The sequence below is a fragment of the Actomonas spartinae genome (assembly GCF_051209155.1).
Classification (GTDB): Bacteria; Verrucomicrobiota; Verrucomicrobiia; order Opitutales; family Opitutaceae; genus Actomonas.
On sequence record NZ_JBPJGB010000002.1, the window covers coordinates 994,735 to 1,050,387 of the forward strand.

General features: G+C 64.9%; 49 protein-coding genes and 3 tRNA genes (2 of these 52 cut by a window edge). 22 read left to right on the top strand and 30 right to left on the bottom strand.

What is annotated here, in order from left to right:
* From AC0MRV_RS11710 to AC0MRV_RS11740, 7 genes are all read right to left on the bottom strand, one after another.
* Positions 1–673 carry the 5' portion of a GldG family protein gene (locus AC0MRV_RS11710; RefSeq protein ID WP_472764657.1) on the bottom strand. It extends 836 nt beyond the left edge of the window, so only the first 673 of its 1,509 coding nucleotides appear in the window; it begins with the start codon at positions 671–673; the stop codon falls past the left edge of the window.
* Between the two features lie 5 nt (positions 674–678).
* Positions 679–1,440, bottom strand: a complete 762-nt coding sequence (locus AC0MRV_RS11715; RefSeq protein WP_472764658.1) for an ABC transporter permease — start codon at positions 1,438–1,440, stop codon at positions 679–681.
* A 6-nt stretch (positions 1,441–1,446) separates the two neighbouring features.
* Entirely contained in the window at positions 1,447–2,463 is a 1,017-nt protein-coding gene (locus tag AC0MRV_RS11720; protein ID WP_472764659.1) for an ABC transporter ATP-binding protein, read from the bottom strand.
* 113 nt (positions 2,464–2,576) lie between these two features.
* Complete coding sequence (locus AC0MRV_RS11725) at positions 2,577–3,341, bottom strand: type III pantothenate kinase (RefSeq protein ID WP_472764660.1); 765 nt, start codon at positions 3,339–3,341, stop codon at positions 2,577–2,579.
* Positions 3,342–3,349: 8 nt separating this feature from the next.
* Positions 3,350–4,339 carry a biotin--[acetyl-CoA-carboxylase] ligase gene (locus tag AC0MRV_RS11730; protein ID WP_472764661.1) on the bottom strand — a complete coding sequence of 330 codons (990 nt, stop codon included), beginning with the start codon at positions 4,337–4,339 and terminating at the stop codon, positions 3,350–3,352.
* Positions 4,336–5,265: a carboxylating nicotinate-nucleotide diphosphorylase gene (gene nadC / locus AC0MRV_RS11735; RefSeq protein ID WP_472764662.1), complete on the bottom strand. Its 930-nt coding sequence runs from the start codon at positions 5,263–5,265 to the stop codon at positions 4,336–4,338. The genes AC0MRV_RS11730 and nadC overlap by 4 nt, the downstream gene beginning before the upstream one ends.
* Before the next feature lie 201 nt (positions 5,266–5,466).
* Positions 5,467–8,688: a DUF5060 domain-containing protein gene (locus AC0MRV_RS11740; RefSeq protein WP_472764663.1), complete on the bottom strand. Its 3,222-nt coding sequence runs from the start codon at positions 8,686–8,688 to the stop codon at positions 5,467–5,469.
* Positions 8,689–8,777: 89 nt separating this feature from the next.
* Between AC0MRV_RS11740 and AC0MRV_RS11745 the strand changes: the two genes are divergently transcribed.
* Positions 8,778–9,065 carry a hypothetical protein gene (locus tag AC0MRV_RS11745; RefSeq protein WP_472764664.1) on the top strand — a complete coding sequence of 96 codons (288 nt, stop codon included), beginning with the start codon at positions 8,778–8,780 and terminating at the stop codon, positions 9,063–9,065.
* 68 nt (positions 9,066–9,133) lie between these two features.
* Here the strand turns inward: AC0MRV_RS11745 and AC0MRV_RS11750 are convergent, their stop codons facing one another.
* The 10 genes from AC0MRV_RS11750 to AC0MRV_RS11795 all read right to left on the bottom strand — a co-directional run bounded on the left by AC0MRV_RS11750 (position 9,134) and on the right by AC0MRV_RS11795 (position 21,467).
* On the bottom strand, positions 9,134–9,727 hold the full coding sequence (locus AC0MRV_RS11750; protein WP_472764665.1) for a hypothetical protein: 594 nt from the start codon (positions 9,725–9,727) through the stop codon (positions 9,134–9,136).
* 16 nt (positions 9,728–9,743) lie between these two features.
* Entirely contained in the window at positions 9,744–10,331 is a 588-nt protein-coding gene (locus AC0MRV_RS11755) for a hypothetical protein (RefSeq protein WP_472764666.1), read from the bottom strand.
* A 40-nt stretch (positions 10,332–10,371) separates the two neighbouring features.
* A complete protein-coding gene (locus AC0MRV_RS11760; protein WP_472764667.1) occupies positions 10,372–11,226 on the bottom strand; it encodes an SDR family NAD(P)-dependent oxidoreductase in 855 nt (284 codons plus the stop codon).
* A 19-nt stretch (positions 11,227–11,245) separates the two neighbouring features.
* Complete coding sequence (locus AC0MRV_RS11765) at positions 11,246–12,520, bottom strand: glutamate-5-semialdehyde dehydrogenase (RefSeq protein WP_472764668.1); 1,275 nt, start codon at positions 12,518–12,520, stop codon at positions 11,246–11,248.
* 95 nt (positions 12,521–12,615) lie between these two features.
* Complete coding sequence (locus tag AC0MRV_RS11770) at positions 12,616–13,512, bottom strand: lysostaphin resistance A-like protein (RefSeq protein ID WP_472764669.1); 897 nt, start codon at positions 13,510–13,512, stop codon at positions 12,616–12,618.
* Between the two features lie 100 nt (positions 13,513–13,612).
* Positions 13,613–17,368 carry a carbohydrate binding domain-containing protein gene (locus tag AC0MRV_RS11775; protein WP_472764670.1) on the bottom strand — a complete coding sequence of 1,252 codons (3,756 nt, stop codon included), beginning with the start codon at positions 17,366–17,368 and terminating at the stop codon, positions 13,613–13,615.
* Positions 17,369–17,436: 68 nt separating this feature from the next.
* Positions 17,437–18,801: an ABC transporter permease gene (locus AC0MRV_RS11780; RefSeq protein WP_472764671.1), complete on the bottom strand. Its 1,365-nt coding sequence runs from the start codon at positions 18,799–18,801 to the stop codon at positions 17,437–17,439.
* Between the two features lie 78 nt (positions 18,802–18,879).
* Positions 18,880–19,803, bottom strand: coding sequence for an ABC transporter ATP-binding protein (locus AC0MRV_RS11785; RefSeq protein WP_472764672.1), 924 nt, complete (start codon positions 19,801–19,803; stop codon positions 18,880–18,882).
* 226 nt (positions 19,804–20,029) lie between these two features.
* Positions 20,030–21,037: an adenosine kinase gene (locus AC0MRV_RS11790; RefSeq protein WP_472764673.1), complete on the bottom strand. Its 1,008-nt coding sequence runs from the start codon at positions 21,035–21,037 to the stop codon at positions 20,030–20,032.
* A 40-nt stretch (positions 21,038–21,077) separates the two neighbouring features.
* Positions 21,078–21,467, bottom strand: coding sequence for a DUF6941 family protein (locus AC0MRV_RS11795; protein WP_472764674.1), 390 nt, complete (start codon positions 21,465–21,467; stop codon positions 21,078–21,080).
* Between the two features lie 86 nt (positions 21,468–21,553).
* Between AC0MRV_RS11795 and AC0MRV_RS11800 the strand changes: the two genes are divergently transcribed.
* The 4 genes from AC0MRV_RS11800 to AC0MRV_RS11815 all read left to right on the top strand — a co-directional run bounded on the left by AC0MRV_RS11800 (position 21,554) and on the right by AC0MRV_RS11815 (position 26,029).
* On the top strand, positions 21,554–21,748 hold the full coding sequence (locus tag AC0MRV_RS11800; protein ID WP_472764675.1) for a hypothetical protein: 195 nt from the start codon (positions 21,554–21,556) through the stop codon (positions 21,746–21,748).
* Between the two features lie 150 nt (positions 21,749–21,898).
* On the top strand, positions 21,899–23,569 hold the full coding sequence (locus tag AC0MRV_RS11805; protein WP_472764676.1) for a CTP synthase: 1,671 nt from the start codon (positions 21,899–21,901) through the stop codon (positions 23,567–23,569).
* Positions 23,570–23,583: 14 nt separating this feature from the next.
* The gene (kdsA, locus tag AC0MRV_RS11810) at positions 23,584–24,378 is read left to right on the top strand and encodes a 3-deoxy-8-phosphooctulonate synthase (RefSeq protein WP_472764677.1); all 795 of its coding nucleotides are present in this window, start codon (positions 23,584–23,586) and stop codon (positions 24,376–24,378) included.
* A 76-nt stretch (positions 24,379–24,454) separates the two neighbouring features.
* Positions 24,455–26,029, top strand: coding sequence for a beta-ketoacyl-ACP synthase 3 (locus AC0MRV_RS11815; protein WP_472764678.1), 1,575 nt, complete (start codon positions 24,455–24,457; stop codon positions 26,027–26,029).
* A gap of 39 nt (positions 26,030–26,068) precedes the next feature.
* Here the strand turns inward: AC0MRV_RS11815 and AC0MRV_RS11820 are convergent, their stop codons facing one another.
* Genes AC0MRV_RS11820 through AC0MRV_RS11835 form a run of 4 tightly spaced genes read right to left on the bottom strand, consistent with a single transcriptional unit; the run spans position 26,069 to position 33,001 of the window.
* Entirely contained in the window at positions 26,069–28,210 is a 2,142-nt protein-coding gene (locus tag AC0MRV_RS11820) for a response regulator (protein ID WP_472764679.1), read from the bottom strand.
* Positions 28,207–28,572, bottom strand: coding sequence for a response regulator (locus tag AC0MRV_RS11825; RefSeq protein WP_472764680.1), 366 nt, complete (start codon positions 28,570–28,572; stop codon positions 28,207–28,209). Before AC0MRV_RS11825 ends, AC0MRV_RS11820 begins: the two co-directional genes overlap by 4 nt.
* Before the next feature lie 50 nt (positions 28,573–28,622).
* Positions 28,623–32,246, bottom strand: coding sequence for a PAS domain S-box protein (locus AC0MRV_RS11830; RefSeq protein WP_472764681.1), 3,624 nt, complete (start codon positions 32,244–32,246; stop codon positions 28,623–28,625).
* Positions 32,246–33,001: an RsmE family RNA methyltransferase gene (locus AC0MRV_RS11835; protein ID WP_472764682.1), complete on the bottom strand. Its 756-nt coding sequence runs from the start codon at positions 32,999–33,001 to the stop codon at positions 32,246–32,248. Before AC0MRV_RS11835 ends, AC0MRV_RS11830 begins: the two co-directional genes overlap by 1 nt.
* A gap of 332 nt (positions 33,002–33,333) precedes the next feature.
* Between AC0MRV_RS11835 and AC0MRV_RS11840 the strand changes: the two genes are divergently transcribed.
* From AC0MRV_RS11840 to AC0MRV_RS11855, 4 genes are all read left to right on the top strand, one after another.
* Positions 33,334–33,409, top strand: a tRNA-Ala gene (locus tag AC0MRV_RS11840).
* A 112-nt stretch (positions 33,410–33,521) separates the two neighbouring features.
* Positions 33,522–33,770, top strand: coding sequence for a GIY-YIG nuclease family protein (locus tag AC0MRV_RS11845; protein WP_472764683.1), 249 nt, complete (start codon positions 33,522–33,524; stop codon positions 33,768–33,770).
* A 101-nt stretch (positions 33,771–33,871) separates the two neighbouring features.
* Positions 33,872–34,120, top strand: a complete 249-nt coding sequence (locus AC0MRV_RS11850; RefSeq protein ID WP_472764684.1) for a GIY-YIG nuclease family protein — start codon at positions 33,872–33,874, stop codon at positions 34,118–34,120.
* 203 nt (positions 34,121–34,323) lie between these two features.
* Positions 34,324–34,836: a CBM20 domain-containing protein gene (locus AC0MRV_RS11855; protein ID WP_472764685.1), complete on the top strand. Its 513-nt coding sequence runs from the start codon at positions 34,324–34,326 to the stop codon at positions 34,834–34,836.
* 63 nt (positions 34,837–34,899) lie between these two features.
* Here the strand turns inward: AC0MRV_RS11855 and AC0MRV_RS11860 are convergent, their stop codons facing one another.
* A complete protein-coding gene (locus AC0MRV_RS11860; protein ID WP_472764686.1) occupies positions 34,900–35,586 on the bottom strand; it encodes a lysophospholipid acyltransferase family protein in 687 nt (228 codons plus the stop codon).
* Between the two features lie 79 nt (positions 35,587–35,665).
* On the opposite strand from AC0MRV_RS11860, the gene AC0MRV_RS11865 reads away from it, so the two are divergent.
* A complete protein-coding gene (locus AC0MRV_RS11865; RefSeq protein ID WP_472764687.1) occupies positions 35,666–36,223 on the top strand; it encodes a hypothetical protein in 558 nt (185 codons plus the stop codon).
* A 6-nt stretch (positions 36,224–36,229) separates the two neighbouring features.
* On the opposite strand, the gene AC0MRV_RS11870 is transcribed toward AC0MRV_RS11865, so the two are convergent.
* The 4 genes from AC0MRV_RS11870 to AC0MRV_RS11885 form a co-directional block, all read right to left on the bottom strand.
* Positions 36,230–37,078 carry an amidohydrolase family protein gene (locus AC0MRV_RS11870; protein WP_472764688.1) on the bottom strand — a complete coding sequence of 283 codons (849 nt, stop codon included), beginning with the start codon at positions 37,076–37,078 and terminating at the stop codon, positions 36,230–36,232.
* Positions 37,079–37,737: 659 nt separating this feature from the next.
* Positions 37,738–37,814, bottom strand: a tRNA-Asp gene (locus AC0MRV_RS11875).
* Positions 37,815–37,897: 83 nt separating this feature from the next.
* On the bottom strand, positions 37,898–38,755 hold the full coding sequence (locus AC0MRV_RS11880; RefSeq protein ID WP_472764689.1) for a TolB-like translocation protein: 858 nt from the start codon (positions 38,753–38,755) through the stop codon (positions 37,898–37,900).
* 21 nt (positions 38,756–38,776) lie between these two features.
* Entirely contained in the window at positions 38,777–39,532 is a 756-nt protein-coding gene (locus tag AC0MRV_RS11885; RefSeq protein WP_472764690.1) for an SDR family oxidoreductase, read from the bottom strand.
* Between the two features lie 143 nt (positions 39,533–39,675).
* Between AC0MRV_RS11885 and AC0MRV_RS11890 the strand changes: the two genes are divergently transcribed.
* A tRNA-Arg gene (locus tag AC0MRV_RS11890) sits at positions 39,676–39,752 on the top strand.
* Between the two features lie 146 nt (positions 39,753–39,898).
* The gene (locus AC0MRV_RS11895; protein ID WP_472764691.1) at positions 39,899–41,488 is read left to right on the top strand and encodes an ATP-binding response regulator; all 1,590 of its coding nucleotides are present in this window, start codon (positions 39,899–39,901) and stop codon (positions 41,486–41,488) included.
* A gap of 31 nt (positions 41,489–41,519) precedes the next feature.
* Here the strand turns inward: AC0MRV_RS11895 and AC0MRV_RS11900 are convergent, their stop codons facing one another.
* Positions 41,520–42,011: a hypothetical protein gene (locus AC0MRV_RS11900; RefSeq protein WP_472764692.1), complete on the bottom strand. Its 492-nt coding sequence runs from the start codon at positions 42,009–42,011 to the stop codon at positions 41,520–41,522.
* Between the two features lie 109 nt (positions 42,012–42,120).
* On the opposite strand from AC0MRV_RS11900, the gene argH reads away from it, so the two are divergent.
* Genes argH through AC0MRV_RS11915 form a run of 3 tightly spaced genes read left to right on the top strand, consistent with a single transcriptional unit; the run spans position 42,121 to position 45,410 of the window.
* Positions 42,121–43,521, top strand: coding sequence for an argininosuccinate lyase (argH, locus tag AC0MRV_RS11905; protein WP_472764693.1), 1,401 nt, complete (start codon positions 42,121–42,123; stop codon positions 43,519–43,521).
* 16 nt (positions 43,522–43,537) lie between these two features.
* The gene (locus tag AC0MRV_RS11910; protein ID WP_472764694.1) at positions 43,538–44,944 is read left to right on the top strand and encodes a hypothetical protein; all 1,407 of its coding nucleotides are present in this window, start codon (positions 43,538–43,540) and stop codon (positions 44,942–44,944) included.
* 13 nt (positions 44,945–44,957) lie between these two features.
* The gene (locus AC0MRV_RS11915; RefSeq protein ID WP_472764695.1) at positions 44,958–45,410 is read left to right on the top strand and encodes a hypothetical protein; all 453 of its coding nucleotides are present in this window, start codon (positions 44,958–44,960) and stop codon (positions 45,408–45,410) included.
* A gap of 30 nt (positions 45,411–45,440) precedes the next feature.
* Here the strand turns inward: AC0MRV_RS11915 and AC0MRV_RS11920 are convergent, their stop codons facing one another.
* Positions 45,441–46,022: a TetR/AcrR family transcriptional regulator gene (locus AC0MRV_RS11920; protein ID WP_472764696.1), complete on the bottom strand. Its 582-nt coding sequence runs from the start codon at positions 46,020–46,022 to the stop codon at positions 45,441–45,443.
* Positions 46,023–46,188: 166 nt separating this feature from the next.
* On the opposite strand from AC0MRV_RS11920, the gene AC0MRV_RS11925 reads away from it, so the two are divergent.
* From AC0MRV_RS11925 to AC0MRV_RS11955, 7 genes are all read left to right on the top strand, one after another.
* On the top strand, positions 46,189–46,605 hold the full coding sequence (locus tag AC0MRV_RS11925; RefSeq protein ID WP_472764697.1) for a 4-oxalocrotonate tautomerase: 417 nt from the start codon (positions 46,189–46,191) through the stop codon (positions 46,603–46,605).
* Positions 46,606–46,748: 143 nt separating this feature from the next.
* Positions 46,749–48,569 carry a DNA mismatch repair endonuclease MutL gene (mutL, locus tag AC0MRV_RS11930; protein ID WP_472764698.1) on the top strand — a complete coding sequence of 607 codons (1,821 nt, stop codon included), beginning with the start codon at positions 46,749–46,751 and terminating at the stop codon, positions 48,567–48,569.
* A gap of 138 nt (positions 48,570–48,707) precedes the next feature.
* Positions 48,708–51,269: a glycogen/starch/alpha-glucan phosphorylase gene (locus AC0MRV_RS11935; RefSeq protein WP_472764699.1), complete on the top strand. Its 2,562-nt coding sequence runs from the start codon at positions 48,708–48,710 to the stop codon at positions 51,267–51,269.
* A gap of 53 nt (positions 51,270–51,322) precedes the next feature.
* Entirely contained in the window at positions 51,323–52,552 is a 1,230-nt protein-coding gene (locus AC0MRV_RS11940) for an intermembrane phospholipid transport YdbH family protein (protein WP_472764700.1), read from the top strand.
* A gap of 55 nt (positions 52,553–52,607) precedes the next feature.
* The gene (locus tag AC0MRV_RS11945) at positions 52,608–52,790 is read left to right on the top strand and encodes a hypothetical protein (RefSeq protein ID WP_472764701.1); all 183 of its coding nucleotides are present in this window, start codon (positions 52,608–52,610) and stop codon (positions 52,788–52,790) included.
* A gap of 15 nt (positions 52,791–52,805) precedes the next feature.
* Positions 52,806–53,207 carry a YdbL family probable chaperone protein gene (locus tag AC0MRV_RS11950; protein ID WP_472764702.1) on the top strand — a complete coding sequence of 134 codons (402 nt, stop codon included), beginning with the start codon at positions 52,806–52,808 and terminating at the stop codon, positions 53,205–53,207.
* An 82-nt stretch (positions 53,208–53,289) separates the two neighbouring features.
* On the top strand, positions 53,290–54,282 hold the full coding sequence (locus AC0MRV_RS11955; RefSeq protein ID WP_472764703.1) for an aldo/keto reductase: 993 nt from the start codon (positions 53,290–53,292) through the stop codon (positions 54,280–54,282).
* 348 nt (positions 54,283–54,630) lie between these two features.
* Here AC0MRV_RS11955 and AC0MRV_RS11960 read toward each other — a convergent pair whose 3' ends face one another.
* Positions 54,631–55,311, bottom strand: coding sequence for a metal-dependent hydrolase (locus AC0MRV_RS11960; protein WP_472764704.1), 681 nt, complete (start codon positions 55,309–55,311; stop codon positions 54,631–54,633).
* 15 nt (positions 55,312–55,326) lie between these two features.
* On the bottom strand, positions 55,327–55,653 hold the 3' portion of the coding sequence (locus AC0MRV_RS11965; protein ID WP_472764705.1) for an alpha/beta hydrolase. It continues 309 nt past the right edge of the window; only the last 327 of its 636 coding nucleotides appear in the window; its start codon lies off the right edge, out of view; its stop codon occupies positions 55,327–55,329.

Here is a 55,653-nt window from a genome sequence, read left to right on the forward strand (position 1 = left end):
TGACGCTCAGCTCGAGGTTGCGCAGGCGCAATTGATCGGCGAGGACGGAGAGGCCGCGGTTGGGGTCGACGTCACCGGGCTGCATTTCACCGTGACCGGCGAGAAAGTAGACATGCGGGCGGTCGGGCGAGGAGACGCTGAGGATGGCGGAGGTGACGACTTGCTCACCTTTGAAGGCGACGGCAACGCGGTCTTCGGTCTCGTAGAAGTCGGTGAGGGTGATGATCTTTCGCTGGTCGTTGCAGATCGCGACGACGACGTTGGACTGGTCGATGCCCAGGGCCTCGGCGGCGCGTTGGTTCCTGTAGATATCGAGTTCTTCAAAGGTGACCCGACCGGCGATGCCATTGGTGGCCGGTTTACCGGCGGTGGCGTTGACGTATTCGCGCAGGAGACCGCGCACATCGCGGTAGAATTGGGCGAGGTGCGGGTTGTCGCGGTTGGGGTCGATCGTGAGGATGAGCCGCACCGGTTGGTCGAGGGTGCGCAGGTAGGCGAGGGTTTCCTCGGAGAGGGTGTGGCGCCGATGATTGGTGAGGTCCCAGCGGAAACCGTGATGGAGCGCGAGGTAGTTGAGCCCGCCAAAGAAGCTGAGGAACAGCGCGGCCTGCAGCACGAGGTTGATGGTGCGCAGCCAGCGGGCTTTGGCGAAGGCGTTGGGCGAGTCGCTCATACCGGTCAGCTATGCAGCAGCTTGGCCTCGAGACCGAGGATGCTGAAGATGAGGGTGAGGGTGGTGCCGCTGGCGTAAAAGAGCAGCTGGCGGGCATCGATGATGCCGCGGGTGAAATCATCGAGGTGGGTGAATACGCGGGCGTATTCGACGCTCTGCTTCAGGGGCGCGAAGATCTCAAGGTTGAGGGCGGAGAGACCGGTAAGGAGCTGCGTGCCGATGATAAGGGCGAAGAGCATGACGACGCCGAGGATGCCGGCGACGGCCTGATTGCGGGAGAGCGAGGAGGCGAAGATGCCGATGGCGACAAAGAACAAACCCGATACCGCGATGAAAACGTAGCCGCCGATGAGCGGTCCGAGGTCGAGCAGGAAGGCGTCGTGCGTGAAGCGATGCAGGATATAGAAGAAGCCGGCAGTCGCACTCCACAGGCTGAGGTAGAGGAAGTAGGCCGCGCCGTATTTACCGAGCACCACCTCGGTGGTGGTGATGGGCGTGGTGAGCAAGGTCTCGAGGGTGCCGAGGCGGCGTTCTTCGGAGATGCTCTTCATGGTGAGCAAGGGCACGATGAAGATGACCGGCACCCAAAAGAGTTCGAAGAAGGCGACGGCCGGCGAGTTTTCCTGCGGCAGGTTCGTATATTCGGCCAGGATGCCGGCGAAGATGAAGCCCATGAACGCAAGGAACATGACCGCCGCGATGTAGGTGCTGGGACTGACCAGCAGCATGCGGATCTCGTGGCCGAGGATGGTGAGAAAGTGGCGCACGTGGATTTAGGATTTCGGTTCGGTTTTATCCGACTTGGCGGGCGTGGGCTGGTCGACCACGTCCCAACTGCGCCGGGTGGCGGCGAGGAAGACGTCCTCCAAAGTGGGCTGGGCGCGACTGAGGGCGCGAAGCCGGAAACGCGGATCGGCGGCAAGCGCCCGGAGCAGGGCTTCGCTGCAATCGGCGTCGTGGTCGACCGACAACTCGAAGGCGCGGAAGCCGTCGGTGTCGGGTGAACCTTCGGAGGTGATTTGCAGCGACGGGTTAACCTCGGCCAACACGGCGGCAAGATCGGCGCTCTCGCCGGCGAGTTCAACCAAGGTGCGCGCCTGACCGATGATCTCACGTTTGAGTGCGGCGGGCTCACCCGCCGCGACGACACGGCCCTGATTGATGATGAGCACGCGGTCGCAGGTCATCTCGATTTCGGGCAGAATGTGCGAGGAGATGATCACCGTCATGCGGCCGCGCAGGCGGGCGATGAGGTCGCGCACGATGAGGATCTGGTGCGGATCGAGCCCGATGGTCGGCTCGTCCATGATGATGACGGGCGGCTCGGCGAGGATGGCTTCGGCAATGCCCACGCGTTGGCGAAAGCCCTTGGAGAGTTTGCCGATGATACGGTGGCGCACGCGTTTGAGATCGCAGAGTTCGAGCAGCTCGTCGATGCGGGGGCCGAGTTTGCCGCGCGGCATCTCTTTCAGGCGGCCGCGGTAGTAGAGGTATTCCACCACCCGCATGTCCTCGGGCAGGGGATTGTTCTCCGGCATGTAGCCGATGAGGCGTTTCACGGCGGCGGTGTCGGAGGCGACGGAGTGGCCGCAGAGCGTGACCGAGCCGGAAGTGGCCGGCAGAAACCCGGTCAGCACCCGCATGGTGGTGGATTTGCCCGCACCGTTGGGGCCGAGGAAGCCGAGGATTTCGCCCTGCGCGACCGAGAAGCTGATGTTGTTGACCGCGGTGACTCCGGCAAAGGACTTCACGAGGTTTTCAACAACAATGGCAGGCGAGGAGTCGGACATGGACGAAGGCAAGAGGAGCGTGGGGAGAGTTCACCACGAAATACATGAAAATTACACGGGATCGGAGGGTTGCTTAGACCCGGTGAAAGAGGATTGGTGTCCGGTGTGACGAATCAAGCCGCCGAATGATTCAATGCCCAGGCGGCGGCGAGGCCGCGGAGGGTGAGGTCGGGGATGTCGATGGTGGGCTCGCGGAGGCGGCCGCTCACGATGGCGTAGGCGCCGCCGCAGGTGAGCACGCGGGCGGGGGCCTCGCCCGCGGCGGTAAGCTCGGCAGTCACGCCATCGAGGCAGGCCTGGAGCAGGCCGGTGAACCCGAGCACGGCGCCGATGCGCATGGCTTCGACGGTGGATTTGCCGATTGCGTGCTCGACCGGCGTGACCACGTCCTCGACCAGCGGCAACTGCGCGGTGTGTTCGTGCAGGTAGCGCGTCATGAGCGCGGGACCGGGGGTGATGATCCCGCCCTCATAGCCGCCGCGGCGGGAAATGATGTCGAAGGTCACGGCCGTGCCCAGGTCGATGACGATGGCGGGCAGGGGGCCGAGCGCGGCGGCGCCGGCGGCGTTGGCGAGCCGATCCTGGCCGATTTCCGCCGGCTTTGGGTAGGTGATGTCGACCCCGAGTTTTTGGGTGTGGGTGAGCTGCCAGACCGGCAGGCCAAGTGGTTGCAGCGCGGCTTGCAGGCGCGGCACCGCAGCGGGCACGACACTGCAGAACGCGACGGCCGTGAGGTCGGGGCGGGCGGAGAGCAGGGGAATCAGTTCCTCAAGCCGATTGGTGCGCAGCTCGCCGGTGTCCACGGCGGCATCGTGTCCGCCGGGGGCGGCGAAGCCGTAGTGGGTGTGTGTATTGCCAATGTCGATACAGGCGATCATGGCGCGAATCAACGCTTGGCAATCGTGACCTCGCCGGCGCGGAAGGATTGTGGTTCGCCGCCGTTGACGCGCAGCAGGAGCGAACCATCGGTGTCGATGCCGGCGGCGACGCCAGTGACTTCGTCGCGGCCATGGATGAGAGTGATCTCGCGGTCGCGCAGTGCGTCGTATTGTGGCCACTGTTGGGCGAGGGCGGCGCTGTGACCGTCTTCCTGAAAGGTGCGGCAGGCGGAGAGCACGCGGCTGATGACGGCGGCGGCGAAGTGGTTGAGGTCGATGGGCGCGGCGGCGACTTCGCTCAGCGCGATCGCGCGGTCGGCGAGTTCGCCCGTCCAGCCGCCGTTTGGTGGCGTAAGATTAAGTCCGCAGCCGATGACGAGGTCGCGGATCCGGTCGGCGTCGATGCGCGCCTCGGTGAGGATGCCGCCGGCCTTGCGGCCGTTGATCAGCACGTCGTTGGGCCATTTGATGCGCGAGTCGACCTTGGCGTAGTGGGCGAAGAGGGAGCAGAGATTGAGTCCAACCCAAGGCGTGATGGTCGCGAGACGATCGGGCGGGACCTCCGGCCGGAGCGCGAAGGTGAGGTAAAGGTTGCCGTTGGCCTCGGACAGCCAGGTGCGACCCATGCGGCCGCGGCCCCGGGTTTGTTCGCGCGCGATGACCACGAGCGGGGTGGTCGCGCCCTGGGCGGCGCGGCGCATGGCTTCGTCATTGGTGCTGTCGACCGACTCGAGTGCGACGATGGTGCAAGGCAGTGAGGCGGGCAGCCGGGCCTCGATGAGCAGGGCGTTGAGGCCGGTGGGCTTGGCCGTGAGGCGGTAACCGCGGGAGCGAATCGCTTCGAACGTGAAGCCCTGTTCCCGGAGCTTTTCCATGTGTTGCCAGATGGCGACGCGGGACATGCCCAGAGTGTCGGCCAAGGCGCTGCCGGAGACGAAGTCGTTGCCGGCGTCGAGCAGGGTGCGGACGATGGTGAGGTCGGTGTGGGCGGACTTCATGCGTTCCAATCCAAACCGATGTCGACCCAGGTGCTCTGATGGACGAGCGCGCCGGTGGAGACGAAGTCGAGCCCGAGTCCGGCGAGGTTGGGCAAGGTCTCCAAGGTGATGCCGCCGGAGGCCTCGGTGAGCGCGCGACCCTTGATGAGGGCGACGGCTTCGCTGAGCTGAGCGGGCGTGAAGTTGTCGAGCAGGATGACATCGGCGCCGGCGGCGAGCACGGGCGGGATCTGGTCGAGGCGATCAACCTCCACTTCCACCGGCAGGTCGGGGGCGTGCTGGCGGGCGCGGGCGACGGCGCCGGCAAGGTCGTCGGTCGAACCGAGCAGGGCGAGATGGTTGTCCTTCAGCATCACGCGGTCGAAGAGACCGAGGCGATGGTTCCAGCCGCCGCCGCAGGCCACGGCGACTTTTTCCAGCATGCGATAACCCGGGGTGGTTTTGCGGGTGTCGAGCAGGCGGGTGCGGCCTTCGCCGAGGGCTTGGGCGTAGCGCGAGGTGAGGGTGGCGATGCCGGAGAGGCGTTGGAGGAAATTGAGCACGATGCGCTCGGCGGAGAGCAGGGTGCGTGGGTCGCCGGTGAGCGTGGCAATGACATCACCGCGGCCGAGTCTGGCGCCGTCGCGGGTGCGCAACTGCACGGTGGCGCGGGCGGCGGCTTGGTCGCCGTAGGTGGCGAGGATGAGCGAGATGAGCGGCAGGCCGCAGATCGTCATGTCCTGCCGGGCAACCAGGTGGGCGGTGCTGGTGCGCGGTGCGGCGGCGATGCTGCCGGTGGAAAAATCCCCCGCCGTGGTCGGACGGCGCAGCAGGCCGAGCCCGCCCAGGTCCTCATCGCGCGCCATCTCCACCAAGCGACGCAGGTAGGCGACATCAAGGTCGTCCCACGTAAGGCGGTGGAGCAGGGAGTCGGAGAGGGCGGACATGGTGGAAAAAGCTAAAACGCTGGAGAACTGAAATGCTGAAATGAGCGATGGCGAGAACGGGTTGGAGAGTGTTTCGCTTGATCCGTTTTTATAGCCACGGGTTTCACGGATTAACACGGATAGGTGGTCAGGTTTCCGCCGCAAGGTCCCGTGGACATTCGTGCCATCCGTGGCCCGTTTGCTCCGTCCAAAGTCATCTGATTAGTCGGTTCGCGCAACGGTGATCGCCCAGTCTTCGTGGGGGAGATCGGGGGCGGTGCCGAGCTCAACGCGAGCGCCGCCGGTGACGGACTCGGCCGGGAAACGATCGCCGGTGCGCGGATCGAACCACTCGACGGAGTAGGTCCCCCTGGCGTCGGTGAGGTCGAGCGTGGCCTCGCCGCCGCGGGGCACGAAGACGACGTAGAGTTTGCCCGGGTAGGCAAGGCACCAGTCGGCGCCGGTGAGGGCGTCGGCCGGCTGGAGCGCGGCGAGGTCGACGGGGAGTGCCCGGAAATATTCGAGCGCAATGCGGGCGTAGTCCCACGAGCGGTCGCGGCTGCGGTAGTCTTCGGCCAGCAGGTCGTTTTGCGGGAGCTGATAACCGAAGTAATATTCCACGCCGGAGCCGCCGGCCATGAGGTTGCCCCAGAGGGTCTGGGCCCGGATGTCACGGAGCGTATAGTGCGTGCCGTCTTCGGCGGTCGCGACGCCGTCGTGGCCTTCGTAACCGGGGTCGGGCGGCACACCCATGGCGGCCGGGTTTTGTTCGTCGTTGGCGACGACCCACTGGCGACCAGCCGCGGCGCTGGCGGCGAGCCAATGCGCGGTGCGGGCGTGCACGGCGTCCCAGGCGTTCTGGAGCGATACTCCGGTGAGCACCGAGCGGTCGCCGAGCAATGGCGTGTAGACCTCGTCCTGCTGTTGTGGATACGTGTGCAGCACGCGGTGGTGCTGGTAGGGATCGATGGCGGCGACGGTGTTCAACATCGCGACCTGCTCCTCGTAGCTCTGGGTGTTCTCTTCGCCGAAGTTCCAGGTGAGGGCAAGGTGGTGGCCGAAGCGAGCGATCAGTTCACGGAAATAGAGGCGACGCTCCGGGCCGGTTTCCCCGCCGTCCATGGCTTCCGGAATCTGGACGGCGGTGCGGGTATGGGTGGCGCGTTGGTCGTCGATTTCGGTCTCCTGCATTTTGAAGTGCAGGTGGATGCCAAGCCGCTGGGCGTGGGCGAAGACGATCTCCCACTGGGCGAGTTTGGAGACGTCGTAGTGCAGCTTGTCGTCGCGGTCGACGAAGGGCCACACATCGTCGCCGTCACCGCCGGCGTTGTAAGTGAGGAAGGAGACGGTGTTGACGCCCTTGCTCGCGAGGTAGTTGAGCGCGCCGATGATGCCGCGGCCGCGGCCGTCGCGCCAGGTGGGGTCGCCGTGTTGCCAATCGCGGATGTGCGCGGTCCAGGACTTCAGCGGCACATGGTCGCGACCGGCGTGGGTGTTGTCGAAACCACTGTAGGCGAGGAAAGTTTCCGGGGCGTCGGGGCCGGCTTTGAGAAACACCGTGTGGTCCTCGGCAAAACGCAGGTAACGCTCGCCGGTGTAAACGAGACGACCGCGGGCGCGCAGATCGGGCGCGGTCTTGTCGGTGGGCGCGACGGTGAAGGTCCCGCTGAGACCGTCATAGGGACGCACGGCGTTGCCGCCGTGATAGGTGGCCGCATGGGGGCCGGTTTCGAAGGACACCCGGTAGACCCACTCGCCCGGTTCATCGGGGGTGAAGCGCACGCGCCAGATGCGACCCGCGGTGGCGGAGGATTCGGCGGCGCGACCATCGGCGGCAAAAAAGCCCGGCACGGTGTAGCGCGCGCCGGAAGCGGAGGTGAAGGTGACGTTGAAGGCGTAGTCGGTGAAGGGATTGGGTGCGACGTCGTCCTCGTGGGCGAAGGGACCGTCGAGATCGAGGGTGAGGGTGTGCCACGCCATGCGGTCGCCGGACAAGGTGACGGCGCCGTCGCCGTCGGGGGCGCGGGCGACCACGTTGCCACTGGCGCCGGAACCGGATTCACGGAGTGAATAGTTGGCGCTGCTGAGGCCGGGGGCCGCGGGCGGGGGCGGGCGCGACGGATCGTAGCCCACCGGGGTCAGCACCAGCCGCGACCACCGGGCCTGCGTCGGCGCGCCGCCGTCGAGTGAACCGGCGGTGGTGCGGAGCTCAATAAATTCGCCGTCGTTGATCTCGACGAACTCCCAGACCTTGTTGAAGGCCGGCCCCTCAGCGAAGGCCTCGCTGGCGACGGGGGCTTCGTAGGCTCCGATCGAGCGGCCACCGACGATGAGTTCGTAGGTGGAGGGACCCTTGGCTTCGCCAACCGTGTGCAGGGTGAGGTGATAACGTCCGCCGGGCACTGGCGAGGCGGCGCGGGCGGTGCCGGTGCGCACGGACGCGTCGGTGAAGGCGGCCCATTGGTCCTCGACCAGCGTTTGGCCAGGGGAGGAAAAACTGAAGCCGGCGGCGGACAGCAGGGTGCCGGCGGCTTCCCTTGTATTGTCCTCGGTGATACGCGCCTCGATCCAGCGGGCGAGTGTGCTGCTGCCCTGGCCGAAGCCGGCGGGCAGCGGGCGCAGGTCGCGGGTCTGCACGGGGGGCGGTTCGCCCCAATGCGCAGGAAAAGGCAGGCTGGTGCCCAGCGAGGTGAGACCGCCGGCGGCGGCGCGGGTGGCGACCGGGAACGGCGGGGGCGGCGTGCCCGCGGCGACCACGGGGGTGGGGCCTTCGCCCTCCGGCTCGTAGACGACGCCGCGGGCAAGCACCCATTTGTCGAGTTCGAAGCCGTCCTCGTGCATGCTGATCTGAATCACGTGATCACCGGCCGCCGGCACCTCGAGGTAGGAGGAAAAGGCTTCGCCGGCCGGCACCTGGGCCGTGCGTTGCTTGCAGTCCCAGTGCCAGGCATTGCGCCGCAAGGATTGCCAGCGGCGACCGCTCTCGGGCCACTCGCCGTTGAGGCCGACGTGCACGCTGTTGTCGGCCGATCCGGTCGCGTGGCTGCGGGCCCAGAAATAGTAGCGCCCGCCGCGGCTGAAGCGCACGCGGTAACTGAGCACGGCGTGCTGACCGGGCGTATTGGAGATATTGATACCCTCGGTGACGGGCTCGTTGTCGTCGACGTGGGTGTCGGGCAGGACCTCGACGTAGGCGCGGCCGCTGGCGGTGGCGGCGTGGGACGGATCGGGGTCGGGTTGCACGCCGGGGTCATTGACGGTGGAGACGATGTGGAAGGCGCGGGTCTGAGTGAGGTCCTGCGCGATGAAGTGCTCGGCTTCGACGGCGACGACGCCGTTGACCTCGGCAAAGATCAAATCCGGCGGGGCGATGGGGGTGGGCGTAGCGGCAAGGGGCAGCGCGACGGCGAGGGGCAGGAAGAAGGCGAGCAAACGGCGGGACATGGCAGGATGGGGCTGGCAAGCAGGAGAAGCGCCTCGGCGCCGCGGAGCAAGGGTTGCGTCGGACAGGGAGGTGGTCGAAGTTGACCGCGATGGACCTCGCGACCTTCAAGACTCTGGAATCGCCTGAAAACCTGGATGCGGCCCTCGCGGCCTTGTGGTGGGACGCGCGGGGCGATTGGGACCGGGCGCACACCGAGGCGCAGCGGGCGGGGAGCGCGGCCGGCGACTGGGTGCACGCCTACCTGCATCGCAAGGAAGGCGATATCGGCAACGCGGGTTATTGGTATGCGCGGGCCGGCAAACCGGCGCAACCGGCCGGGGCTTCGCTGGACGCGGAGTGGGAAGCGATCGCGGCGGTGTTGTTGGGCGGCGATTAGGCCGCGCGGCGATGGCTGGAGGGCCACTCGCTCACGCTCGCGATCACATCGGTGGGTGGCGCCTGGGCCTATTGCCCGCGGGCGTCGCGGTAGGGGGCGTGGGCGGGGCTCAGGAAGAGCGGCTGGTGGGAGAGGGTGTCGTGGAGGAGGTCGCGCAATTCGGCGGCGCGTTCGTCATCGCCGGCGGCGTCGAGCAGGTCGGCTTCCTCGCCGTATTCGCGCAGGAGACGCAGGCGTTCGTCTTGTTCATAGAGCAGGAGAGCGTAGGCCTCTTTGCCCATGCCGAAAAGCGGCAGCGTAAAGCGGTTGAGCGCGAGGCCGGTCTGGGTGGTGAAGTAGCGCTTCACCGCGAGCTCGGCCAAGCCCTTGGCGGTATGGATTTCCTTTTCGCTGAAGACGGGCGGGCGCTCACCTTCGACGACGACGCGGGGGAGGCGGACGATGCCGTTTTTGGGTTTAGGCAGGTCGGCGAAGAGCTCGTCGTCACCGTTTTCATCTGTCGCGTCGAGGGCCGGCGGCGGGTTGAACTTTGGCAACGATTCGGTGAGCGCGGCAGCCAGGTTTTCTGAGAGTGCGTTGGAGCGCGCGGGTGCGCCGTCGTCCTCGGCGAAGACCGTGACGGCGAACAGGGCTGAACCGAGAAGTTGAATGGCGCGGTTCATGAGCCCAAGAGCGGGGTCAGTTGCGGGTTTCGCGGTTGAGCGCGTCGGGTGCCGGCAGGTAGTCGCGGCGGCCGAGGGTGTCGTGGGACAGGGCCTTGAGTTCCTTGGCCTCATCCTCGTCGCCCATCAACAGGGCGTTGTCGGACTGGTCCTGGAGGTCGCCGATGAGGCGAAGGCGCTCGTCCTCCTGCCACATCGCCATGGCGAGCTCCTCCTGCGATTTGGAGAGGAAGGGGATGTTGAATTTGTTGAGCGCCTGACTGACGTCGGAAAAGTAACGTTTGGTGGCGAGCTCAGCCAGGCCCTTGTCGGTGTTGAGCTCCCGCTCGGTGAAAACCGGCGGGCGATTGCCTTCCACGATGACGCGGGGCAGGCGCACGATGCCGTTCTTGGGTTTGAGCATGAGGTCCTCGTCCACGCCGTCGTCTTCCTCTTCCTCGATCTTGGGCGGCGGCGGGTTGAATTTCGGCATGGTATCGGCGAGGGCCGAGGCCAAGTTGTTGGAAATGCCTCGCTTACGGTCGGATGTGTCCTCCTGCGCCAAGGTCGAAGCAGCCGTGGCGAGGGCGAGCAGGGCGATCAAAGTGGAGCGAAGGGCTGGCATGCGGGGTAAGACCGTTGACGGCGAAAAGGGTTCAAAATTGTCAGGCGCGGCGCAAGACTCGGCGCACGATTCCCGGGAGGAAGCGTTGAAGGTGAACCCCGTAGATCTCGGGGCCGCCGATCAGGATCTCGTTCCGGCCGCGGGCCAGCCGGGGTAGGAGCCGGGCGGCGAAGGTGTCAGCGCTCATGGCCTTGGCCTGATTGCGGTCCAGCTTGGCGTGGCGTTGGCCAGACGAATCCAGCGCGTGCAGGCTGATCTCAGTGCGCACATATCCGGGGCAGATGAGCGTGACGCCGACGCCGGTCGGGTGGAGCTCGGCGCGCAAGGCGTTAAAGAAACCGTGCAACGCGTGCTTGGAGGCGGCGTAGGCGGAGCGGTGCGGCGTGGCGACGTAGCCGACGACGCTGCTGACCACCGCGATGCGACCGGCGCCGCGGGCAATGAGGTGCGGCAGGACGGCCTTGGTTAGGCCGATCACCGCGATGCGACCGGCGCCGCGGGCAATGAGGTGCGGCAGGACGGCCTTGGTTAGGCCGATCTGGCCAAAGTAGTTCACCTCCATGATGCGGCGATCGACTTCGAGCGGCGTGACGGCGGCGTCGCCACGTTGGCCGAGTCCGCCGTTGTTGAGGAGCAGGTCGATCCGGCCCATGCCGGAGATGACGGTGTCGACGGCGGCGGAGAAGGTTTCGGCCTGCGTGAGATCAAGCGGCAGGACGAGATGTCGGTCGGGACCGCCAGCGAGCGAAGTGGCAACCGCACGCAGTTCCGCTTCGCGGCGGGCAGAAAGCACCACCCGCGCGCCGGCGGCCGCGAAGGCCCGCGCGCAGGCGGCGCCGATCCCGGAGGATGCGCCGGTGACCCAGATGACCTGATCGGCGAACGGTGCGGTCATCGGGGCGAAGACGGTGGGCTTAGCCGCGCACCTGGCCGGTGCCGGTGACGACGTATTTGTAGGAGCAGAGCTCGGGCAGGCCCATGGGGCCGCGGGCGTGGAGGCGGTCGGTGCTGATGCCGATCTCGGCGCCGAAGCCGAACTCGAAGCCGTCGTTGAAGCGCGTGCTGGCGTTCCAGAACACGGCCGAGCTGTCGATGGCGGCTTGGAAACGGGCGGCCGCGTCGGCATCGGCGGTGATGATCGTCTCGCTGTGGCCGGAGCTGTCGCGGTTGATCTGGCCGATGGCGTCCTCAAGGGAATCAACGATGCGCACAGCCATGATGAGGCTGAGGAACTCGGATTTGAAATCGTCGGCGGTGGCAGCGCGGTGCTCGATGCCGGCGGCACGGAGGATGGCGGCGGCGCGGTCGTCGGCGCGCAGTTCGACTGCGGCGGCGGCGAGGGCGGATGCGACTTGGGGCAGCAAGGTCGGCGCGGCGGCGGCGTGGACGAGCAGCTGCTCGGCAGCGTTGCAGACCCCGGGACGTTGGGTCTTGGCGTTGACCGTGATGGACTCGGCCAGCTCAGGGTCGGCGGCTTCGTCGAGGTAAATGCAGCAGACGCCGGTGTAGTGTTTGATCACGGGGACGGTGCTGTTCTCAGCCACGAAACGGATGAGGCCCTCGCCGCCGCGGGGGATGATGCAGTGGATGAGCTCGTCGAGTTTGAGCAGCGTGTTGAGCGCGGCGCGGTCGGTGGTGGGGATGAGCTGGATGGCGTCGGCGGGCAGATCGGCGTGCGCGAGCGCTTCGGCGAGCAGGGCGGCGAAGGCGGTGTTGGTATTAAAAATTTCCCTACCGCCGCGCAGGATGGCGGCGTTGCCGGACTTGAGGCAGAGGATGGCGCAGTCGATGGTGACGTTGGGCCGGGCCTCGTAGATGATGCCGATGACGCCGATCGGCACGCGGCGTTTTTCGATCACCAAACCGTTGGGGCGGGTGGTGGTTTCGAGCGCGTCGCCGACGGGATCGGGCAGCTCGGCCACTTGGCGCACGGACTCGGCGAGGTGCTCGAGGCGGACGGGCGTCAGGGTGAGGCGATCGATCTGCGCGGGGGTGAGACCATTGGCCGCGGCGGCGTCGAGGTCGAGCTGGTTGGCGGCCATGAGGCGCTCGGCGGCGGCCGGAAGCAGCTCGGCGAGTTTGCTCAGCGCGGCGTTTTTTTGCGCGGTCGGCGCCGTGGCCAGCACGTAGGAAGCGGCGCGGGCTTTTTGGGCGAGGGTGATGACCTGTTGGGCGAGCTCGTCGGACATGGGAGGGGAAACGTGTCGTTAGAGCACACGGTTGACACGGAAAAAAGTGCAAGGCCGGCGCGGGGGCCGCCGGGCGGCGGAGCGTGAATTGTAAGCTATTGGGTTACGGTTTCAGTGGGCGCTGGAGGTAGGGGCGGGGGCGGCGATGGCGGGAGCGGCGGCGGGGTTTCGACCGGGGGGCGGGTGGTGAAGTGGCGGATCAGGGCGAGGCCGAAGGAGAGGGTGATGACGGCGGTGAGGAAGAGGACCCAGAGGGGTGGCTCGTCTTCGGCGGGGAGGGTTTCGTCGAGGTTGAGCACGTAGGCGGTGACCAGCATGGCCAGCGCGTTGTTGAGCATGTGGGCGAAGATGCAGAGGCCGAGGGAGCGGGTGCGGTAGTAGATCCAACCGTAGACGAGCCCGATCATAAAGGTGGTCGGCAGTTGGATGAGGTTGAGGTGCATCCCTGAGAACAGGGTGGCGCTGAGCAGGATGGCTTTGGTCGGTGAGGTCCTGCGCAGGAGGCCGCCGAGGATGAGTCCGCGAAAAATGAACTCCTCGGTGAGCGGGGCGACGACCACGAGGGTGAGGGGGATGGTGACCGGGTGGGCGACCAGATCGAAGAGCTCAGCCAGGTTGTCGTTGGGATCGAAGATCGACGGAAGCAGGAGGCTGAGCGTCTCGAGGATCGTGCCGCCGAGGACCGCGGTGCCCAGGGTGGCGATGATGGTGGGGACCAGCATCCAGGCAAAGGAGGCGCGGGCCGGCGGCGTGAACAGCCACGGCAGCTTCTGGCGGCGCAGCTCAAGCGCCAGGGTCATGTAGGCGGCGGCGGAGTTGGCGACCAGGAGCAGGGTCGGCAGATTGGCCTGAATCGCAGCCATGTCGCCCTCGTGGAGGATGACGAGCACCACGGCGACGGGGATGGAACAACCGATCTGAAAGGCGAGGAACAGACCAGTGATGCCGAAGGCGCGGCCGATGGAGATGGCGAAGGGAGGCGAGGGGCGCACGACGCCTACGGATGGCGCGAACCGACGAAACGGTCAGCCCAAAAAACCGCGCCCCGCGTTTGTCACTTAGCAAGTGACAAACGGTAGGGCGACTACGCGGCTATTCGATGGCGTAGATTTCGACGAGGGCGATGCCGGTGGTGTCGTTGGCGCCGCGCACGAGTGCGCTGTAGCCGCCGGGTTCGAGTTCGACGATGACGGCGGCGTCCTTGGAGCCGGGCAGGAGGGGGAAGGCGCCGAGGGCATCCATGGTGGCGTCGAGCGTCGCAACATCGGTGGCACGGAACCAGTCGTCGTTGCGGGCGAGGCGTTGGAAGTTCTGGTTGGCGTCCAATTGGCCGATTTCGAGCACGGGGTCGGCGAGGGTGCCGTCGACGCCGAAGCTGCCGAGGGTGGGCCCCACGGCGCGGATGAGGAAACGCCGCGGCACGTCCCCGGGCACCACGAAGCCGGCGATGAGCAGATCGGCGCCGGTGCCGACGAAACCGCGACTGGAGAGGTTGACGAGTTTCGGACCCGCGGCGCCGTTGGCCATGTCGTAGAGTTCGACGAGGACGAGTTTGCCATCGTCCGCCGGGTTGGCGATGAGGGCGCTGTAGACGCCGGCGGTCATTTCCTTGCGCAGCACGGAGTCGGCGCTGCCCGGGGTGATGGGGAAGGCGCCGACGGTGGCAAAGGCGTCGCCGACGGCGGCCGCGTCCCAATCGTCGTTGCGCTCGCGGAAGATCGTGGCGCCGTTGACGCGTTCGTAGAGCTCGAGCTCCGGATCGGGGAGGAAGGTGGTGAAGCCGTAGGGAGCGAGGCCCGGGCCCACGCTGCGCAGGAGCAGGGACTTGGTGCCGGAACCGGTTAACACGAAGCCGGTGGAGAGCGCATTCGAACCGGCGCCCGTGCCGGTGCGGGTGGAGAGGTTGCTCAGGCCGGTGAAGGCGGGGGGCGAGGCGTTGACGGCGACGGTGGCGGCGCGGGTGGTGACGGAGCCTTGGGCGTTGGTGACCGTCACACGGTATTGGCCGGCGGTGGCGGTGGAGACGTTGGTGAGCGCCAGCGTCGCGGCGGTGGCGCCGGAAATCGGGGTGCCGTTGCGCGACCATTGGTAGGCGAGCGGGGCGGTTCCGCTGGCGGTCACACTGAGCGTGGTGTTGTCACCCGGGGCGAGGAGGCGGGCATTGGGATGCAATTCGATGGTCGGCGCCGAGACCGTGGGGTCGGCCGTGACGGAGATTTCATACCACAGCGTGTCGCCGTTTTGGCCGAGCTCGATGCGGGCGCCGCTGCCTTGGGAGGACACCGTGAGGGCGTTGGTGCGCGCGCCGGCCACATCGAGCGCCCAGGCGCTGACACGGCTTGCGGGATGCGGAATGTCGAGGGTGAGGGGCACGACTTCGATGAGCGGCGGACCGTTGCCCCAGGAGTTCGCGATGCTGGTTTCGGAGCTGTCGGTCCAGGTCCAACCGGTGCTGGCGCGCTCGCCGGTGAGGATGAGCAGCGCCCGGAAACCGGCGGCGGATTGTAACGAGTCTCCGGATACGGTGGTCACGCCGGCGGTGAGCCAGTCGAGGTTGAGGTCGCCGGGCGTGAAGACCCAACCCTCGAGGTCGACACTGCGACCTTCGGCGAAACCAAAGACAGCTTTGGTGCGGGGCGTGTCGACGGTGACGACCCCGCGGTTGGCAACGGAGTTGTCCCAGCGGAGTTCGCCGGTGTCGGCGGTGAGGATGGTCGCGGTGGGTTCGGGGGGGATGGCCGTGCGCGGGGCGTTGACGTCGAGTTGCACGCGGGTTTCGAACGCGTGGCGGGCGGAGAGGCCGAGGTGGGAGGCGTCGCCGACGCTCCATGCGCTGCCGGCGAGGGTGGCTGCGAGTTGAGCCTCGGCATCGAAGCCGACGGTGACGGAGGAGGAGGCCGGGGAGACGTCGCCGCGGCGGAACAGGTTGGCGGCGAGCAGGACGTTGGCCATCTTGGCCGGATCGGTGTCCATGGCGAAAAAGCTGTCGATCCCGGCCCGATCCCAGCCCTCGGCGCCGCGGCCGTATTCGAAGAACCAAAAACCATCCCAATCCTGGAAGGCTCCGTAGGCGGCGGGAAGGAGCGGAGCCTCGGCGGCGTAGTGGTTGGGGGCCGGGTGCTGGTATTCGGTGTTGAAAAAGGGTTTCCCGGCGACGCGCTGGCGGGCGAAGGCGCCGATGTGGCTGGTGGTCGAGTTGACGGCCGAGGTGTTGGGGATGAACCAGTCGACGGCGTCCCATGGGTTGTTGGGGAAGACGGGGTGTTCCCAGTAGAAATGGGAGTCCACGGCGTCGAGGCGCGCCTGGTTGCCGGCGGGACTGTTGGCGACGATGGTGCCGAAAACGATGCCCGCGAAGCCGAGGTCGTCCTTGATATATGAATACATCGTGTCCCAGTAGGTCTGTTCGCTGGCGATGAGGTAGCGGAACCAATCGGCCTTTTGGGCGGTGGTGGCGTTGCCGCCGTTCTTGAGCAGGACGGGCACGTTGGCGGATTCAAGGGAGGTGCCGGTGGGCAGACCGCCGGCGGCGCCACCGGTGGTGAAGGAAACCGCGGCGATCTCGACGGTGCCGGTGCGGTTGCCGAAGCCGTTGAAATTGAGGCGCACGGTGGGTTCGTCGGCGGTGGCGACGAACGTGACGGTGAACTCCTGCCAGGTGTTGTTGAGGGTGGCGTTGCCGATCGAGTAGAGGGTGGCGTAGTTGCCGGCGGCCCGGCCGATAACTCCGCTGAGCGGCAGGGTATCGGCGGAGCGGGCCCAATAGCTGGCGGTATAGATCTGGCCGGCGGTGAGGGCGAAGCCGGCCTGGTTGAGTTGCACGTGCCAGTTGGCCGCCCCCCCGGTGGTGACGCTGAGGCGGAGGGCCGGAGCGTTGTCGGTGAAGGTGGTCACGCCGGTGGCGGCGGCGACCGCGGTGTCGTGTTGCTCGAGGTTCCAGCCGGAGACGCCGCTGGCGAAATTGGCGTTGGTGAGCAACTGGGGGCCGAGCGGTTCGTCGACGGCCTGCCAACCGGCGAGGAGATCGGCGGTGTCGTCGTAACGGGTGGCAAGCCAGGCGTTCCAGTGGTCGCGTAGTTCGTTGGCGAATACAGTGGGGAGGGTATCGAGGGTGCCGTCGTGCCAGGCCTGCAGGTAGCCGTATTCGTTGAGGATCTCGATGAAGGCGACGGCGGGATCGTCGACGAGGGGGAGGCTGCCGCGGTGGGGGTTGGGGGCGGTGAGGAGTTTTTGGGCATACTCCTTCTGCAGGGTAACCATGTGGTTGCTGAAGAAGCTGAGGGCCTGCTGCTCCTTCCACTCGATCTCGCCGATGGCGGCGGGGAAACCGTCGTTTGCATAGAACTGGCGCGACACGAGCAGGTTCATGTCGGTGTAGATGCCCTCGGCGGCGAGTTCGGCGATGAAGCGGTGCAAGCGGTCGAGATGGGTGACGCTAAGGTTGCGCGAGGTGTCGCCTGTGTAATCGACCAGGACGTTGGGTGCGCCCCACGGTGCCTCAAGGTGATGGAAGCGCACGGCGTTGAAGCCGAACTTGGCCAGGCGGCCGGCGACGGCGGCGGCGTCGCTGGCGTTGGGAAAGGCGCTGTCGACGGTGAGGTTGACGCCCAGCATGCGTTCGCGTTGACCGTTGCGGGTGAGCTGGCCGGCGCTGTTGATGCTGATGCGGGCGGACGAGGTGGTGATCGGGGTGTTGAGGCCGGAGAAGTCCGTCACCGTCGCCGAGTCGTCATTCCACGGCAGGGAAAAGGGGCGAAGCTGGCCGACGAGGGACGTCGAAGAGAGCAGGCACGCGCCGAGGCAAACCACGGCCGTGACCCGCAAGAGGCGCAGGTGGGGTAGGGTCATTTGGGGGTAGTGATCGCATCAGGTCGCCAACGCTGACGCAAGGACGTGATCGAACCCTTTGGGGGCTCTCAGTCGAAGAGGTTGCCGCGGTTGAAGCGCCAGAGGCTGAAGGCGTTCACGACGACGGCGATCCCGGTGAGGACGCCGAGGATGGGCAGGATCTGCAGGATCGATTTTTGCGCCCAGAGCACCGCGAGGAAGCCTTCCATCGACCAGTAGACGATGGTGAGTTTGCTGATCTGTTGGATGAACTCCGGCATGAAGCTGGTGGGGAACCAGGCTCCACCGATCGCGCTCATGGTGAGGATGAGGAAGGTGGCGAGGCCGCTGGCGGCGGCTGGGCTCGAGGAGATCGCGGCGAGCAGCATGCCAAAGGCGGTGCAGGCGATGGAGGCGAAGAGCGCGACGACGATGAGCTGGGGAAAGTGCGCGGTGGCTTCGATGCCGAAGAGGAGCTGGCCGGCGAGGAAGAGCACGCAGAGTTGGGACAGGCCCATGAGCACGTTGAAGAGGTATTTGCTCCAGAGCACGTGGCTGCGTTTCACGGGTGAGGCGAGCAGGCGTTGGAAAATACCGGCCTGCTTTTCTTCGAAAAGCGAAGTCGAGGCGCCGCTGACGGAGAAGAGGAGGAACATGATGGCCCAACCGCCAACGACGCGGGTGGCGGCGGGGCTTTTCACGTCGGCGCCGGCGAGCTGTTCGGATTGCAGGTCGACGAGTTGGCTCATGAAGTCAGCCGCGCCGGTGGAAGGGTTGGCTCCGGCGGTGGTCGCGTCGGCATCGGCGGAGTTGGGCGCGGGACCGAAGTTCATCACCCCGGCGTCCATGTCGGCGCGGATGGCGGCCGGATCCTCGCCGAAGGCATCACCGATGGTTTGGGCGAGGTTGTCGTAAAATTGCTCGGTCGCTGCGGTGCCGATGAATCCTTCGGCGCGTTTGCGGAGTCCGTCCATCAAAGCCTGCGGGGCGGAGGTGAAGATGACCTTTTGCAGCAGGCCGGTGACGGTCTGGGTTTCGATCTCATTGCGCGGGTTGTTGAGGAAGATGAGGCGCAGGCCGAAGCGATCGTCGCTGACCGTGTCGGGTGGGAACACGAGCGCGAAGCGGAGTTGATTGTTGTCGATCATCTCGCGCACGCGAGTTTCGGTGAGTGGCGTCTCGGTGCCGTCATCGGCAACGGATCGGGTGAGCACCTTGAACGCGGATTCGGCTTGCAGGGCGGAGATGATGGAGTCGGCCACCGGCGCGTCGCTTTGATTGACGACCGCGATCGAAATGCCGTTGGGGCCGCCGCCACCGGAGCCATTCACGCCGAAGACGTGGCCGAAGATGTAGACCAGCACGAGCGGCACAATGTAGGTGAGGCCGAAGGCGACCTTGTTGCGCAGAAAGAGGCGGATGTCTTTGCGGAGAAGGGTGAGGACGGTGCGCATGGGAAGAAGGGACGGAATCGGTGAACGTGGAAGTGACGGAGACCACTTGTAACGTATTACGTTACAAGGCGGGGGGCTCTACTCGCGGAAGGCTTTGCCGGTGAGGTGGAGGAAGACGTCCTCGAGGCTGGGGCGGGTGAGGGTGCAGGCGGAGGCGGGCACGCCGTATTTTTCGGTGAGGGCGAAGACGGCGGAGAGTTTGGCGCCGGGGTTGAGGGCGAGCACATGGGCGTCCTCTGCGGTGGTGACCGTGCCGTGAGCGCTCAGTGCGGGCAGAGCGGCGGTGGTGGCGTCGGTGATCGGGAGGGAGAGCGTTTCGCTCGAAGGCAGGTGGCCGAGCAGGTCGCCCAGGCTGCCGTCGGCGAGGATGTGACCGTGGTCGATGATCGCGATGCGTGAGCAGAGGCGGGTGGCCTCCTCCATATAGTGGGTGGAGTAGATGATGGTGAGGCCCTCGGCGGCGCGTTTCTCCAGGAACTCGAAGATGGCGTTGCGGGACTGGGGGTCCACGCCGACGGTGGGCTCGTCGCAGAGCAGGAGTTTCGGCTGGTGAAGGAGGGCGGCGACGAGGTTGAGGCGGCGCTTCATGCCACCGGAGAAGGTTTTTACGCGATGGCGACGGCGGTCGTGGAGGCCGACGGCCTGCAGGCTTTCGTCGATGCGGGCGTTGAGGGTGGCGTGGTCGAGATCGAAGAGCTGGCCGAAGATGCGGAGGTTTTCCTCGGCGCTGAGCTCGTCGTAGAGCGCGAGGTTTTGCGGCACGAGGCCGAGGTCGCGGCGGGTGGCGGTGGCGGCGGGGCCGAAGCCGGCGGGCCGGTCATCGAGGGTGATGGTGCCGGCGTCGGCGGGTTTGAGCCCGGAGATGAGCGACATGAGGGTCGATTTGCCGGCGCCGTTGGGACCGAGCAGGCCGAAGAATTCCCCGGCGGGAATCTCAAGGGAGACGTTATCGAGGGCGGTGAGGCTGCCGTAGCGCTTGGTGAGCGAGTTGATCGCGAGCATGCGATCGAACAAGCGCGGTCACGGTCGGGGCGGCGACGGCATTCGTGCGAACCGTGACCAACGGGCTAGTCGCGGGGTGACGGGGTCACGGTGAGGGGTGTGCACCGGCGGCGGGCGTTCTTTCTCTTTCCTCTTTCTCTTTCTCCCCACGGGTCGGACGGCGGACACGTTCCGCGGGGCGGGGAGAAAGAGAAAGATAGAGACTAGAGAGAAGGAGGGGCCGGTCTCAGGCCAGGCGGGCCTGGAGTTCCGCGAAGGCTTCGTCGGGGATGATGGGGCCGAGGTGTTTGACCGTCTCCGCGCCGACGTGGCTGGCGATGCGGCCGGCCTCGGGGAGGGATTTACCACGGAGGTAGGCACTGAGGAAACCGGCGGCCCAAGAGTCGCCGGCGCCGTTGGTGTCGATGACGGTGTCGACGAGCACGGGTTCAATGCGGTGCAGCTCGTCACCGCGGGCGACCCAAGCGCCGTCCTTGCCGACCTTGACCGCGGCGGTCACGCCGTGGGAAGCGAGGCGACGGGCGAGTTCGTCGTAGGGCGAGGTTTCGTCTTCAAAGAGGGCGCGGATCTCGTCCTCGTTGGCGAAGATGATGTCGAAGCCCTCGGCAAGTTGGCTGAAGATCCAGGGGCGGGTGGCGTTGATGACCTCGAAGGAGGCGAGATCCATCGATACGGTGCAACCGGCGGCGCGGGCGGCGGCGAGCACGGCGTTGATGAGGGCTTCGTTGAAGACCAAGTAGCCCTCAATGTGGGCGTGGCGGCAGCCGGCGAAGTCGGCGGGGCTGATCTCGTCGGGCGAGAGGGTCATGGCGGCGCCGAGGTCGGTGCGCATGGTGCGATCGGCGTCGGGCGTGGTGAGGATGAGCGAACGGGCGTTGGGGACCGCGCCGGTCTTGAAGCGGGTGGTGTCGATGCCGAGGTCGGCGAAACGCTCGCGGTAGGTGGCGGCGACCTCGCAGTTGCCGATTTTGCCGAGGAAGGTGGTGCGCAGGCCGAGGCGGGTGGCGTTGAGGGTTGCGTTCGCCGCGGAACCGCCGGTGGAGGTGGCGGGTGCGGCGGGGAGGTGGGCGAGGATGGCACTCATCTCGGCGTCGTTGACGAGCACCATGCCGCCCTTGTCGCCGGCAACGTGATCGCGGAGGAAGGCCTCCGGCACGGGGGCGAGCAGGTCCATGATGGGGGACCCGACGCCGATGAGATCAAAGGCGGGCGAAGCGGAAGCGTTCTCGGACATGATACGGGGGTGCGGCGACGCGGGCCGGCGGCGGAAGTGGTTAGCCGTTGGCGGTGACCTGGATGTTGGTCACGAGGAGCGGCTCGTCGTCGATCTCGATGAGCAGATCGTATTGGCCGGTGGTGGGGAAAGTGAGGTTGCGCACCTCGTTGATGAGGTTGATGCGCTGGAGGGGGCTCTTGGCCTCGAAGGGGCGCTCAATGAGCGGCTGCATCTGGGAGGGATCCACGCCCATGGAGATGCGGACCTTGTGCTGGCCGGGTTGGACGTCGCTCACGGTCAGAAACCAGACCATGTAGGGGTGCACGAAGGGAAACTGGCGGCCGCAGATGTTGGAGAAGACGCCGAGGATGGTGTGTTTGCCGGTGGCGGGGTCGATATGGACGCCGTCGCAGGTGAGCCAGACGAGGACTTGAGGTTTGGAGTGCACGAGGAGGGAGTGGGCGCAGGGCGGAGGTTGGTGGCAAGCGGGGAATTGCTTGGCGTGGGAGGAATTGGCGGTTTGGTGGAAGGAAGATGATGGAGCAGATCCAGCAAGCCCTCGGCAACTTGAACGCCTACCCCCGATGGTTGGTCGCGAGCTGTGTCATTGTGGTGGCGCTGGCGGTGTTGTGGGTGCTGGGTAAGGTCCTTAAGTGGACGGTCTACGTCATTGTGGCGCTGGCGGCCTTGGCGGTGATCGGGGGCGGTGTCTGGTGGTGGATGGGGTAGCGGGAAACGCGGAAAGGCGGAAAAGCTAAAATGCCGAAACACTACGGGGTGCGGCGGGGGGGGCAGGAACATGCGCAAAGTCGGCCTGGATCGGGGCAGCGAGGGAGCTTTTTCTTGTCAGTGTTCGGGGCGCCCCGTTAACCCGTTTGGATGAAATATATTTTCGTGACGGGTGGGGTGGTTTCGTCCTTGGGCAAGGGCCTGACCGCAGCGGCTCTCGGAGCTTTGCTGGAGGTCCGCGGATTGCGCGTCCGTATTCAGAAATTTGACCCCTACCTGAACGTCGATCCCGGCACGATGAGCCCTTACCAGCACGGCGAGGTTTATGTGTTGGAAGACGGTGCCGAAACCGACCTCGACCTGGGTCACTACGAGCGCTTCACGAGTGGCAAACTCTCCCGGCTCAACAGCCTTTCCTCGGGCCAGGTTTACGAGAGCGTGATCCAAAACGAGCGTCGGGGCATGTATCTGGGCAAGACGGTGCAGGTCATCCCGCACGTCACCAACGAGATCAAGGAACGCATTTACCAAGGCGGCAAAGACGTGGATGTGCTCATCACCGAGATCGGTGGCACGACCGGCGACATCGAGGGCCTGCCCTTCCTGGAGGCCATGCGCCAGTTTGCGCTCGAGGTGGGACCGCGCGACTGCCTCTTCATTCACGTGACCTTGGTGCCCTATCTCGGCGCGGCGGGTGAGTTGAAGACGAAGCCGACCCAGCAGTCGGTCGCGAAGCTGCGCGAAATCGGTATCCAACCGCACATCGTGGTCTGCCGTTGCGAGCACCCGATGGACCAGGGCATGCGCGATAAAATTTCCATGTTCTGCAATGTGCCGGTGCGCGCGGTGGTTGAGTGCCGCGATGTGTCGTCGATCTACGAATTGCCGCATGCGCTGCAACGCGAAGGCATGGACGAGCTCGTGGTCGAGCTCTTCGGGATGAAGCGGCCGATGCCGGAAAAAAACCCGTGGGACAACATCGTGCAGCGCATCAACAACCCGCGTCACGAGGTCACCATCGGCGTGGTGGGGAAATACATCGAACTGCAGGATGCCTACAAATCGGTCTACGAATCGGTGACCCACGCCGGCATCGCCAACCATTGCCGGGTGAACGTGGTGCGCATCGATGCCGAGGACCTGGAGGCCAAGAACGGCCTCGATCTGCTCAAGAATTTGGACGGCATCCTCGTGCCGGGTGGCTTCGGGGACCGCGGCACCGAGGGCAAGATCGCTGCCGCGCGGTATGCTCGCGAGAACGGCGTGCCCTACTACGGCCTGTGTCTCGGCCTGCAGATCGCGGTGATCGAGTTCTGCCGCAATGTGCTCAAGCTTAAGGGCGCCAACTCGCTTGAGTTTGATCCCGAAGCGAAGGAACCCGTCATCACGATGATGGAGGAGCAGAAGAAGATCGTGGACAAGGGCGCGACCATGCGCCTCGGCAGCTACGAGTGTGAGCTGCAGCCCGGCACACTCGCCCGCCGCGCTTACGGATCCGACCGGGTGCGCGAGCGTCACCGCCATCGCTACGAGGTGAACAACGACTATGTCGACCGCATGAAGAAGGCCGGCATGACGATCAGCGGCATCAACCCGCGTCGCAGCTTGGTCGAGATCGTGGAGATCAAGAAGCATCCGTGGTTCCTCGCGGTGCAGTTCCACCCGGAGTTTCAGTCCAAGCCCGGCGAGGCGCATCCTTTGTTTGCGGCCTTCATCAAGGCCGCCATGAAGCGCAAGGCGGGCACTTCGACGCCGGCCAAACCCGCCAAGAAGATTGCGAAGAAGGCGGCCGCGAAGCCGAAGGCCAAGAAAACGAAGTAGGGTCCCTGCGTCGTATGCTTTTTGATTCCAACAAACTCCTGTTACTCGCGGGGCCGTGTTCCTTGGAAAACGCCGAGGTCTGCCGCGTGGTGGCGACGCAATTGGTCGCGTTGCGCGACGCGCAGCCGGACCTGAACATCGTCTTCAAGGGCTCCTTCGACAAAGCCAACCGCACCTCGATTCAAGGCGATCGCGGCACGGGCATGGCGGCCGGTCTCGAATTGCTGGCGATGGTGAAACGCGAATTCGGCCTGCCGGTTGTGACCGACATTCACAACGCCGAGCAATGCGCGCCGGTGGGCGAGGTGGTGGATGTTTTGCAGATCCCGGCCTTCCTTTGTCGCCAGACCGACCTGCTGCTGGCGGCGGCGGCGACGGGCAAGACGGTCAACGTGAAGAAGGGGCAGTTTCTGTCCCCGACCGACATGGTCCACGTGGTGGGCAAGCTGCGCGAAGGCGGCGCGGCCGAGATTTGGCAGACCGATCGCGGCACGACTTTTGGTTATCAGAACCTGGTGGTCGACATGCGCAGCTTCCCGATCATGGCCCAAAACGGTTACCCGACCATCCTCGACGCGACGCACAGCGTGCAGTTGCCGGGCGCGGGCGGGGGCAAGAGCAGCGGCCAGCGCGAGTATGTCGAACCGCTGGCCAAAGCCGCGCTCGCGGCGGGCGCGGACGGGCTTTTCCTGGAAACACACCCGGATCCGGCCAACGCGATCAGCGACGGGCCCAACATGGTGCCGCTCGCCGAGCTGGCTGGCCTGATCGAGCGCTGCCTCGCGATCTGGCGGGTGGTGCGGGCCTGAATCGATTGCGGCCATTTGTGGCGTGGGAGGGGCATTGACCCGTCGGCGAAGGCGGCTCAGCTTGCTGACCTGCACCATGGCCGATTCTCTCGAGCAACTCATTGTGATTGATGTGCCGGTCCCGTCGATGGGCGCGACCGTCAACGAACTCACCGTCATTGATGTGATGGTGAAGGCCGGGGATCGCTTCTCCAAAGGCGATAAGATCGCCGAACTGGAGAGCGATAAATCCGTGTTCGAATACGAGGCGCCGTGTGACGGCGCCTTGGTTTCGTTGGCGGTGCGGCCGGGTGACATCGTGCCCTCGGGCGAGCCGTTCATGCGTATCGAAACGGCGGATATGTCGCTGAAACATTTGGAGGTGAAGGGCGCGGTGGCGGCGGCAAAGCCGCCAGCGGAGAAGCCGGCCGAGATGAAACCGACCGAGGCGAAACCGGGGTCACCGACCCCGGCTACAGTTCCGACTTCGACGGTTTCGTCGGGCCCGCAGTGGACGCCGCGGGCGGTTAAGTTGGTCAAGGAAGCGGGGCTCGATCCGGCGACCCTCACCGACATCGCGGCGACCGGGCCGGGTGGTCGGGTTTCCGGTGACGACGTCGCGGCCTATTTGGCCAAGCAAGAGGCGACCCCAATGGCGGCACCGGCGGTTTCCGAGTCCAGGGTCGATGAGACGGTGTGCATCGCCGGCGTGGGTTTTGCGGTGCCCGACAACGTGCGCTCGACCAAGGACGTGCTGAAAGAGTTTCCCGGTCGCACCGAAGAGGAGATGATCAAGCTCACCGGCATTCGGGAGCGCCGTTATGCCGATGAAGGTCAGTCTGCCACGGACCTCGCCTCGATCGCGGTGCAACACGCGGTGGAGCAGGCCGGAATCGACATCACCACCGTCGATGGCGTGATCATGGCGACGATCATTCCGGATCAGCCGGTGCCGTCGATGGCCAGTGCACTGGCCCGAAAGTTGGGCATCCCGTTTGCCTTGGCGTTTGATTTGAATGCGGCCTGCTCGGGTTGGTTGTATGCGCTGGAGGTGGGGCGTTCACTCATTCGCGGCGGATCGGCGAAGAACGTGATCGTGGTCACGGCCGAGTTGCTGTCGCGCATCACGAATCCGAAGGATCACGAAACCGCCTTTCTTTTCGGCGACGGCGCGGGTGCGGCGGTGCTGACCGACGCGGCGGGCGGCCACCGGCTGCACCGCATGGCTTTGTCCGGCGATGCGACTCATTATGCGGCGATCCAACGTCGGGGGGGTGGGGCGAACAAGCCGTGGCCCAAGCCGGAGGATATCGACATCAAGGATTTCTACCTGCAGATGGACGGCGGCACGGTATTCAAGAATGCCGTCATCGCGTTTGCGAATGAGATTGAGTCGACCCTGCAGCGGCACGACCTGAAGCCGGAGGACATCGCGTGGGTGGTGCCGCACCAGGCCAACGAGCGCATCCTGCGGGCGGTCTCGAAGCGCGTGGGGATCCCCTTTGATCGTTTCGTGGTGACGATCTCCAAATACGGCAACACCTCGGGCGCGAGCGTATCGATGGCGCTGGGTTGGGGCGCCGAGGAAGAGATCTTCCAACCCGGGGATCGCATCATCTTCTGCAGCGTCGGCGCGGGGCTCACCTACGCGGGTGGGCTGCTGGTGTGGTGATCGCCCGAGAGGCGACGTCGCGCCCGCAGACGGGCGGCCTCAGGCGGTTTTCAGCGCGCGGTGGATGGCGTCGGCCAGCGACTGCAGCGTGAAGGGTTTGCTGACGAAGGCCTTGAATCCCACCGCGTGCGCGCGACCGGCGTCCATTTGGCCACCGAAACCGACGATCATGATCATCGGCAGATCGGGTTGGTGGGCCCAGACAGCGTTGGCGAGGTCGGCGCCGGTGAGGCCGGGCATGAAATAGTCGGTGACCACGAGGCTGAACTCGTTGGGGTTCTTCAGCAGTCGGTCGCGGGCGAGACGCGGGTCATTCATCGACTCGACGGCGTAGCCCAGGCGGCCAATGAGGGAGCAGGCGACCTTGGCGACAGCGGGTTCGTCATCGACGACCAGAATACGTTCGCCGGTTCCGGTCGGCACATTGCCGCCGACAAGCGCGCCGCCGGCGGGGGACGGGGAGTGATGGGCGGCCGGCAGGTAGATCGCAAAGGTGGTGCCGACGCCCGGAGTGCTGTCGGCGAAGATGCCACCGTCGTGGCTGGTGACGATGCCGTGCACCACCGACAAGCCGAGGCCGGTGCCCTGACCGGCGGGTTTGGTGGAAAAGAAGGGTTCAAAAATCCGCTGGAGGGTGTCCTCATCCATGCCGCTGCCGTTGTCGATGATCTCGAGCAGCAGGTAGTCGCCGGCGACGAGGGGCGGCCGCCGCCGCGCTTGTTCCTCGTTGAGCGAGGAGGAGGTGAGGCGGACTTTGATTTCGCCGGGTTTGTCGCCGATGGCGTATTTGGCGTTGTTGCAGAGATTGAGGACAATCTGGTGTAACTGCCCGAGGTTGGCGAGGGCGAGGCGATTGGTCTGAAGCTCGGTCGAAACCAGGATGTGGCCCGACACGGTTTTGTTGAACTGGCTGATGGCGTCGCGGATGACGGTCCGAAGATCGATCGGTTCGCGTTTGGAGCGCTCGTTGCGGCTGAAGAGGAGGATCTGGCCCACCAGGTCCTTGGCCCGGGCCGAGGCCTCGCGGATGTCGCCGATGCTTTCGAGCCAGCGGGAGTTGAGTCCGGATTCCTTGGCGTCGATTTCCAGCAATTCGCTCGTGGCGGAAATGACGGCGAGGAAGTTGTTGAAATCGTGCGCGATGCCGCCGGCGAGGTTGCCGATCGCCTCCATCTTCTGTGATTGGCGCAGACGCCGCTCCATGCTGATGCGGGCGGACTCGGCGGTGCGGCGCAAGGTGATGTCGCGCACAACGCCGATGCGGCGATTCTCACCAAACTCGTCCATCGCGGCGAGTTCGGTGCGGGCAAAGAGGTGGATGCGTTCTCCTTTGGCGGACTCGAGGGTGAACTCGACTTCACGCGGGCGGGTGTCGGACGGGTCGGGGGAAAACACGGCGGCGGCGGCGGCGCGTTGCACGACCGGAATGTTGCGGGCGAACTGGTCCCACACGAGCGTCTTGGCGATCGCCGGTTGGCCGAGCAGATCCAACGCTTCGCGCGACCACCAGGAAGTGCCGCGATCGAAGTCGAATCCGAAGCTGCCCATCTGGGCGACGTGGAAACCGAGGCTGAGCTGGTTGGCGACCCGCCGACGTTCCTCCACTTCGGTCTCCAGCTGACGGATGGTTTCGACGAGGCGGTCGTTGAGTTGGCGGATCTCGCTTTCGCTGGCGGCGAGGGCGGCGTTGGAGGCGGACAACTCATCGACCTTGGCCTCGAGTTTGACCGACATGCGGCGGCTGTGGCCTTCGAAAAAGGTCTCGTGCGCGGCGGGACTGCGCGGGGTGCGGGGCGGCGCGGCGCGCACTTCGGCGATCACTTCCTCCAGGCGGGCGACGATCTTCTCGGGATCGAAGGGTTTGATGAGGTAGCAATCGGCGCCGACTTCCTTGGCAAAGCGTTCGTCGCTTTCGTCGGTGAAGGTGGCGGTGTAGATGACAAAGGGGAGGCGGCAGCGCTGCGGGTCGGTGCGCAGGGTGTGACAGAGCTCGAAGCCATCCATCTGGGGCATGAGGGCGTCCGAGACGACGAGGTCCGGGTCGCCTTTGACTTTGAGGATGTCGAGCGCCTCCCGCCCGTTGGCGGCCTTCCACACCTGGTGACCGGCGTCCAGGAGCAGCTGCTCAAGCAGGTAAATGCTGTTCCGATTATCTTCGACGATGAGGATCGTGTGGCTCATGCGGAGAGGAGTTGACGGACGCGGTTGATGAAGTCGTCCGGGTCGAACGGCTTTTCGAGGTAATCCTGCACGCCCAGTTCCATGGCGCGCTGCCGTTCGCCGGGCATGGCATAGGAGGAGGCGACGAGCACGGGAATGTCGCGGGTGCGAGGATCGGCCCGCAGGTGTTCGAGCGTCTCGTAGCCGTCCATTTCCGGCATTTCGATATCGAGGACGATGATGTCGGGCCGTTCCCGCTGCGCCGATGCGAGTCCGATGGCGCCGTCGCCAGCTTGAGTGACAACAAAGCCCGCTTTTTCGAGCAGGAAGGTGGCGAGATGTTGGTTGGAGTCGTTATCCTCGATCAGGAGCGCGGTGGGCATGGCCAGGGGAGTGAGAAGCAGGGGGAGTCGTTGATGGTGGGGTGCTTACCTTAATTTGAACCGCCGGGCGAGGCTGGAGGGAGGGTGACGGTAAAACAGGAGCCGCGGCCGAACTCACTTTCGACGCTGATGTGGCCGCCGAGCTTGGCGGTGAGCTTGCGGACGAGGTTGAGGCCGAGTCCGACCCCGTCGTAGACCCGGCGGGCCGAGCCATCAATTTGGCGAAAGGCTTCGAAGAGTTGCGGCAGGTGTTCGGCTTTGATGCCGATGCCGTTGTCGCTCACGGCGATGATCACCCCGCCGTCGGCGCTGCGGCGGGCGGAGACCTCGACGCGGCCGGCGGGGCCGGGGGTAAACTTGAGGGCGTTGCCGGCGAGGTTGAAGAGGATCTGGTGCAGGCGACGCCGGTCGCTCACAATCACGGGCAGGTCGTCGGCGAGCGTGGTGACGTAGGTCATGCGCTCGGGTTTAACGCGCGGGGTGAGATCCTTTTCAACCTCGGCGAGCAGCGCGGGGATATCGACCTCCTCGCGCAGCATTTCCATACGACCGGAGTCGATGCGCGAGACGTCGAGCAGGTCGTTGATGAGTTCCAGCAGGTTTTTTGCCGACTGGTTGACCATGCCGATCTGCTTGTGCTGTTCGGGCGAGAGCGGGCCGACCATGCCACGCGCGAGGATGGAGGAGAAGCCGATGATGGAGTTGAGCGGCGTGCGCAGCTCGTGGCTCATGGTGCCGAGGAACTCGGTCTTGAGGCGGTCGAGTTCCGTGAGCTTTTCGTTGGCCGACTCGAGGTCGGCGGTGCGAGCGGCGACGCGCAGCTCGAGGGTTTCGTTGAGCTCGCGCAGTTGGGTCTCGGCCTGCTTGCGCTCGGTGATGTCACTGATGAAACCGACGATCTCGTCGATGAGAGTGTGCGGGTTGCGGATGATCTCGCCCTGCTCCCAGAACCAGAGGATGCGCCCGTCGCGGTGTTTGATTTGGTATTCGAGTGAATAGCGGCGTTGGCCGAGCGGCTTTAGCAGGGCCCCCTCGACGATGGTGCGGGCCGATTCACGGTGCGCGGGGAGGATGAGGTCGTTGAAGCTGATGCGGCTTTCGAGGAAGTCTTCAGGCGGATAGCCGGTGAGGTTCATCGCGCCGCGGTTCACCCAGACCATCGTCCAGTTCTCGTCAATCAGGCAGCGGAAGGAGAGACCGGGGAGCTGGGCGACGAGGGTTTCGAGCAATTGCCGGTTCTCGCGCAAGGCCTTCTCGGTGGCGATGCGTTCGGAGACGTCGGTTTCGGAAATCACCACACACTCGCTGTCGCTGAGACGGGCGCGCGCGGCGCTGAACAGGACGGTGCGGTCCTGGCCGGCGTGGTCGCGCATTTGCAGGGTTTGGGGCGGGAAGCTGCCGGTGGAATCCAAGGTGCGCAGTAAACGCTGCCGGTCGGCGGGATCGCTCCACAGGTTCAGCTCCAGACCATTGCGGTTGATGATCTGTTCGCGGTTGTAGCCGAAGGTGGTGAGCCAGGCCTGGTTGACGTCGATGATGCGTCCGTCGGGGTAGCTGGCGATGACCTGCGGAGCGGGCGAGAGGTGAAACACCCGTTGGAAGCGCTCTTCGGAATCGCGGAAGAGGCGCTCGGCCATGAGCCGATCGGACACATCGAGCACGAGCGACGACACGCCGACGATCTTCCCCTCGGGGTCGACGATGGGGGTGTTATACCACTCGCAGTCGATGATACGGCCGTCCTTGGTGAGGTTTTGGTTGAAGTTGCGAGAGCCTTCGGGGGTGGCCAACAGGGTGCGCCAGGTAGCGGTGACCTGGTCCTGATCGGCCGGTGCGACGATCATGCTGCCAAGGCGACCGATGGCCTCTTCGGCCTTCCAGCCAAAGATGGCTTCGGCGGAAGCGTTCCAACTGCGAATGCGGAACTTCTCGTCGAACTCAACCACCCCGAGCGGGGTGTTTTCGAGGTGCCGGCTGATGCGGCGTTGGCTGTCGCGCAACGCGGCTTCGGCGCGGCGCTGTTCGGTGAGATCGATCTTCACGCCGAGCGTGCCGACCACTTCGCCCTCTCGCAGAATCGGTGCCTCCACCACGTGAAAATAGCGGCGGCCACGAGGCGTATCCTCGACGGTGTCGGCGCTCATGATTTCACCCGCGAGCACGCGCCGGGTGCGTTCGATGCGGTCCTGCACGAGGCTGGCCTCATCTTCGATTTCGTCGACGCGTTTACCGATGACGTCACCGTGCAGATCCTGGGCAAGGCGGTTCTGGTAGGTGTAGGTGCCGTTGGCGTCGGTGGTCCAAATGTCGAACGGGGTGTTGTCGAAGATGGCGGTGAGGGTGGCCTCGTGACTCAGGCGTTGGTCGACCTGGCGCTGCAGGTTGGCGTTGATCTCGGCCAACTGCTTTTGGCGATTGAGCAGGTTGCGTCCCTGTTCGCGGAGCCCCAGGCGCAGGTCCTGGATTTCCCGCGGCGCCGGGGTGTCGGTGATGTCGATGACACCGGTGGTGGCGAAGGTTTCGACCGAGGCAGACAGTGACTCGATCGGACGGGAGAGCAGCCGGGCGATCAACCAGGCGAGCAGAATGCTCATGACGCTGCCGCCGACGGCGATGCCAAGGTAGAGTGGAGTCGACGTGATGCCGTTCGTCGCCGCCTCACCGGAGCCTGGGGTTGCGCCGATGATACTCCAACGGTCGTAGGGCGCAGGCAGGTATTGTTGGCGGGCGAACCAGAGTTGTTGACCCATTTGGGCGGAGGTCACCGGGCTCGGGCTGGCCGCGGGGGAGCGCTCGGAGTCGTGCAGGATCGGATTGAGAATCGCGTCGCTGGCCGGCAGATCCGCGAGGGCGCTGATGCTGGGCAGACCGGCGATGGCGGCGCGGTTGTGGTGACCCACCCACAGTGGTGGGTTGCGCTGATGATCGAAGATCGAAATGCGCAGGCCGGTCTCTTCCTGGACCGCCACGGTGAAACGGTGCAGCTGCGTGAGGTCGTATTCAGCCCACCAATACCCGGGGACGATGCCATCGCCATTGAGCGGGGCGGGCAGGACGCAGGTCACGCCGATGGCGGGGGAAATGCCGCGGAGGTGGTGCACGGTGCTCCAGTAGAACGATTCAGCCTCCTCGGCCGGCGCGCCGGAGGAGGGCAGGGGAAAGGACTCGAGCGGGGTGCCGGCCGGCAGGGTTTCGATGAGTTCCAGGGAACCGAATCCCGGCGCGCTGTAACGGCGTTGGCGCAGCGTGCCGTCGGGTTGGCGAGTGGCGAGGTGCAGCAGCAGCCGGCCGGATTCCTCCCGCCAGAGGAACCCGTATTCGCCGGTCGTGGCGCTGGAGTAGCCGAGTCGGGTGAGCTCCGGTCGCTGTTCGAGCACCGGGATGGAGCGTTGCAGGATGTCGCGCCAGACCGCTTCGCTCGGCGTGGCCGAGGCGGGGGTGAACCGGGCGGTGGACCGAATGCTCAATTCGGCGGCTTGCAGCAGCTGTTGGAAGCGAAAGGAGGCGCGATCCAGGCGATCGTTCAAGTTGACCTCGGTCACAGCGGCATCGGACGACGCGGTGACCCGGTTGATCAAGGTGCCGGTCACGGTGACGAGGATAAGCGACCAAATGCCGGTGCCGAGGATCAGCCACGTGCGAAACGACAGGGAGGAGAGTCGCGACGTGAGCATCAGGGATTTAGCGCCGCGCTGATGACGGCGAGGGCGTAGGTCGCGGCGGTGTCGCAGCGCAGCACGAGTGGACCCAAAGAGACGGGCTGCGCGCCGGCGGCGGTAAGGTTCGCCATCTCCGCCGGGGTGAAATCGCCTTCCGGACCGACCCACCACAGCACCCTGCGCGGGGCAGAGGGAGTGGCCGTGCGCCAAGCGCTGACGGTGGAGAACAGGTCCTCGGCCCCCGGGTGCAGGCTCGCGACAAGCGAATGGTCATGCGTCGACACGAGGTCGTTGACGGCGGCGGCGAAATCCATCGGCTCGTCAATGCGGGGAAGCCACGGATTGCCGCATTGCTTGGCGGCCTCCAGTGCGGCGGTCTCCCATTTCTCACGCTTACGGCCCTGTCGCTTTTCGTCCCATTGCACCTGTGTGCGCTCCGTGTGCAGCGGGACGATGCGGCGGACGCCAATTTCCGTCGCGTGACGCACGATGGCATCCATGACCGCGCCCTTCGGCACGGCTTGCGCAAGGGTGATGGCGCAGGGCAGTGGGCGGACGGGCAGGGGGGCCACGATCTTGAGCCGCGCCGCGCGGCGATCGGCCCGCTCGAGTTCGGTGCGCCATTCCTGTCCGGTGCCGTCGAATGCGACCACGGGATCGCCGGTGCGTGCGCGATTCACGGTCACCAAGTGATGGGATTCAGACGCGCTCAGCTCCAGAAATTCCTGCGAAGGGTGGGGTGATGGGCAGAAAACGCGGAAGTCGGGCATCGAGGGGCGAAATGCGCGCCAACCCTGCTCAACTGAGCAAGGGCCGTCCAGATTTTGCTGTTCGGTTGCGAGAAACAGTAAGGGCGTCGGGAAAAACCCGACGCCCTTGCCGACTTATCAAACTACAAACTATGAACTAGGCAAAAAGAACAAAGGACTTACAGGGGGACAGACGGGCTCGGGCGGAAATCGTTCAAAATATATCCAAAAAAATGTGCCTGCTTTTTTCGCACCGCCCGATCTCGCGGTGGGAGCGAGGATGAGCCCGGGGGCTAAAAAGGTGTTTACTCCACGATGCGAGTTTCTCACAACTGCGCTCCCTTTGGGTAAATGGGGCTGTAGCTCAGTTGATAGAGCGCTTCGTTCGCAATGAAGAGGTCAGGGGTTTGATTCCCCTCAGCTCCACCAGCCTTCGCTGAAGCTTCGGCTGGCGAGGCCAGCCCGAAGCGAAGGCGAAGGCTGCCCGCCGTAGCTCGCAGAGCGAAGGAGGGCCGGCGGGACCATCGAGAAATCACCGGGCATGCGTTACGTCTACCTCATTGAGTCAGTTGAAGACGCAAAAGAGCGTTACATTGGACTGACCGATGATCTGAAATCGCGATTGAACGCGCACAACCGGGGGCAATCGCCTCACACCGCCAAACACAAGCCGTGGCGGCTCGTGACCTACGTTGCGTTCGACGATGTCGGAGCAGCCCGTGAATTTGAGCTCTACCTCAAGTCGGGCTCCGGTCGGGCTTTCGCCAACAAGCGGCTGTGGCGTCGCTGAAGCTTCGGCTGGCGAGGCCAGCCCGAAGCGAAGGCGAAGGCTGCCCGCCGTAGCTCGCAGAGCGAAGGAGGGCCGGCGGGACCATCGAGAAATCACCGGGCATGCATTACGTCTGCCTCATTGAGTCAGTGGAAGGCGCAAAAGAGCGTTACATTGGACTGACCGATGATCTGAAATCGCGATTGAACGCGCACAACCGGGGGCAATCGCCTCACACCGCCAAACACAAGCCGTGGCGGCTCGTGACCTACGTTGCGTTCGACGATGTCGGAGCAGCCCGTGAATTTGAGCTCTACCTCAAGTCGGGCTCCGGTCGGGCTTTCGCCAACAAGCGGCTGTGGCGTCGCTGAAGCTTCGGCTGACGAGTCCAGCCCGATGCGAAGGCGAAGGCTGGTCGCAGAGCTGGCGAAATGAGCTACCGCCGCGGGACTCAGGTGACAGCCGGGAAAATAAAAAGCGTCGCGACGCTTGGTCTTCAATTTGCTATTGCTTCTCGCTGACGCGGCAGCGCAAAGGTCGTTTGCCAGTCATTTCACACACATCGTCACGAACCATGAAAAAGAGCACCAAGACCACCTCGCCTGCCGCCCCACAGGCCAAGAAGACCGCCCCCAAAAAGGCAGTGGGAACGCAAAAGGCCGCCACCAAGAAGGCTGCTGCTCCCGCTTCGAAACCGGCCGCCAAGGCGACCCCGGCCCCCGCCCCGGCTCCGGCGGCCAAGAAAACCGTCGCGAAGAAGGCCGCGGTGAAAAAACCGGCCGCCGCCAAGAAGACGACCACGAAAAAAACCGCCGCGGCCAAACCGGCGGAATCGAAAACGGTCATCACCGCGAAGATCGACATCGGCTTCGGCAACACCTTGCACGTGCGCGGCAGCGGCCCGGGTCTTTCCTGGGACGGTGGCGTGCCGATGAACTGCGTGGGCGACGACGAGTGGTCCATCACGCTCACGGGCGCGACCGTGCCAGTCGTGTTCAAGTTCCTGGTCAATGACCTGAGCTGGAGCTCGGGCGAGGACTTCGTGGTCGAGCCCGGCAGCTCGGTCGTGATCGAGCCCGGGTTCTGATCTCGGAGCACCACGCGTATTCTGCACCAGAGACGCTCCGGTTTGCCGGGGCGTCTTTTTGTTTTAGTGGCGCGAGCCGTTGAGGGCGTGCATGCGCGCCGTGAGTTGTTCGATGGCGGCGCTGCGGTCCTTGGGCAGGGTGGTTGGGTCCTGCTCTTCGCAGCGCAGGGTCATTCGGCTGAAGGGCGCGGGGATGATGAAGCGGTCCCAACTGCGCAACTGTTTCAACGGGCCGTCAAAGTCCATGCCCACCAGAATCATCGGCGCTTGCGCGCGGCGGGCAATGATGAGGCCGCCGGGCTTAAATTCGTAGCAGGGGCCACGCGGACCGTCCGGCGTGATGCCAATGTCGTGTCCGGTTCGCGAGGCTTCGATCATGGCGCTGGCCGCCTCGCGCGCGCCCCAGCTGGAGGAACCGCGAATCGCCTTGATGCCGACCATTTCAAAGAAGCCCACCAGCCATGCGCCGTCCTTGCTGGCGCTGACGAGGCCGTGAAAGGGTTGGCCGCCCCGATACCGCCGGACGCACTCGGCGCCCATGAAGAGTCGATTGTGCCAGACCACCAGGGCGATGGGCCGGTCGCGGCGACCGAGGGCTCGGCGCGAGGCGTCATCGATCTCGATCCGGATGGTGCGAGCCCACAGCCGGAGCAGGTTGCCCAACAGCCACAGGGCGAGGCGATTCCAGCCGCGTATTGATTGCGCGGTGTCATCGGAAGTGTCGGGAGGAACGTCGGCGGCGGGCGGCACGGTGCGGACAATGGGAAGCGGGTGCGGTCGAGGGAAGTGCGAAGACAAAGTCCTCGCGGGGACCGGCTCGGGGTGGGGATTGACGCCTTCCGACGCGGCGGTCACCTCCAATGGCATGTTGTTGCCCTCCTGCCCGTATCTACCGACGCCTCGGCCCGAGATGGACTATCGGGTGTATTCGCCGCTGGGCGCCTCGCGCGGCGCGGCGTTTTACGGCACGGCGCTGGAATACGGTCACTACCTGTGGCAGCAGCGATTGCCCGCGCGCGCGATCCTTTGCCTCGATCGGGCGATGGGCGCGGATGTGTCGGCGGACGATGCGGTGATCGGCTCGTGGCCGATGCCCTATGCCGCGATGGCGTGGATCCTCCGGGAGGTGCCACCGGATATATTTTGCGGGAATCCGCGGGTGCATTTTCAGCACTACGCTGACCGCATGAATGAACCGCGTCGCGAGCTGCGCACCTGGCGCGCCTGGGCCTGTTGGGCGCTCACCCGGCGGGTGCGGCCGGAGTTGCCCGGCGACCCGCGGCATGAGGTGCGCGAGCCGTCGGAGAAGGAGATCGCGGCGTCCCTCACCCAACACGGATTGCCGGGCGAGACGCAGTTGTGGCAAAGCGTTTTGCGCGCCGGTTGAGCCTCCTCAGCCGAGGCGGTAGAAGTCCGTCGCGTTGCGGTAGAAAATTTTGTCGCGCCCGTCTTCGTCCAAGGCGGCGGTCAGCTCCCGGGCGGTGGCCAGCCATTGGGCGTGGGAAGAGGCAAGTTTCACGACCGGCCAGTCGCTGCCGAAGATCACGCGATCGGGGCCAAAGGTTGCGAGGTAGTGCTGCACGTAGGGCCGCAGGTCCTCGATGGTCCAGTGATCGAAGTCTGACTCGGTGACGATACCGGAAAGTTTGGCCCAGATATTGGGCTGCGCGGCGAGCGAGGTGAGGTCGCGTTTCCAGTCCTCGATGAGGCCGTCGCGGATGCCGGGTTTACCGAGGTGGTCGAGGATAAATTGGGTGTTCGGGCAGGCGAGGGTGAGCGCCGTGAGATCGGCGAGCTGGGGGTGATAGCAGCAAAGGTCGACCGACAGCCCGCGTTCGCCGGCGGCGCGACAACCGGCGATGTAGGCCCGGGACTTCGCGTAGCCGAGGGCCTCGTCCTGGGTGTTGTGGCGCACCCCGCGCACGAGCGGACGTTCGGCCAATTCGTCGAGGATGCGCACGGTGTTTTCGCCGGCGTCGAGGGGGGCGGTGGCGACGATGCCCGCGATGCGGGGATCATCGAGCGCGAGCCGTTCGATCCACTCAACTTCAGCCCGCCAACTGGCCATCTCACCCACACATTGCAGAAACACGATCTTGGTCGGGGGCGTCTCGCGCGTCTCGGTTTGGTAAGTCGCCGGGATATGCGGCGCGCTGATTTTCGGCAAGGGATCGAGCCAAGGATAAGGCAGGAGATCGCGGTCCCAGAAGTGAACGTGGGTGTCGATGTAGCGGAACGGCATGAGCAGAGAGTCGAGGCTGGCCGGTCTCCCAGACGCTTGCCTGATTTGCAAGATACTTGAACTTGGGTGGACCCGTTGGGGTCTGTTTACCGTTATCTCAACGGAGCTGAACGGACTGGATTGAACTTGGGGCGCAGTCGGCTGGGCCGCGGCTCGAGGCTTGGGATAGGTGCTGCGGGGGCGCAAAAAAACCTCCGACGAAGCGGAGGTATAAAATGGCGGGATGGACGGGACTCGTCTGCGAGCCGCAAGGCGAGTGGTTTGACACCCGCTGGGCCGGCGCATCCGGCTGGGCCGCGGCTCGAGGCTTGGGATAGGTGTTGCGGGGGCGCAAAAAAACCTCCGACGAAGCGGAGGTATAAAATGGCGGGATGGACGGGACTCGTCTGCGAGCCGCAAGGCGAGTGGTTTGACACCCGCGGGGCCGGCGCATCCGGCTGGGCCGCGGCTCGAGGCTTGGGATAGGTGCTGCGGGGGCGCAAAAAAACCTCCGACGAAGCGGAGGTATAAAATGGCGGGATGGACGAGACTCGTCTGCGCCCGGGAGGGCGTGGTTTGACACCCGCGGGGTCGGCGTAGCCGACCGGGCCGCGGCTCGAGTCCGGGGTGTGAGGAACGCGCGCACGAAAAAACCTCCGAGTGACCGGAGGTTTAAAAAATGGCGGGATGGACGGGACTCGAACCCGCGGCCTTCTGCGTGACAGGCAGACGCTCTAACCAACTGAGCTACCACCCCGTGAGGGGAAAGGAGGCGAGACCGTAGAATCCACTTGAGGCAAGTCAAGCGCTCTTCCGGAACTTTTTTTCATGATCCGTCGATCAATCCACTTTGGTCATCGTGATATCTTGGAGCCTACCCGTATGCGTGTCGTAGATCCATTGAAACGATCCCTGCCGGGCCGCGTTTCCGCGCACGAACAGCACTCGGGAATCGTCGGACCAAGTGGCACTCCACGACCGACCGGAACTCGGGTCGCTATCCATCAGGCGGGCGATGCGAACGATGTGCCCGGCGTCGAGATTCCAGAGGAACAGATCTCGCATGGCGTCGCCTCTCAGTGATCGATAGGTTGGTTCCGTAGGGTGCGCGGTGAACGCAAGGTGGTTTCGGTCCGGACTCAGTCCCAGAACCTGGCCCGCGCAAAGCTGTTTCGAGGTGTTGTGCCGAAAGTCGATTTCGACCAAATGACCAGGGAAGCCTCCGCCCGTCAGGATGAGACGACCGGACCGACTGGGCACAGGGGTGGGAATCCCCGAGACTCGCGATGATCCCGGTGCCGTGACAGGGCGCCATTCGGCCAATGCATTTTCCCTCCAACCGAAAAAATACGCTGCGGGCCCGGGGGCAGACCGACGCAAGAGCGCGATTTCCAAACCGCTGGTCGGGTCGTGATGGTAGAAGTTGGTGTGGGCACCGGGCAGCAACGAGATGACGTGAGACGGGGTTCTGTTCTCCCAAGGTGCAGCCTGTCCCTCATGGTTCTGCATTTCTTCGCGATAAGGGGACAAATCCTCCGGCAGATCGGAGGTCAGCAGGGGCAGCACCCCTTGGTTGGCGAGCGGAACCGGCAGGTCGGCCAACCACGAGCGCTCCACACGAAGATGCCGATAGACCACGGCGCCGACGATACCTGCGGCCAGCAGAGTCAAAATCGTGGTGCGAACGACGTTGTTCATGATCGTGGGCGAAACTTCGCGCTACACCACCGCGGTCATGCCGCCGTCGACGGTGAGGATTTGGCCATTCACGTAGTCGGACGCGGGGGACGCGAGAAAGACCGCTGGTCCGACCAAGTCGTCGGGTTGCCCCCAGCGTCGGGCCGGGGTGCGGCCGGTGACCCAGGCGTTAAATTTCGGGTCGCCGACCAAGGGGGCGTTGAGCGGGGTGTCGATGTAGCCGGGCGCGAGTCCGTTGATTTGCAGACCGTGGGGCGCCCATTCGGCGGCCATCGCTTTGGTGAGCATGGCGAGGCCGCCCTTGGACGCGGCGTAGTTGCCGGTGGTGGGGCGGGCGAGCTGGCTCATGATGGAGCAAACGTTGATGATCTTGCCGCTCCCCCGCGTGATCATGGCGGGAGCAAAGGCGCGGGCGACGCGGAAGGCGGCCGTGAGATTGGTGTCCAACACCGCCTGCCAATCCTCCACCGACAGGTCGGTGAGCGGACCGCGCCGATGAATGCCGGCGTTGTTGATCAGGATGTGCACGTCGCCGAGTGCGGTCGCCGCCGCTTCGACTGCGGCGGAGTCCGTCACGTCGAAGGCGGCCACAGTCACGTCGAGGCCCTGGGGGATGAGCTGGTCCCGAGCGGCCTTGAGTTTGTTCTCGTCGCGTCCGTTCAGCACAACCTGAGCGCCGGCGATGGCCAGACCGCGTGCGAGGGCCAGGCCGATGCCTTGGGACGAGCCGGTGATCAGCGCGCGACGGCCAGTCAAATCGAAGGTGGGGTGGGGCATGTCCACATCTGGTCGGAACCATTGATCAGCCACGAGTTTAAAGCGGACCATGGCTCGGCGGCAGGTTGCGTTGCAGCGAATTGCGGGTAATTCCCCTTGTCGTTGAAGTTGGGGAGTTCTAACGGTTTGCATCACCGTTTGATGCGCCCGTAGCTCAGGTGGATAGAGCACTTGCCTTCTAAGCTAGTGGTCGGGGGTTCGAATCCCTCCGGGCGCGCCAGCCTCTGTATTTCTTATGATTACCTTCCGTGCCTTTTGGGATGATCCCGCACCATGTTCCCGGCGCTTTGCCGAGCGCGGGGTGTGTCGGCTGTTGGCGGGCTTGAGCGGAACGGGGTGGCAAGGTGCAGGGGAGGGCGCGGGGAAATGAAGAGTGACGCGCCTTTTCCGGGTCCGACCATTGCACCGGGGGTGGAGTTGCCGCCGGAGTTGGCGGCCTTGACTGAGGAGGTGTGGCATTTGAGCGCCGCCGGCCTGTGTCTCGTCGATGAAGAGGGCCGAGTGCTGGGGGGCAACCGCGCCTTTGCCCAGGCCTTGGGCTACGATACGTCGGAGCTCCCGGGCTTGAGCCTGAGCCAACTGCATCCGCCGGATGCCGTGATCGAGATGAAGGCCCTGCATCGGGCTTTGGTGGAAAATGCTCCGGCGACGGTCTGGTTGGGGCGCGACATGCGTTTTCAACATCGCCGCGGTCGGCCGGTTTCCGGCTATGTCCGCAACGCGCGGTTCAAGGCGGGCGACGGGCGGGTGCTGCGGTTGATCACCTTGGTGGACCTGGGGGATATGGTGCGGTCCGACCAACAGTTGGAGTCGCTGCATCGGGCGGAGAACTTCAACGCGCTGGCTTCGGCGATCAGCAACGATCTCAACAACCTGCTTTCCATCATTCTTGGTTACACGGCACTGCTGCAGGAAGGCGTGGTCGATGGCCGTCGGGTGCGGGTGGTGAGCGATGGCGTCGAAGGCGCGGTGCAACGCGCCTCCACTTTGGTGCGTCAGTCGCTTTACTTGGCCCGGCGACCGGACCCGGTGCTGCGCCCGGTGTCCTTCAACGAGTTTATCGAGCAGCGCATGGAGCACCTGCGGGGCCACATCGGCGAGCGGGCGATCGAGTTGGATCTTTCACTGCATCGGTCGCTGCAAAATGTGCCCGTGGATCAAACCCAGTTGAGTGACGCGTTTGACGAACTTCTCCAGCGGGTGCACGCGATCGATCCGGAGGGCCTGCGGCCGGTGCGGATCCGCTCGCTCAGTCTGACCGGCGAGGAGGTTGCGCGCGATTATTCACACGCGACGGATGAACGTTACGCCGTCATCGAAATCAGCCACCCGGGCCGCCCGCGCACGGCGAGTCGGCAACCCTTCACCGGGTCCGACTTGGGCGATGCGCGCCCCGTCCACGATCTGGGTATCACGATGGTGGAGCGCATCGTCGGTGCGCATCGCGGTTTCCTGGCGCAGCGCACCTTGTCCAACGGTGGTCTTTCGTTCACGGTAACCCTGCCCATCGGGTCGATTGAAGCGGAAGCGTTTGCTGGCCCGCAGGTGCGCCAACCTGCCGGGGCCGCTCCCGCAGTTCAGGGCCGCCGGGTGATGGTCATCGACGATGAAGCCGGCTTGCTCGATACGATCGTGGAAACGCTCAAACGCAGTGGTTACCACGCCGTCGGTTTCAAGGACGGCGGTTCGGCGTTGCAGGCGTTTCGGGATGCTTGTGGTGGATTTGATCTGGTGATCTGCGATCTGGTTTTGCCGAAGATGAATGGCTGGGAGGTCTTCACCGGCATGCGTGAGATCCGGGCCGATGCCGCGGTGGTGATCATGAGCGGTCACCTGGAGCCGAAGCTAAAGGACGCCGTGCAGCGCTCCGGCGCGACGGGCTTCCTGCAAAAGCCCTTTTCCATGGGCGCTTTCATGCGCTTTGTGCGGCAACACGTGCCCACGGAGTCCGCTTAAAGATCCCCGCAGCGGGCAGCGGGCCGGGGACTCAACCGCTCAGCGTTTCGTCCCCGGTGAACCGATACGTGGTGTTGAAGATGAGTTCGATGTTCTTGGAGACCCACACCCGCACCTTGATTTTACCCGAACGGGCATCGGCCGGATCGGCCTGGCCCTCGACCCGACGGGGCTCACCTTCCTTGTTGAAGGCCTCGCCTTTAAAATAGACCCGTTCCCCGGCGGCCAGTTGGCGGAGCTCCTCGTCGCTGAGGGTGATCGAGAGCGTGCCGGCCTCGTTGTAGAAGAAAAACGGGAAGACTTTGGCCGAGTAGGTGGAGGAATAGATTGCGCCTTCGCGTTCGAAGGGCGGCATGCGCAGGGTCACCGCGCCGATGTAGATCGAAGTGCGAGCGGTATCCACGGTCGCTTCCCGGTAATAGTCCGGCAGGGGCTCGGTCGGCTCCGTCGGAACAACGACGTCCTCTCCGCGAACAGAGAGGCCGATCAACAGACCGAGCACGCACACACAACGACGCCACATGATTTGCAGCGTGCGAGCTGGTGCGGCAGCCGCAATCGAATCTTCTCATTTGTGGGGTCACATCTTTCGCGTTGCGCGCCCCCGGCGCCGCGCGTGTGCTCGCGCGACCATGGCCCGTAAAAATCAAGCGACCTGGGGTGGGCGTTTCTCCGCCGGCCCCGCCGAACTCATGCTCTCGTTCAGCGAGTCCGTCTCGTTTGACGCGCGTCTGGCGCCGTTTGACATCGCGGGCAGCAAAGCGCACTCGGCCATGCTCGCGCATGTCGGCCTTATCACCGCCAAGGAGCGCAACGCCATTCACCGGGGACTCGACGAAATCGGCGCTGAGATCGCCGCCGGCAAGTTCAAGTGGCAGGCCGCCCTTGAGGACGTGCACATGAACATCGAACAGGCCCTCACCAAGCGCGTGCCGGCCGCCGCCAAGCTGCACACCGCGCGCAGCCGCAACGATCAGGTCGCGACCGACATGCGTCTCTTCTTCAAGTGGGCCTGCGGCGAGATCGACGCCCGGTTGGCCGAAGCGCAGCACGCGTTGCTCGCGCTGGCCGAACGTGACGGCGAGGTGATGATTCCCGGTTACACCCATCTCCAACGCGCCCAGCCCGTGCAGGTCGCCCATCACCTCGCGGCCTATTTGGAAATGTTTGAGCGCGACCGCGCGCGTTTTGCCGGGGTGGCCAAACATGCCAACTGGTGCCCGCTCGGTTCCGGCGCGCTCGCCGGCACGACGCTGCCGATCGACCGCGAGTTCACCGCCAAGGCGCTCGGCTTCGTCGACGAAAAAGGCCGTCCGCGCGTGACCCAGAACTCGATGGATACGGTCGCCGATCGCGACGTGTTCGTGGAATTCGCCACCGCCTGCGCGCTGGTCGGCACCCACTTTTCGCGGCTCGCCGAGGATCTCATCCTGTGGTCGAGCAGCGAGTTCGGTTATATCAGTTTACCGGATACGTTCTGCACCGGCTCGTCGCTCATGCCGCAGAAGAAGAATCCCGATTCCTGCGAACTCCTGCGGGGCAAGGCGGCGCGCCTGCACGGCAACCTCACGACCCTGCTCACCATGGTCAAAGGGCTGCCGCTCACCTACAATCGCGACCTGCAGGAGGACAAGCCGCCGGTCTTCGACAGCTTTGACCAGACCATGACCTGCCTCGCGGTCGTCGCCGGCACGGTGGCCGGGGCCAAGATCCGGCGCGACAAGTGCGCGGCGGCGGTGGCCGATCCGGCGCTGCTCGCCACCGATCTGGCCGACTACCTGGTCGAGCACGGCGTGCCTTTCCGCGAGGCGCATCACGTCGTCGGCGCGGTGGTCAAACTGGCCGAAACCACCGGCTTGCCGCTCAACGAACTGCCGACGGCCGAGGTGCAGAAAATTCACCCGGCGCTCGGTGACGACTGGGCTTCGGTCTTTGATCTCAAGCGCGCGGCCGACCGTCGTCGCGGCACTGGCATGCCGGGACCGAAACAGGTGAAGAAGCAGCTCGCGCGCTGGCGCAAGCGTCTTGGCTGATGAACCCGGCCGCGCGATGATCCCGCGGCTCCTGCCCACCGAAAAGAGCGATCCGGAGCTGGTGCCGTTCCGGCCCGGGCTGCTTTTCGGCGCGTTCAACGCGATGACCTGGCAGATCGGCATCGGCACGCCGATGGTGCTGTTCTGCGAAGCGCTCGGGGCGTCGTCCCTGCAGGTGGGGCTGGCCTACTCGTTTGTGTTCGTGCTGACCCCGTTGCAGATCGTGGCGACGACGCTGTTACCACGTTTTGGATACAAGCGGGTGATGCTGGGCGGCTGGGCCTCCCGCAGCCTTTTTCTCGTCGTGCCGGTGTGGCTCGCAATCGTGGCGCCGCGCTGGGGGGTGCAGCCGTGGATGGCCCCGGCGCTGGTGGGGAGTGTGTTTTGGTTCTGCTTTTTTCGCACCATCGGCGCGGCGTCGATCATGCCGTGGCTGTATGCGATTCTGCCCCCGAAGGCCCGGGGACGTTATTTTGGCAGCGATCAGTTCATCTCCGGCGTGGCGGGGGTGGCGACGCTCATCGCCAGCGTTTCGCTGTTTGCCCGTCTGCCGATTTTCACCGCGCTGTTGATCCAATACGGCATCGCCTTGGTGGGGTCCTACCTGAGCTTCATGTCACTGCGGCGGCTGCCGGAGGCGCCGAAACCGGATCCGATCGGCCTGGGGCAACTGTGGCGGGACACGCCGCGGCACATGTTTCGGCCTTCGGTCTTTCGCCGCTACCTGTGGTTGGCGGTCAGCTACGGGGTGGTGACGACGCCGATTCCTCCGTTTCTGGCTTACTTTCTGAAAGTGGGGCCGCAATTGGGCGCGGGGCAGATCATGTCGTTTGAGGTGCTGCGGTATTGCGGGGTGATCGTGGCGGCGGGACTCATTCGCCGGCGCATCGATGACAAAGGGGCGCGGCCGTTTTTCCTGCTGTCGATGATGCTCTACCTCGTGGTGGGAGCGGCCTGGACCGCGTATCTGCTCGGTGGCTGGCAGGCCATCGGCGGAATTTACACCGCCTACTTCGTGCTGGGGCTGGCCGCGGCGTGCTGGACGATTGCCGGGCTGAAATACCTGGCGCAGGTCGTGGAGGAGCGGGAACGCACCGTGATGGTGAGCGTCCATGGCGCGGTGACGGCGTGCCTGGGCGGACTGTCCCCGATTCTTTGGGGACTGGTGTTGAAGGGGCAGGGGCCGGCGGGGGAAGCGACGCTCAACCCGCAGGTCTTGATGGCGTTTTTTATCCTCCTGATGGTTGGCGTGATGGTGTTGTCGTCGCTGTTGGTCCGCTTGCCGGAGGATGAAAAGGAAGCGCCGGCCTCGCTGGTGATCGGGCACGCCGTGCTGCGACCGTTTCGCGCTGCGACCTATCTGGTGGGTCTGCTCAGCTTGGATCCGCCGAAACGGGAGGAACCTGCGGCCGAAAACCGCTGACCAAGGGCCTGCCATGAAACGTGCTTCGGTTCACCCCCACCGCAGAGCCGGTCTCGGTCTGGTGCTCGGGGCGTGCCTGTGGCTCGGCGGTTGCATCGCCCCGAAGAGCACCCGCTTCGTCGACGTGGCATCGCCGGCCTACGGCACCAAGGTTTCGGTGATCTCCGCCGACGAAGAAATCGTGCGCCTGCGCTTGTCGGCCCCGAACGAGCCGGTGTTCCTCGCCATGGTGGAACCGAAGGTCATCGACGACGGGCTCTACCTGTTCCCCAGCTACATCCCGCAGCCCACCATGAGCGAGCGCGTGGACGTGCCGGTGGTGGAGCTCGAACTCCCGGCGGAGTGGCGCGACCGGATCTTTTGGGTCGAGGGCGAAGACCTGCCGCGCTGGTATCAGGTTTTCCGCGAACGCATCCGCACGATCGAACGGCGGCACCTTGAGTTGCCCGAACCAACTCAATCCTGAGGCATTCCGCGGTTCGCGTGTGACAGGTCTTCAGCCGCGGAAGCAGCTCGCCACGGCTTGGTCGGCGATACGTTGCAGGTCGGCTTTGGCGGTGCCGTCGCGCGCGAGTTGGGACAGACCGCGCATCATCCCCACGAGGTATTTGGCCAGGATGGCGGGGTCGTTGGACAGGTGGCGCGCCGGGTGTTTCTGCAAATAGGCGCGCAGGGTTTTTTCCAGACTCTGCCGATAGCGGCGGGCGATGATACCACCTTCAGACTGAGGGGATGCGTCGACGCCCCCGCCTTCCATCATGGCGCAACCGCGCGGAGTGTTTTTGCTCGTGTAAAGCGCCACGGCCGCGTGCAGCAGACGACGCAGGGTGGGTTCGGGATCAGTGTCGTTGGCGCCGAGCAGCTCGTCGACAAAGGTCGTGTGGGTGGCGACGTAGTGCTCGAGCGTTTTTTCGAAGAGCGCAGCCTTGCTGCCAAACGCGTTGTAGAGGCTCGACGGCCCCATCTCGACAGCTTGTCCGAGATCGTTGATCGAGGCCCGGTCGTAGCCCTTTTCCCAGAACACCCGCAGGGCGCGGGCGATCGCGTCAGTTTCGGCAATCTTACGTGGTCTTCCCATCGGTGATTTATTTTGAAGGGAAGACTCCAAAAAACTTGCGCAAAGGCAAGTCGTTAGTTTTGTAGCGAACGCTTCAAATAAATCAGGCTTTCGCCGGGGGCGGTTCAAACGGGCCGACCCGCCTTCACCCAAACCGATAAACCAGAAAATAGAACAGGAGTCAGTTATGCCGCTCACCCTCACCCTCACGGACGGAGTCATTCCGGCCGAAAGTATCCCGACCGCCATTCAGCGCCTTACCCAGGCGTTTTTGGATCGGCACGGGTTGACCGAAAACCGGGTTATGAAACCCAACGTCACCGCCAACGTGCAGGTCGTGGCCCAGGGCCACAGTTTTTCCGGCGGCGAAGCGTTTCGCGGCGCTTGGATCGAATGGAAAGTGCCGTCCTTCGCCATGGCTTCACGCGAGGTGCAAAAAGGATTCGGCCAGGATGCGGTGGACATCATCCATGAGCTTTCCGGCGGTCGACAACCCAAGGACAACATCTACTTCAACGTCGTGCACACGGTCGACGGCGCCTGGAACCTCAACGGCGAGGCGATGAGCAATCAGGCGTTGCAGCACGCGCTCGCCCAGGGCTGATCCCGCCCCCCATCCGAGAGCGAGGGGGACGCCCCTGCTTTCGTGATGGGTGTTCGTCGCTCCCCCAAAGTGGGGTCGGGAACCGGATGGGGATAAGCGTTGCGTGAGCGAGAACCGGGCGGTGGGCTTGAGTGAACCTTCGCATGCCCGATATCCGCATCCTGCCTGACCGAGTTGCCAATCAGATCGCCGCCGGCGAGGTGATTGAGCGTCCGGCGGCGGTGGTGAAGGAGCTGGTGGAGAACGCGCTCGATGCCGGCGCGACGCGCATCGAGGTCGAGTTTCGGCACGGGGGGCGTTCGCTCATGCGGGTGGAGGACAACGGCCACGGCATGAACCGGGACAACGCGCTGCTCTCGCTCGAGCGCCACGCCACCAGTAAGATCAACGAGGCGGCCGATCTCGACGTGCTCGGCAGCTTTGGCTTTCGCGGCGAGGCGGTGCCGTCGATCGCGTCGGTTTCGAAGTTTACCCTGCAGACCCGGGCGGAAGGCGAGGAGCTCGGCACCGAGGTGCTCGTCAACGGCGGCAAGATCGTGCACGTGCGTGACTGCGGCCGGCCGGTGGGCACCCGCATTGAGGTGGCCCATCTGTTCAACTCGGTGCCGGCGCGCCGCAAGTTCCTCAAGCGCGACCAGACTGAGGCCGCGCACATTGTCGCCGGGGTGCGGCTCTACGCGCTGGCGAGCCCGGGGGTGGCGTTCACGCTCATCGAGGACGGGCGGGTGATTTTTCGTTCCCCGGAATGCCCGGCCTTGGTCGATCGCGTGGCCGAGATTTTTGGCCGGCAACTCGCCGAGCAACTCGTGCCGATCGAAGCGAAGGAGAGCACCATGAGCCTGGAGGGTTTGATCGGGAAACCCGGGGTGGGGCGCTCCACGCGGCATGAAATGATCATCTTCGTCAATGGCCGACCGGTCGACAACCGCACGCTCAATTACGCGCTGATCGAAAGTTACCACGAGTCGTTGCCCAAGGGCCGCTACCCGCCGGCCTTCGTGTTCTTTCGGCTGCCGCCCAACGAGGTCGACGTGAACGTGCATCCGGCGAAACGCGAGGTGCGCTTTCGCAGTGAGCCGGCCGTGCGCAGCTTTGTGATTCGCGCGGTGTTGGACCGGCTGCGCGCGTTGCGCGGCGAATCGGGCCACAGCGCGCCGGCATCCGGCCGCGATGCCGATCTCGAACCGCTTCCGCCGGCGGAGCTGCGCCCGATCAATCCACCGCCGGCCGCGCCGTCGAATCCGGCGCCAGGCATCGCGGCGCGCGCCCCCACGCCGCCGCCGTCGCAGACGGGCGCTCCATCGCTCGGGCCGCTGCGCCAGTCGCCCGCCAGCGGTCCGCCCGTTGAGGGCGTGCGTTCCACTCCGACCGAAGAACGCAATGGTGGCGCCCGCGGTTGGCGTTTTCTGGGCCTCGCGCATGGCGTGTATGGTTTGTTCGAAACCTCCGCGGGGGTGGTGTTGCTGCATCGCCGCGCGGCGCACGAGCGCGTGTGGTTTGAGCGCTTGCAGGCCGAGTTCCGGCAGGGCGAGACGGCGAGTCAGCGGTTGTTGCTGCCGGTGCCGGTGGAACTCGATCCCATCGCGGCGGCGCTGCTGCTTGATCGGCTGGCTTTTCTGGAGGGCCACGGCTTCGAGGTGGCCGAGTTTGGGCGCAATTTTTTCCGGATTGAGGCCGTGCCGACCTGGATGGAGCCGTCCGACGCCGAGTCCTTCCTGCGTGACTTGCTGGGCGCGTTGCGCGACGGTCGTTTTCCGGAGGACAACCCGGATCTCGCGCACGACGAACTCGCCCGTTTGGCCGCGGCCAAGGCGGTCCGCCTGCCCGAGCAGACCGGGGAGGAACATTGGCGATCGCTGGTGAGTCAGCTTTTTGCCTGCCGCACGCCGCTCACGAGTCCGTCCGGACGTCCCACCTTCATCGAAATGTCGCACGGCGAACTGGCCCGACGTTTCCAGAAGTGACGGACCGGTAACATTCTGCGGACTTCTCGGAAATGTCCGCCGCATTGGGGAATCGGTCTTAAAATAGGGAGTGACCGTTGGCGGTGCGCTTGGCACCTTTTCCGCTCTAATCGAGGTTCACACTTCACCCATTTTCCCATGCCACCACGCAAGTCCGTTAAGAAGACGACCAAGACCGCCGCCAAGGCCGCCACGCCGGTCAAGGCCAAGACTCGTCCGGCCGCCTCCGCCGAGCCCACCGCGCTCGAGACGCAGGCGCCTTTTGAGGTTTCCATGAAGGAGGCCATCCTGCGGCACCTCAACTACACCCAGGCCCGCGACGTCGGCACGGCCACGCCGCGCGATTGGCAGCTCGCCACCTCGCTGGCGGTGCGCGACCGGGTGCTCAATCGCCTCATCAAAACCCAGTCGGTGCACAACGACCAGAACGCGCGCCGCCTCTATTACCTTTCGCTCGAATACCTCATGGGCCGCCTGCTCATCAGCACCCTGCACAACGCCGGGGTGTATGAGGAAACCCGCGCCGCGCTCGGCGAACTCGGCGTCGAATGGGAACAGGTGCGCCGCGCCGAGGACGACATGGGTTTGGGCAATGGGGGTCTCGGCCGCCTCGCCGCCTGTTTCCTCGATTCGCTCGCGACGCTCGACCTGCCCGCCATCGGCTACGGCATCAATTACGAGTTCGGTCTCTTCCGCCAGGCTTTCGACGCCAACGGCAACCAGATCGAGCACCCCGACAGCTGGATGATCTACGGCACGCCGTGGGAGTTCATGCACCCGGAGTATCAGCAGGAGGTGAAGATCTACGGCCACGTCGAAAACGTCTTCGACGACCAGGGTGACTACCGCCCGACCTGGCAGGGCGGACACACGCTCATCGGCGTGCCGCACGACATTCCGGTGCCCGGCTACGGCACGGAGACGGTGAACATCCTGCGCCTCTGGACCTCTCGCGCCACCAAGCCGCTCGATCTCAACGCCTTCAACGACGGCGGTTATGTCGAGGCCGTGCGGGCCAAGGCCACCAGCGAGACCATCTCCAAGGTGCTTTATCCGAACGACAAGACCGAGAACGGCAAGGAGCTGCGTCTCGTGCAGCAATACTTCTTCGTCGCCTGCTCGTTGAAGGATCTCATCCGCCGCCACATGCGCGTCGAGGGCAACAGCTGGGACAACTTCGCCGCCAAGGTCGCGATCCAGCTCAACGACACCCATCCGGCCATCGCCGTGGCCGAACTGCTGCGCATCCTCGTCGACGAGGAAGACCTGGAGTGGGACGCCGCCTGGAAAATCGTCACCGCCACCTTTGCCTACACCAACCACACCCTCCTGCCCGAGGCGCTGGAGAAGTGGGGCGTGGCGCTCTTTGAGCGGGTATTGCCGCGGCACCTGCAACTCATCTACGAGGTCAATCGTCGCCACCTTGAGGAGGTCGCCGCCAAGTGGCCGGGCGACACGGATAAGCTGCGCATCTGCTCGCTGATCGAAGAGAACGGCGGCAAACAGATCCGCATGGCGCACCTCTCGGTCGTCGGTTCGCACGCGGTCAACGGCGTCGCGGCGCTGCACACCGAGCTGCTGAAGAAGGACCTCTTCCCCGAGTTCAACGAACTCTTCCCGGGCAAGTTCCGCAACAAGACCAACGGCATCACGCCGCGCCGCTGGCTCAACGACTGCAACCCGCGCCTCTCCGCCCTCATCACCAAGACGCTCGGCCACGAAAAGTGGGTGCGCGACCTCGACTTGTTGCAGGACCTCGGCAAGCACGCCGACAAAGCCGCCTTCCAGAAGGAGTTCATGGCGATCAAGCGCCAGAACAAGCAGGACCTCGCCGACCTCATCCAGGAGCTCTGCGATGTCGAGGTCTCGCCCGACGCGCTCTTCGACGTGCAGATCAAGCGCCTGCACGAATACAAGCGCCAGCACCTCAACCTGCTGCATATCGTCGCGCTCTATCGCCGCCTCTTGCATAACCCGGACCTCGATGTCACGCCGCGTGTCTTCGTCTTCGCCGCCAAGGCCGCGCCGGGATATGACCTCGCGAAGAACATCATCCGGGCGATCAACGTCATTGGTGACCGGATCAACAACGACGCCCGGATTCAGAACAAACTGAAGGTCGTTTTCCTGCCCAATTACCGCGTGTCGCTCGCCGAACGCATCATCCCGGCCGCCGATCTCTCCGAGCAGATTTCGACCGCCGGCAAAGAAGCCTCCGGCACCGGCAACATGAAGCTCGCCCTCAACGGCGCGCTCACCATCGGCACGCTGGATGGCGCCAACGTCGAAATCAAAGAGGAAGTCGGTGACGACAACATCTTCATCTTCGGCATGACCGTCGACGAGGTGGAGGCGCGCCGGGCCGCGGGTTACCACCCCTACGACTTCTACCATGCCGACGATGAACTGCGCGCGGTGCTGGAATGGATCGATTCGGATTATTTCACGCCCGGTGAACGCCACGCCTTTGGGCCGCTCTACCACAGCCTGCTCAATGGCGGTGATCCGTTCATGGTGCTGGCCGACTTCCGTTCCTACAGCGACGCGCAGGCCGAGGTCGACCTGGCCTACCGCGACCCCAAGCGTTGGGCGAAGATGGCGATCCTGAACACCGCCCGCGTGGGCAAGTTCTCCAGCGATCGCACCATTCGCGAATACGCCGAGGACATCTGGAAACTGCCGCCGCTGCCGCTCGCGTAAGCAATACGTTTTCCCCTCGCAACCGACAGGCGCGCTCGCGGTCAATAGTCCGCATGTCGCGCCTGTTTTGTTGTCTGCTCCTGAGCTGCCTCCTGGCGGGCGGCGCGACGGCGCAGGTCAACGCCGCGCTTCGAATCAACGGCGCATGGCGCGGTGAGGTGCGGGTGGATCCACGCCTGCCCGTCCTGCCGTGGCGACTCAAGGTGACGGCGGTGATGGGCGGCGCCGCCGACCTCACCGGCGTGGCAGAAACGCCGGCCGGTGAGCTCAAGGTGCGCGTGCGACAATCTTCGGACGGGGCGGTCGAGTGGGACGTCGAAAGGCAAACGTTCACGGCCGGGGCACTGAGCGATTGGTTGCAGCCATTGCTGGCGTTGCCCGCCGGTCTGACGCCGACCGGAGAAGTGATGCTGAGCGGATCCGGTCAGTGGGACGCTGAAACCGGCGCGGCGGGAACCTTCACTCTCTCGTGGCCGATGGACGCGCTGCCATGGACCGAACACGATCTCCACCTCACGCAACCCGCGGCGAAGATCTCGGTGGAGGTGGTGAGCTCCGCCATCGCCGCGGTGGAACTCGAATGTGATTGGGCCGCGTTACGGGTGACCACGCTGGAGCTGGGGCCGGGTCGGCTGCAGGCGAGTTGGGACGGGCAGGGGCCTTGGCGCATTGAGACCGCCACGATCGCGGCGTGGCGCGGGCGGGTGAGTTTGGCGCCCTTTGCCTTCGACCCAGCCGCGCCCGCCCTGGATACGACCATTGCATTGGAGAACGTGGCGCTGACCGATCTGGCGGCGTTTTTCCCAGCGGCGGTGCGGGCGGCGGACGGTCGCTTGAGCGGTGACTTTGGCCTGCGTTGGGATCCGACCGACGGACTGCGTCCGGGCCGAGGTGCGTTGCAGATTCTGGCCTCGGAAGTCGCTCGCGTGCGCTTGGCGGCGTCGCCGGGTCTGCTGTCGGGACGTGTGCCGGCGAAGATCGCGGTGCTGCCGGATTGGCTGGGCCCGCTGGCCAAATGGACGGCGGTGGAAAACCCGGCGCACGATGAGCTGGAGCACATCGAATTGGGCGATCGCTTCATTCGGGTTGATCGCCTCGAAGTCACCCTGCACCCGGATGGTCTGAATGGCGCGGTCTCGGCGCGGGTGCGTTTGATCGGGCGACCGGAGGCCTCGGAGCTCGTGGAGAAGATCGATTTCACCGTCAACGTGACGGGCCCGCTGCAGGAGTTGATTGAGCTCGGTTTGGACAAACGATCGCGCGTGACAACGGGTAAAAACTAAGTGCCGCGGAACCACGTCGTTGCGCGAGGGGTCGGAGCCCGCTACCGCTCTTATCATGCACCGCCTGCTTCCCTCCGCGCTCTTTTGCAGCCTCGTTTTGACCGGCTGCGTTCACGTCAAGATGGACCCGATCCAAGTGCATGCCGTGGTCGATGTGAACGTGAAGGTGGACCGCGCGCTCGACGATTTCTTCGGCGACCTCGACCGCCAGTCCTCGACCATCAATCCGGCGGGTTAAGTGAAAGCCTCTCCCATGAATCCACGCCTTTTCCGTCCTTTCGTTTGGTTCATCGCTTTGCTCTGCCTCGCCGCCGGGGCGTGGGCGCAGGACATGGGCGCCTTGCGCGCCCGGATGCAGGAGCGCTTGCCGCAGCTCGACGCGCTCAAGGCGCAGGGGGTCATTGGTGAAACCAACGACGGCTACGTGGCCACGCGAGTCGCCAACAACAAGGCGGCTGAGACTCTGGTCGCCGCGGAGAACGTCGACCGGAAAGCGGTCTACGAGGCGATCGCACGGCGGACCGAATCTGATCATGAAACCGTCGGTAAGATCCGTGCCCGTCAGATTGCTGAAAACAGCGCAGTTGGAGTTTGGATTCAGAGTTCGACTGGTAAGTGGGAAATGAAGAAACCGATAGAACCCGAGGCCAAGTAGTGCCGGACGCTCAACGGTTCACGATCGGTCCGATCATTGCCGATTGGACAAGGGCGATGCCGGGCGACAGCTTGCTTGTCCTATGTCCAATCCCTACGTCGCCGCCCCTGACCGCTACTCCAAGGTGCCCTATGAACGCTGTGGTCGCAGCGGGCTGAAACTGCCCCGGCTGTCGCTGGGCCTCTGGCACAATTTTGGTGGCGTCGACGTGTTCGAAAACGGCCGCGCCATGTGCCGGGCCGCCTTCGACATGGGCATCACGCACTTCGACTTGGCCAACAACTATGGACCGCCTCCCGGCTCGGCGGAGGAGAACTTTGGCAAGATCCTCGACCTCGATCTGGGTCAATACCGCGACGAACTGATCATCTCGACCAAGGCCGGCTACCACATGTGGGAAGGGCCCTACGGCGAGTGGGGTTCCCGCAAATACCTGTTGTCTTCGCTCGACCAAAGTTTGGCGCGCATGGGGCTCGAATACGTCGACATTTTTTACTCCCACCGGCCTGATCCCGATACGCCCTTGGAGGAAACCATGGGCGCGCTGGCGGCCGCCGTGCATGGGGGCAAGGCCCTCTACGCCGGCATCTCCAATTACCCGGCGGACATGACCCGCGAAGCCCATGCCATTCTCGACGACCTCGGCGTGCCGCTGCTCATCCACCAGCCGAAATACAACCTGCTCGAACGTTGGGTGGAGCCGGAGCTTTTGCCCGCCCTCACCGAGCTCGGCATCGGCTGCATCCCGTTTTCACCGCTCGCCCAAGGCCAGCTCACCTCGCGCTACCTCGACAAGATCCCGGCCGATTCCCGCGCCGCGCGCGACTCCGGTTTCCTGCAACTGTCCGAGGTGGAGCAGAACCAAAAGCGCATCGTCGCGCTGGCCAAGATCGCGGAAGCCCGCGGCCAGACGCTCGCGCAAATGGCGCTCACCTGGGTGCTGCGTCAGCCGGCCGTGACGACCGTGCTCATCGGCGCCAGCAGTGTGAAGCAAATCGAAGAAAACGTCGCCTGCGCGTCCGCCGCGGGTTTCAGCGACGAAGAGCTCAAGGCCATCGACGCCGCCTGCGCGTAAAGCGCGGGTTTGCTTTCACAGGAGGCAACGGAGGACAACTGAGGCCGTCAGCCTGGGTTGTTTCACAGAAGGTAACGAAGAGAACGAAGGTTACGCGGCAGGCCGTCTGGTTTGCTCCGTTACTTTCGTTTTTCTCCTTCGTTGCCTCCGTGTAAGACAGCGGTGGAGTGGTGGTTCTACAGGAGGCAACGGAGGACAACTGAGGCCGTCAGCCTGCGTTTTTTCACAGAAGGTAACGAAGAGAACGAAGGTCTGGCGGTCGACTGTCTGGCTCCGCTCCGTTACCTTCGTTTTTCTCCTTCGTTTCCTCCGTGTAGATCTGCGTCGGAGTGGCGCAGCTAGCCCGCGCTACAGTTCCACCGTCTGACCGGGCTTGAGGGCGCGGGCGGGGTGGCCGCGTTCGGTCGCGGCGCGGGCCCAAGCGTCGCCGTCCTGGGCGATGGGCGGCCAGGTGTCGTAGTGCATGGGCAGCGCGAGTTTGGGGTTCAGGAAGTCGAGGGCATCGAGGGCATCCGTCGGGCCCATGGTGAAGTTGTCCCCGATGGGCACGATGGCGAGGTCGAGACCGTGTCGACCGATGAGCTTCATGTCACTGAAGAGCGCGGTGTCGCCCGCATGGTAGAGGCGTTGGCCGTCGGCCTCGATCACGATCCCGCAAGGCACACCGCCATAGAGCGTGGGGGATTCGGCGTCGAAGCTGGACGTGTGGAAGGCGACGGTGAGCGCGACGCGTCCAAAGGGAAACTTGAAGCCGCCACCCGGGTTCATGCCGTGCGTGGTCAGGCCCTTGGCGGCGTAGTATTCGGCGATCTCAAAGTTGGCGATGATGGTCGCGTTGTTGGCGGCGGCGATGGCTTCAGCATCGCAGCTATGATCGCTGTGGGCGTGCGACAGCAGGATGAAGTCACACTTCACCTCGTCGGCGGTGACAGGCGCGGCGGGGTTGCCGGTCAGGAAGGGATCGATGAGCAGGCGGTGGTGCGCGGTCTCCACGAGGAACGTGGAATGACCGTAGTAGGTGACTTTCATGATGGGGCGGGGCGACTAATTGGAACTCAAGAACTCGGTCGCGGCTTCGAGATCGGCCGGAATCAGATTGTGGCTCGCGGCGCTGACGTGGCGATGCACTTGTGCGCCGCCGGCTTCGAGGATCGCAGCGAGGCGGTCCGGATGATCGGCGGGGATGAGCGGATCAAATGAGCCGTTGGCGAGCAGCACGCGTTTGCCGGCGAGGGAGTTGGTGGCCGCGGGTTCATCGATCACGACCATGGGACGCAACAGGATGCCGCCGGCGAGGGTGTCGGCGTGGAGTTGCAGGAGCGTCGCGCCGATGTTGGCACCGTTGGAGAAACCGAGGGCGATGAGCCGAGT

Excerpts from the sequence above, each read along its gene's own strand:
- AC0MRV_RS11750 (WP_472764665.1), bottom strand. The coding sequence starts at position 9,727 with ATGAACCGCGCCATTCAACTTCTCGGTTCAGCCCTGTTCGCCGTCACG.
- AC0MRV_RS11820 (WP_472764679.1), bottom strand. The coding sequence starts at position 28,210 with ATGAGCCACACGATCCTCATCGTCGAAGATAATCGGAACAGCATTTAC.
- AC0MRV_RS11775 (WP_472764670.1), bottom strand. The coding sequence starts at position 17,368 with ATGACCCTACCCCACCTGCGCCTCTTGCGGGTCACGGCCGTGGTTTGC.
- AC0MRV_RS11730 (WP_472764661.1), bottom strand. The coding sequence starts at position 4,339 with ATGAAGTCCGCCCACACCGACCTCACCATCGTCCGCACCCTGCTCGAC.
- argH (WP_472764693.1), top strand. The coding sequence starts at position 42,121 with ATGGCCCGTAAAAATCAAGCGACCTGGGGTGGGCGTTTCTCCGCCGGC.
- AC0MRV_RS11720 (WP_472764659.1), bottom strand. The coding sequence starts at position 2,463 with ATGTCCGACTCCTCGCCTGCCATTGTTGTTGAAAACCTCGTGAAGTCC.
- AC0MRV_RS11880 (WP_472764689.1), bottom strand. The coding sequence starts at position 38,755 with ATGAACAACGTCGTTCGCACCACGATTTTGACTCTGCTGGCCGCAGGT.
- AC0MRV_RS11870 (WP_472764688.1), bottom strand. The coding sequence starts at position 37,078 with ATGCCGTTCCGCTACATCGACACCCACGTTCACTTCTGGGACCGCGAT.
- AC0MRV_RS11935 (WP_472764699.1), top strand. The coding sequence starts at position 48,708 with ATGCCACCACGCAAGTCCGTTAAGAAGACGACCAAGACCGCCGCCAAG.
- AC0MRV_RS11920 (WP_472764696.1), bottom strand. The coding sequence starts at position 46,022 with ATGGGAAGACCACGTAAGATTGCCGAAACTGACGCGATCGCCCGCGCC.
- AC0MRV_RS11800 (WP_472764675.1), top strand. The coding sequence starts at position 21,554 with ATGATGGAGCAGATCCAGCAAGCCCTCGGCAACTTGAACGCCTACCCC.
- AC0MRV_RS11785 (WP_472764672.1), bottom strand. The coding sequence starts at position 19,803 with ATGCTCGCGATCAACTCGCTCACCAAGCGCTACGGCAGCCTCACCGCC.
- AC0MRV_RS11845 (WP_472764683.1), top strand. The coding sequence starts at position 33,522 with ATGCGTTACGTCTACCTCATTGAGTCAGTTGAAGACGCAAAAGAGCGT.
- AC0MRV_RS11790 (WP_472764673.1), bottom strand. The coding sequence starts at position 21,037 with ATGTCCGAGAACGCTTCCGCTTCGCCCGCCTTTGATCTCATCGGCGTC.
- kdsA (WP_472764677.1), top strand. The coding sequence starts at position 23,584 with ATGCTTTTTGATTCCAACAAACTCCTGTTACTCGCGGGGCCGTGTTCC.
- AC0MRV_RS11895 (WP_472764691.1), top strand. The coding sequence starts at position 39,899 with ATGAAGAGTGACGCGCCTTTTCCGGGTCCGACCATTGCACCGGGGGTG.
- AC0MRV_RS11815 (WP_472764678.1), top strand. The coding sequence starts at position 24,455 with ATGGCCGATTCTCTCGAGCAACTCATTGTGATTGATGTGCCGGTCCCG.
- AC0MRV_RS11765 (WP_472764668.1), bottom strand. The coding sequence starts at position 12,520 with ATGTCCGACGAGCTCGCCCAACAGGTCATCACCCTCGCCCAAAAAGCC.
- AC0MRV_RS11950 (WP_472764702.1), top strand. The coding sequence starts at position 52,806 with ATGAATCCACGCCTTTTCCGTCCTTTCGTTTGGTTCATCGCTTTGCTC.
- AC0MRV_RS11725 (WP_472764660.1), bottom strand. The coding sequence starts at position 3,341 with ATGATCGCCTGTATCGACATTGGCAATACACACACCCACTACGGCTTC.
- AC0MRV_RS11825 (WP_472764680.1), bottom strand. The coding sequence starts at position 28,572 with ATGCCCACCGCGCTCCTGATCGAGGATAACGACTCCAACCAACATCTC.
- nadC (WP_472764662.1), bottom strand. The coding sequence starts at position 5,265 with ATGTCCGCCCTCTCCGACTCCCTGCTCCACCGCCTTACGTGGGACGAC.
- AC0MRV_RS11830 (WP_472764681.1), bottom strand. The coding sequence starts at position 32,246 with ATGCTCACGTCGCGACTCTCCTCCCTGTCGTTTCGCACGTGGCTGATC.
- AC0MRV_RS11780 (WP_472764671.1), bottom strand. The coding sequence starts at position 18,801 with ATGCGCACCGTCCTCACCCTTCTCCGCAAAGACATCCGCCTCTTTCTG.
- AC0MRV_RS11745 (WP_472764664.1), top strand. The coding sequence starts at position 8,778 with ATGGACCTCGCGACCTTCAAGACTCTGGAATCGCCTGAAAACCTGGAT.
- AC0MRV_RS11885 (WP_472764690.1), bottom strand. The coding sequence starts at position 39,532 with ATGCCCCACCCCACCTTCGATTTGACTGGCCGTCGCGCGCTGATCACC.
- AC0MRV_RS11835 (WP_472764682.1), bottom strand. The coding sequence starts at position 33,001 with ATGCCCGACTTCCGCGTTTTCTGCCCATCACCCCACCCTTCGCAGGAA.
- AC0MRV_RS11740 (WP_472764663.1), bottom strand. The coding sequence starts at position 8,688 with ATGTCCCGCCGTTTGCTCGCCTTCTTCCTGCCCCTCGCCGTCGCGCTG.
- AC0MRV_RS11960 (WP_472764704.1), bottom strand. The coding sequence starts at position 55,311 with ATGAAAGTCACCTACTACGGTCATTCCACGTTCCTCGTGGAGACCGCG.
- AC0MRV_RS11915 (WP_472764695.1), top strand. The coding sequence starts at position 44,958 with ATGAAACGTGCTTCGGTTCACCCCCACCGCAGAGCCGGTCTCGGTCTG.
- AC0MRV_RS11925 (WP_472764697.1), top strand. The coding sequence starts at position 46,189 with ATGCCGCTCACCCTCACCCTCACGGACGGAGTCATTCCGGCCGAAAGT.
- AC0MRV_RS11940 (WP_472764700.1), top strand. The coding sequence starts at position 51,323 with ATGTCGCGCCTGTTTTGTTGTCTGCTCCTGAGCTGCCTCCTGGCGGGC.
- AC0MRV_RS11855 (WP_472764685.1), top strand. The coding sequence starts at position 34,324 with ATGAAAAAGAGCACCAAGACCACCTCGCCTGCCGCCCCACAGGCCAAG.
- AC0MRV_RS11760 (WP_472764667.1), bottom strand. The coding sequence starts at position 11,226 with ATGACCGCACCGTTCGCCGATCAGGTCATCTGGGTCACCGGCGCATCC.
- AC0MRV_RS11910 (WP_472764694.1), top strand. The coding sequence starts at position 43,538 with ATGATCCCGCGGCTCCTGCCCACCGAAAAGAGCGATCCGGAGCTGGTG.
- AC0MRV_RS11955 (WP_472764703.1), top strand. The coding sequence starts at position 53,290 with ATGTCCAATCCCTACGTCGCCGCCCCTGACCGCTACTCCAAGGTGCCC.
- AC0MRV_RS11945 (WP_472764701.1), top strand. The coding sequence starts at position 52,608 with ATGCACCGCCTGCTTCCCTCCGCGCTCTTTTGCAGCCTCGTTTTGACC.
- AC0MRV_RS11850 (WP_472764684.1), top strand. The coding sequence starts at position 33,872 with ATGCATTACGTCTGCCTCATTGAGTCAGTGGAAGGCGCAAAAGAGCGT.
- AC0MRV_RS11805 (WP_472764676.1), top strand. The coding sequence starts at position 21,899 with ATGAAATATATTTTCGTGACGGGTGGGGTGGTTTCGTCCTTGGGCAAG.
- AC0MRV_RS11755 (WP_472764666.1), bottom strand. The coding sequence starts at position 10,331 with ATGCCAGCCCTTCGCTCCACTTTGATCGCCCTGCTCGCCCTCGCCACG.
- mutL (WP_472764698.1), top strand. The coding sequence starts at position 46,749 with ATGCCCGATATCCGCATCCTGCCTGACCGAGTTGCCAATCAGATCGCC.
- AC0MRV_RS11900 (WP_472764692.1), bottom strand. The coding sequence starts at position 42,011 with ATGTGGCGTCGTTGTGTGTGCGTGCTCGGTCTGTTGATCGGCCTCTCT.